General features: G+C 72.6%; 52 protein-coding genes, 1 pseudogene and 1 riboswitch (2 of these 54 running past the window's edge). Of the genes and pseudogenes, 21 read left to right on the top strand and 32 right to left on the bottom strand.

What is annotated here, in order from left to right; translation table 11 throughout:
• Positions 1-145, top strand: partial view of a PepSY domain-containing protein gene (locus ACIQFZ_RS08860; RefSeq protein WP_383060255.1) — the 3' end only. 395 nt of this gene lie to the left of the window's left edge; 145 of the gene's 540 nt are visible here — the last part of the coding sequence; its start codon lies off the left edge, out of view; it ends in the stop codon at positions 143-145.
• A 65-nt stretch (positions 146-210) separates the two neighbouring features.
• On the opposite strand, the gene ACIQFZ_RS08865 is transcribed toward ACIQFZ_RS08860, so the two are convergent.
• Both ACIQFZ_RS08865 and ACIQFZ_RS08870 read right to left on the bottom strand, forming a co-directional pair.
• Positions 211-693, bottom strand: a complete 483-nt coding sequence (locus tag ACIQFZ_RS08865; RefSeq protein WP_402690901.1) for a hypothetical protein — start codon at positions 691-693, stop codon at positions 211-213.
• A 114-nt stretch (positions 694-807) separates the two neighbouring features.
• Positions 808-1,521 (bottom strand): hypothetical protein, encoded by a 714-nt coding sequence (locus tag ACIQFZ_RS08870; RefSeq protein ID WP_402690902.1) that lies wholly within the window; start codon positions 1,519-1,521, stop codon positions 808-810.
• 761 nt (positions 1,522-2,282) lie between these two features.
• Between ACIQFZ_RS08870 and ACIQFZ_RS08875 the strand changes: the two genes are divergently transcribed.
• A complete protein-coding gene (locus ACIQFZ_RS08875) occupies positions 2,283-2,900 on the top strand; it encodes a TOPRIM nucleotidyl transferase/hydrolase domain-containing protein (RefSeq protein ID WP_383063946.1) in 618 nt (205 codons plus the stop codon).
• A gap of 99 nt (positions 2,901-2,999) precedes the next feature.
• On the opposite strand, the gene ACIQFZ_RS08880 is transcribed toward ACIQFZ_RS08875, so the two are convergent.
• The 9 genes and pseudogenes from ACIQFZ_RS08880 to ACIQFZ_RS08920 form a co-directional block, all read right to left on the bottom strand.
• Positions 3,000-3,224, bottom strand: coding sequence for a hypothetical protein (locus ACIQFZ_RS08880; RefSeq protein WP_402690903.1), 225 nt, complete (start codon positions 3,222-3,224; stop codon positions 3,000-3,002).
• A 20-nt stretch (positions 3,225-3,244) separates the two neighbouring features.
• Positions 3,245-3,847, bottom strand: a pseudogene (locus tag ACIQFZ_RS08885) (transcriptional regulator); the annotation flags it as partial.
• Between the two features lie 116 nt (positions 3,848-3,963).
• Entirely contained in the window at positions 3,964-4,422 is a 459-nt protein-coding gene (locus ACIQFZ_RS08890) for a MarR family transcriptional regulator (RefSeq protein ID WP_365777797.1), read from the bottom strand.
• A complete protein-coding gene (locus tag ACIQFZ_RS08895; protein WP_365777795.1) occupies positions 4,419-4,913 on the bottom strand; it encodes a MarR family transcriptional regulator in 495 nt (164 codons plus the stop codon). The genes ACIQFZ_RS08890 and ACIQFZ_RS08895 overlap by 4 nt, the downstream gene beginning before the upstream one ends.
• Before the next feature lie 85 nt (positions 4,914-4,998).
• Complete coding sequence (locus tag ACIQFZ_RS08900) at positions 4,999-5,670, bottom strand: ABC transporter ATP-binding protein (protein ID WP_376652764.1); 672 nt, start codon at positions 5,668-5,670, stop codon at positions 4,999-5,001.
• Positions 5,663-6,682: an ABC transporter ATP-binding protein gene (locus tag ACIQFZ_RS08905; protein WP_402690904.1), complete on the bottom strand. Its 1,020-nt coding sequence runs from the start codon at positions 6,680-6,682 to the stop codon at positions 5,663-5,665. The genes ACIQFZ_RS08900 and ACIQFZ_RS08905 overlap by 8 nt, the downstream gene beginning before the upstream one ends.
• Complete coding sequence (locus tag ACIQFZ_RS08910) at positions 6,679-7,566, bottom strand: ABC transporter permease (RefSeq protein ID WP_402690905.1); 888 nt, start codon at positions 7,564-7,566, stop codon at positions 6,679-6,681. Before ACIQFZ_RS08910 ends, ACIQFZ_RS08905 begins: the two co-directional genes overlap by 4 nt.
• Positions 7,556-8,524 (bottom strand): ABC transporter permease, encoded by a 969-nt coding sequence (locus tag ACIQFZ_RS08915; protein ID WP_402690957.1) that lies wholly within the window; start codon positions 8,522-8,524, stop codon positions 7,556-7,558. The genes ACIQFZ_RS08910 and ACIQFZ_RS08915 overlap by 11 nt, the downstream gene beginning before the upstream one ends.
• Before the next feature lie 20 nt (positions 8,525-8,544).
• On the bottom strand, positions 8,545-10,128 hold the full coding sequence (locus ACIQFZ_RS08920) for an ABC transporter substrate-binding protein (protein WP_402690906.1): 1,584 nt from the start codon (positions 10,126-10,128) through the stop codon (positions 8,545-8,547).
• A gap of 222 nt (positions 10,129-10,350) precedes the next feature.
• Between ACIQFZ_RS08920 and ACIQFZ_RS08925 the strand changes: the two genes are divergently transcribed.
• Positions 10,351-10,698 carry a hypothetical protein gene (locus tag ACIQFZ_RS08925; RefSeq protein WP_365423309.1) on the top strand — a complete coding sequence of 116 codons (348 nt, stop codon included), beginning with the start codon at positions 10,351-10,353 and terminating at the stop codon, positions 10,696-10,698.
• A 250-nt stretch (positions 10,699-10,948) separates the two neighbouring features.
• Positions 10,949-11,158: riboswitch (cobalamin riboswitch) on the bottom strand.
• A 76-nt stretch (positions 11,159-11,234) separates the two neighbouring features.
• Here ACIQFZ_RS08925 and ACIQFZ_RS08930 read toward each other — a convergent pair.
• Positions 11,235-12,620 (bottom strand): FAD-dependent oxidoreductase, encoded by a 1,386-nt coding sequence (locus ACIQFZ_RS08930; protein WP_402690907.1) that lies wholly within the window; start codon positions 12,618-12,620, stop codon positions 11,235-11,237.
• A 73-nt stretch (positions 12,621-12,693) separates the two neighbouring features.
• Between ACIQFZ_RS08930 and ACIQFZ_RS08935 the strand changes: the two genes are divergently transcribed.
• Both ACIQFZ_RS08935 and ACIQFZ_RS08940 read left to right on the top strand, forming a co-directional pair.
• A complete protein-coding gene (locus tag ACIQFZ_RS08935) occupies positions 12,694-13,344 on the top strand; it encodes a TetR/AcrR family transcriptional regulator C-terminal domain-containing protein (RefSeq protein WP_365423315.1) in 651 nt (216 codons plus the stop codon).
• A gap of 235 nt (positions 13,345-13,579) precedes the next feature.
• Complete coding sequence (locus ACIQFZ_RS08940; protein ID WP_365777821.1) at positions 13,580-15,613, top strand: SpoIIE family protein phosphatase; 2,034 nt, start codon at positions 13,580-13,582, stop codon at positions 15,611-15,613.
• A gap of 210 nt (positions 15,614-15,823) precedes the next feature.
• On the opposite strand, the gene ACIQFZ_RS08945 is transcribed toward ACIQFZ_RS08940, so the two are convergent.
• Entirely contained in the window at positions 15,824-16,804 is a 981-nt protein-coding gene (locus ACIQFZ_RS08945) for an alpha/beta hydrolase (protein ID WP_365423318.1), read from the bottom strand.
• A gap of 420 nt (positions 16,805-17,224) precedes the next feature.
• Here ACIQFZ_RS08945 and ACIQFZ_RS08950 point away from each other — a divergent pair, with 420 nt between their 5' ends.
• From ACIQFZ_RS08950 to ACIQFZ_RS08970, 5 genes are all read left to right on the top strand, one after another.
• Positions 17,225-17,944: an FAD binding domain-containing protein gene (locus ACIQFZ_RS08950; RefSeq protein WP_402690908.1), complete on the top strand. Its 720-nt coding sequence runs from the start codon at positions 17,225-17,227 to the stop codon at positions 17,942-17,944.
• 320 nt (positions 17,945-18,264) lie between these two features.
• Positions 18,265-18,537 carry a heavy-metal-associated domain-containing protein gene (locus ACIQFZ_RS08955; RefSeq protein ID WP_383059178.1) on the top strand — a complete coding sequence of 91 codons (273 nt, stop codon included), beginning with the start codon at positions 18,265-18,267 and terminating at the stop codon, positions 18,535-18,537.
• Between the two features lie 88 nt (positions 18,538-18,625).
• On the top strand, positions 18,626-20,899 hold the full coding sequence (locus ACIQFZ_RS08960; protein ID WP_383059177.1) for a heavy metal translocating P-type ATPase: 2,274 nt from the start codon (positions 18,626-18,628) through the stop codon (positions 20,897-20,899).
• 302 nt (positions 20,900-21,201) lie between these two features.
• Complete coding sequence (locus tag ACIQFZ_RS08965; RefSeq protein ID WP_402690909.1) at positions 21,202-21,621, top strand: DUF6153 family protein; 420 nt, start codon at positions 21,202-21,204, stop codon at positions 21,619-21,621.
• 100 nt (positions 21,622-21,721) lie between these two features.
• The gene (locus tag ACIQFZ_RS08970) at positions 21,722-22,345 is read left to right on the top strand and encodes a DUF305 domain-containing protein (RefSeq protein ID WP_402690910.1); all 624 of its coding nucleotides are present in this window, start codon (positions 21,722-21,724) and stop codon (positions 22,343-22,345) included.
• A gap of 75 nt (positions 22,346-22,420) precedes the next feature.
• Here the strand turns inward: ACIQFZ_RS08970 and solA are convergent, their stop codons facing one another.
• Positions 22,421-23,542 (bottom strand): N-methyl-L-tryptophan oxidase, encoded by a 1,122-nt coding sequence (gene solA, locus ACIQFZ_RS08975; protein WP_402690911.1) that lies wholly within the window; start codon positions 23,540-23,542, stop codon positions 22,421-22,423.
• A 197-nt stretch (positions 23,543-23,739) separates the two neighbouring features.
• Here solA and ACIQFZ_RS08980 point away from each other — a divergent pair, with 197 nt between their 5' ends.
• Positions 23,740-24,405, top strand: a complete 666-nt coding sequence (locus tag ACIQFZ_RS08980) for an ArsR/SmtB family transcription factor (RefSeq protein WP_402690912.1) — start codon at positions 23,740-23,742, stop codon at positions 24,403-24,405.
• Positions 24,402-25,742, top strand: a complete 1,341-nt coding sequence (locus ACIQFZ_RS08985; protein ID WP_383059168.1) for an MFS transporter — start codon at positions 24,402-24,404, stop codon at positions 25,740-25,742. The genes ACIQFZ_RS08980 and ACIQFZ_RS08985 overlap by 4 nt, the downstream gene beginning before the upstream one ends.
• Before the next feature lie 70 nt (positions 25,743-25,812).
• Here the strand turns inward: ACIQFZ_RS08985 and ACIQFZ_RS08990 are convergent, their stop codons facing one another.
• From ACIQFZ_RS08990 to ACIQFZ_RS09000, 3 genes are all read right to left on the bottom strand, one after another.
• Positions 25,813-27,075 (bottom strand): MalY/PatB family protein, encoded by a 1,263-nt coding sequence (locus tag ACIQFZ_RS08990; RefSeq protein WP_383059166.1) that lies wholly within the window; start codon positions 27,073-27,075, stop codon positions 25,813-25,815.
• A gap of 307 nt (positions 27,076-27,382) precedes the next feature.
• A complete protein-coding gene (locus ACIQFZ_RS08995) occupies positions 27,383-28,573 on the bottom strand; it encodes an acyl-CoA dehydrogenase family protein (RefSeq protein WP_402690913.1) in 1,191 nt (396 codons plus the stop codon).
• 21 nt (positions 28,574-28,594) lie between these two features.
• Positions 28,595-29,752, bottom strand: a complete 1,158-nt coding sequence (locus tag ACIQFZ_RS09000; protein ID WP_376652755.1) for a CaiB/BaiF CoA transferase family protein — start codon at positions 29,750-29,752, stop codon at positions 28,595-28,597.
• Positions 29,753-29,927: 175 nt separating this feature from the next.
• Between ACIQFZ_RS09000 and ACIQFZ_RS09005 the strand changes: the two genes are divergently transcribed.
• Entirely contained in the window at positions 29,928-31,391 is a 1,464-nt protein-coding gene (locus ACIQFZ_RS09005) for a PucR family transcriptional regulator (protein ID WP_383059163.1), read from the top strand.
• A 166-nt stretch (positions 31,392-31,557) separates the two neighbouring features.
• On the top strand, positions 31,558-32,373 hold the full coding sequence (locus tag ACIQFZ_RS09010; RefSeq protein WP_402690914.1) for an SAM-dependent methyltransferase: 816 nt from the start codon (positions 31,558-31,560) through the stop codon (positions 32,371-32,373).
• 122 nt (positions 32,374-32,495) lie between these two features.
• On the opposite strand, the gene polX is transcribed toward ACIQFZ_RS09010, so the two are convergent.
• Entirely contained in the window at positions 32,496-34,223 is a 1,728-nt protein-coding gene (gene polX / locus ACIQFZ_RS09015) for a DNA polymerase/3'-5' exonuclease PolX (RefSeq protein WP_365432766.1), read from the bottom strand.
• Positions 34,224-34,332: 109 nt separating this feature from the next.
• Here polX and ACIQFZ_RS09020 point away from each other — a divergent pair, with 109 nt between their 5' ends.
• Positions 34,333-34,977 (top strand): protein-L-isoaspartate(D-aspartate) O-methyltransferase, encoded by a 645-nt coding sequence (locus ACIQFZ_RS09020; RefSeq protein WP_383131694.1) that lies wholly within the window; start codon positions 34,333-34,335, stop codon positions 34,975-34,977.
• Positions 34,978-35,005: 28 nt separating this feature from the next.
• Here the strand turns inward: ACIQFZ_RS09020 and ACIQFZ_RS09025 are convergent, their stop codons facing one another.
• Positions 35,006-35,746: a PP2C family serine/threonine-protein phosphatase gene (locus ACIQFZ_RS09025; protein ID WP_365434668.1), complete on the bottom strand. Its 741-nt coding sequence runs from the start codon at positions 35,744-35,746 to the stop codon at positions 35,006-35,008.
• Between the two features lie 294 nt (positions 35,747-36,040).
• Between ACIQFZ_RS09025 and ACIQFZ_RS09030 the strand changes: the two genes are divergently transcribed.
• Complete coding sequence (locus ACIQFZ_RS09030; protein WP_365434671.1) at positions 36,041-36,253, top strand: hypothetical protein; 213 nt, start codon at positions 36,041-36,043, stop codon at positions 36,251-36,253.
• A 54-nt stretch (positions 36,254-36,307) separates the two neighbouring features.
• Positions 36,308-37,435, top strand: a complete 1,128-nt coding sequence (locus ACIQFZ_RS09035; RefSeq protein ID WP_365434674.1) for a hypothetical protein — start codon at positions 36,308-36,310, stop codon at positions 37,433-37,435.
• 3 nt (positions 37,436-37,438) lie between these two features.
• Here ACIQFZ_RS09035 and ACIQFZ_RS09040 read toward each other — a convergent pair whose 3' ends face one another.
• Positions 37,439-38,020, bottom strand: coding sequence for a hypothetical protein (locus tag ACIQFZ_RS09040; protein ID WP_365434677.1), 582 nt, complete (start codon positions 38,018-38,020; stop codon positions 37,439-37,441).
• Between the two features lie 98 nt (positions 38,021-38,118).
• Here ACIQFZ_RS09040 and ACIQFZ_RS09045 point away from each other — a divergent pair, with 98 nt between their 5' ends.
• Positions 38,119-38,451 carry an Hsp20 family protein gene (locus ACIQFZ_RS09045; protein WP_365434680.1) on the top strand — a complete coding sequence of 111 codons (333 nt, stop codon included), beginning with the start codon at positions 38,119-38,121 and terminating at the stop codon, positions 38,449-38,451.
• Positions 38,452-38,566: 115 nt separating this feature from the next.
• Positions 38,567-39,460 (top strand): universal stress protein, encoded by an 894-nt coding sequence (locus ACIQFZ_RS09050; RefSeq protein ID WP_402690915.1) that lies wholly within the window; start codon positions 38,567-38,569, stop codon positions 39,458-39,460.
• Between the two features lie 132 nt (positions 39,461-39,592).
• On the opposite strand, the gene ACIQFZ_RS09055 is transcribed toward ACIQFZ_RS09050, so the two are convergent.
• From ACIQFZ_RS09055 to ACIQFZ_RS09080, 6 genes are all read right to left on the bottom strand, one after another.
• The gene (locus ACIQFZ_RS09055; RefSeq protein WP_383059156.1) at positions 39,593-40,258 is read right to left on the bottom strand and encodes a CBS domain-containing protein; all 666 of its coding nucleotides are present in this window, start codon (positions 40,256-40,258) and stop codon (positions 39,593-39,595) included.
• 43 nt (positions 40,259-40,301) lie between these two features.
• A complete protein-coding gene (locus tag ACIQFZ_RS09060; protein WP_365775403.1) occupies positions 40,302-40,757 on the bottom strand; it encodes a cyclic nucleotide-binding domain-containing protein in 456 nt (151 codons plus the stop codon).
• Positions 40,754-41,038 (bottom strand): hypothetical protein, encoded by a 285-nt coding sequence (locus ACIQFZ_RS09065; protein WP_402690916.1) that lies wholly within the window; start codon positions 41,036-41,038, stop codon positions 40,754-40,756. Before ACIQFZ_RS09065 ends, ACIQFZ_RS09060 begins: the two co-directional genes overlap by 4 nt.
• Before the next feature lie 169 nt (positions 41,039-41,207).
• Positions 41,208-41,465: a DUF1876 domain-containing protein gene (locus tag ACIQFZ_RS09070; RefSeq protein ID WP_365430362.1), complete on the bottom strand. Its 258-nt coding sequence runs from the start codon at positions 41,463-41,465 to the stop codon at positions 41,208-41,210.
• A gap of 129 nt (positions 41,466-41,594) precedes the next feature.
• Complete coding sequence (locus tag ACIQFZ_RS09075) at positions 41,595-43,904, bottom strand: heavy metal translocating P-type ATPase (RefSeq protein ID WP_402690958.1); 2,310 nt, start codon at positions 43,902-43,904, stop codon at positions 41,595-41,597.
• Between the two features lie 415 nt (positions 43,905-44,319).
• Complete coding sequence (locus ACIQFZ_RS09080; protein ID WP_402690917.1) at positions 44,320-46,116, bottom strand: bifunctional metallophosphatase/5'-nucleotidase; 1,797 nt, start codon at positions 46,114-46,116, stop codon at positions 44,320-44,322.
• Positions 46,117-46,558: 442 nt separating this feature from the next.
• Between ACIQFZ_RS09080 and ACIQFZ_RS09085 the strand changes: the two genes are divergently transcribed.
• The gene (locus tag ACIQFZ_RS09085; RefSeq protein ID WP_402690918.1) at positions 46,559-47,584 is read left to right on the top strand and encodes a cytochrome c oxidase assembly protein; all 1,026 of its coding nucleotides are present in this window, start codon (positions 46,559-46,561) and stop codon (positions 47,582-47,584) included.
• Positions 47,585-48,599: 1,015 nt separating this feature from the next.
• Here ACIQFZ_RS09085 and ACIQFZ_RS09090 read toward each other — a convergent pair.
• Positions 48,600-49,517, bottom strand: a complete 918-nt coding sequence (locus tag ACIQFZ_RS09090) for an aminoglycoside phosphotransferase family protein (protein ID WP_402690919.1) — start codon at positions 49,515-49,517, stop codon at positions 48,600-48,602.
• A 229-nt stretch (positions 49,518-49,746) separates the two neighbouring features.
• On the opposite strand from ACIQFZ_RS09090, the gene ACIQFZ_RS09095 reads away from it, so the two are divergent.
• The gene (locus ACIQFZ_RS09095) at positions 49,747-50,112 is read left to right on the top strand and encodes a cupin domain-containing protein (RefSeq protein ID WP_365433328.1); all 366 of its coding nucleotides are present in this window, start codon (positions 49,747-49,749) and stop codon (positions 50,110-50,112) included.
• Positions 50,113-50,145: 33 nt separating this feature from the next.
• On the opposite strand, the gene ACIQFZ_RS09100 is transcribed toward ACIQFZ_RS09095, so the two are convergent.
• The 5 genes from ACIQFZ_RS09100 to ACIQFZ_RS09120 all read right to left on the bottom strand — a co-directional run.
• Positions 50,146-50,826 carry a lactate utilization protein C gene (locus tag ACIQFZ_RS09100; protein ID WP_376652752.1) on the bottom strand — a complete coding sequence of 227 codons (681 nt, stop codon included), beginning with the start codon at positions 50,824-50,826 and terminating at the stop codon, positions 50,146-50,148.
• Entirely contained in the window at positions 50,823-52,325 is a 1,503-nt protein-coding gene (locus tag ACIQFZ_RS09105; protein WP_365433322.1) for a LutB/LldF family L-lactate oxidation iron-sulfur protein, read from the bottom strand. Before ACIQFZ_RS09105 ends, ACIQFZ_RS09100 begins: the two co-directional genes overlap by 4 nt.
• Positions 52,322-53,077 carry a (Fe-S)-binding protein gene (locus ACIQFZ_RS09110; protein WP_402690920.1) on the bottom strand — a complete coding sequence of 252 codons (756 nt, stop codon included), beginning with the start codon at positions 53,075-53,077 and terminating at the stop codon, positions 52,322-52,324. Before ACIQFZ_RS09110 ends, ACIQFZ_RS09105 begins: the two co-directional genes overlap by 4 nt.
• A gap of 155 nt (positions 53,078-53,232) precedes the next feature.
• Positions 53,233-54,687 carry a rhamnulokinase family protein gene (locus ACIQFZ_RS09115; RefSeq protein WP_402690921.1) on the bottom strand — a complete coding sequence of 485 codons (1,455 nt, stop codon included), beginning with the start codon at positions 54,685-54,687 and terminating at the stop codon, positions 53,233-53,235.
• A protein-coding gene (locus ACIQFZ_RS09120; protein WP_402690922.1) for a bifunctional aldolase/short-chain dehydrogenase crosses the window boundary here: on the bottom strand, positions 54,684-55,024 show its end. 1,699 nt of this gene lie beyond the right edge of the window; the window shows 341 of its 2,040 coding nt (coding positions 1,700-2,040); its start codon lies beyond the right edge, outside the window; the stop codon is at positions 54,684-54,686. Before ACIQFZ_RS09120 ends, ACIQFZ_RS09115 begins: the two co-directional genes overlap by 4 nt.

Below are 55,024 nucleotides of genomic sequence, written 5' to 3' on the forward strand. Positions count from 1 at the left end.
GGCCTGGCACGTCGATGTCACCGACGGCCAGGGCGCCGCACACGAGGTCGTCGTCGACGCACGGACCGGCAAGGTCACCGCCACGCACACCGGCTCGGCCCACTCGCGCGGCAACGGCGCGGACGACGACCGCGAGCACGACTGAGCAGCCGACGCTGCCGGAGAACTTGTGACCGAGGGACCTGGCCAGGGACATCCTGACGCCCCGGGTCACAGTGACCAGCTGAGCTCTCTGTCGAATCCGGGACGGTTCGTTGAGCCGATGCTGTCGCCGGCCGTGGTCCATCTGTGGCTGAAGGCGACGGGAATGTCCAGGGCGAGGAAGTTCTTCCCCTCTCCTGTGTGGGCGCGCAGGTGGAGATGGTGCCTGGCCACCGGCACCGTCTGGGGGATCTGGAGGTTCCAGGTCTGTCTCCACGGCCCGGCGGGCGGTTGGGCGTCACCCGACAGGCTCGTGCCCATGCTTGCCAGCAGATCGGGCAATGTGTAGCTTTTGTCCAGTATTTTCATAGGGTCGATCTTCATGATCACCCTGCAGGTGACCCGAGTCAGGGCGACCGTCTCTTTGAGGTGGCTGTGCATTTCCCAGCGGACTTGGTGTCCAAGGCGCGGCAATGCGGGTGTGCATGTGATGTCAAGGATGTCCATGACGTAGTTGTCGTCGCTCGCGTCCTCCACCAGGCGGTTGTTCATATCACTCATCCCGTGGTGTCTTGGACGGAGAGTCGCGTCAGATGCTCTGAGACCAGAACCCCGGCCCGATTACGGCGGGCCGGGGTTCTATGCCATGCGCATCACGGGCCGGCTCTAGAAGTCGAAGCCGCCGAAGTCCCCGAAGCCGCCGAAGTCGTCGAAGTCACCCTTGTGGCGACCGATCACCCGGAAGCTGGCGACCACTCCGTCCTCGACGCACACGCCCCCGTGGACCCTCCCGGGCTTGACGCCGTTGGCTTCGCTGCGCGGGCCGACCGTGGCGATGGGAGCGCCGTTGTCGCAGGTCGCCCCGCGGAAGACCTCGACGCCCCTGCGGCTGTCGTTGCGGATGTTGAGGCTCCTGGAGCCCAGGCCGCTCACCACGGTGATGCAGCCGTCCGGGCGGGCGGAGTAGGACCGCTCGTTGATGAAGATCCTGCCCACCTCGCGGTGGCCGCCGCGGCCGCCACCGCCGCCGCGCTCGCCGCCGCCCTCGTTGCCGCCGCGGCCGCCACCGCCACCGCCGCCGCGCTCGCCGCCGCCCTCGTTGCCGCCGCGGCCACCGCCGCCGCCGCCGTGCTCGTTGCCGCCGCCGCCGCCGCCGCCGCCGCGGCCGCCGCCGCCACCGCCCCCGTTGCCCTGTCCCTGTCCCTGTCCGGACATGCCGTCCATCGGGGCGTGGGCGGGGGCGGGTGCCTGCTTGACGACGGCCGGGGCCGTCTGGGCCTCCGGCGCGGGGGCGGCCGTGGCGTAGGTGATGCCGGTCGCGACGAGCGCTGTAGCGGCGGCGACAGCCGCGGCGACGGCATTGGAACGGGTCTTGATCATGTCGCTTTTGCTCCTGTCTCAAAGTGGCCGGCTTTGGCAGTCGGCATGTGAACGAACGTAATGAAAGCCTCACGGGCTGTCATTTCGGGCCATTGGGTGGGGGCGGTGCTGTAGAGCCGAACGGGGGACCCAGGGCACCCGCACGCCCGTCACCCCGGCTGCTGACGGCACGTCAATCCTCGTTGAAAGCTGGGCGTGTCGTTGATCGACTAGGCCTTCAAGGTGATCTCTGACGTCTGCTCACCCGTGCGGCAGCGAGTCGCCTGGAAATCCCGGCGCGAAAGGGCCCCGACATACCGGGACAGCCGGGTCCCGGACGGATCACGGCGTGGACCGGGCCACCGCGCTCTGGTCAGGGGGAGGCCCCGAAGTCGAGCCCATGACGATCCCTCACCCGGTCGGCGGACACGGCGACGGCGTCCGGGCCGGGCGGACGGAGACGGGGACCGGCGGTGACTCGCACGAGGCCGGGACGGTGAGGTGGGTGTGTGCCAGGCGCACGGTGGCCCTCGCCGGGCGGCCGGGTTGCCGACGGTCGGTGAGGCGGCAGTGCGGACGCGGCTGCGGACCAGGTTGGTCAACTGACGTGGAGGCGACGGGGTGTTGACGGTCTCGGCTGCGGACCATCCGGCGTGCTGCCGCGGCACTGGCTGACATGTGCCTCGCGGGTCGGCGCCCGGGCCTGTGGGCCGGGCTGAGGGCCGGGTGCCGTACGCGGAAATTCCCTCGCGTTGTGGCCGGAACGGGCTGAGACTCGTCTCATGACTGACATGGGGGCGTTCCGGGACGCGGTCACCGCGTGGGCGGCGGGTGGTTCCGGCGACCTGGCGCACGAACTGGCCGCGCGGCTGCCCGTCCGGGCGGCCGTCCTGCTCGAAGGACCGAGCGACGTCGCGGCGGTCGACGCGCTGGCGGAGAGCCGCGGCCGGGACCTGGCGGCCGAAGGAGTCTGCGTCCTGCCGATCGGCGGTGCGATGAGCATCGGGCGCTACGCCGGACTCCTCGGTTCACCCGGTCTGGACCTCCGCCTCACAGGACTGTGCGACGAGGCGGAGCGTCCCTACTACGCACGCGGCTTCGAACGGGTCGGTGCGGCACAGCAAGGCTTCTTCGTCTGCGCGGCGGATCTGGAGGACGAGCTCATCCGCGTGCTGGGCGTGACACGGGTGGAGGAGCTCGTCGGGGCGGAAGGCGACCTGCGTGCCCTGCGGACCTTCCTGCGCCAGCCCGCTCAGCGGGGCCGCGCCCCGCAGCAGCAGTTCAGGCGCTTCCTCGGAACGAAGAAAGGACGCAAGATCCACTACGGCCGCGTCCTCGTCGAGGCCCTTGACCCCGGCCGGGTCCCGGCCCCACTCGACGGCCTGCTCTCCACCCTCTGACCACTGGGCGACGCCGATCCCCGGCCGAGACGCCGTGGGCGTCCGCCAGGAGGTCGGCGCGGGAGCCGTCCGTGTCGGTCAGGTCAGGGCCGACGCGGTTCAACGGAGGTCAAGGGAGGCGTGATCGCCCTGACCCGTCAGTTCGCGGCCGAGGGGGCGCCGTACGGCATCCGCGCCGAAACGGACGGCGCCGGCGTTGGCGCGCACGATGTCGATGCCGCCGAACGCGTCCACGGCCTCCTCGACGCAGGACCGCACGGAGTTCTCGTCGGTGACACCCACGGGGCCGGGGGAGAGCGGTGCCGCCTTCGCGGATATCGCCATGCCGGACCCGGCGGCGCCGTTCAGCCGCTGGTCAGGTTCTGGAGGCCGACCACGCGGAGCAGTTCCAGCCGCTCGTAGGACTTGCTGCCCGGGCGGGCGGTGCAGACGATCAGCCGCTGATCGTGCTCCGGGTTCAGCAGTACCTCGCAGTCCAGCTCCAGCAGGCCGACGACCGGGTGCAGGAAGCGTTTGGTGTCGGTGCGGCGTACGGCGACGTGGTGGGCGTCTTACAGCGCGGCGAACTCCTCGCTGCGGGCGCGCAGCCGGCGTACGAGCCCTGCCAGCCGCGCGTCGTCCGGGCGGCGGGCGAACGTGGCGCGCAGATCCGCGACTGCCGTGCGGGCGGCGTGCTCACGGTCCTCGGGCGGGAAGAGCTCCCGCGCGGACGGGTCCATGAAGTAGCGCCAGGTGACGTTGTGCTCCGCTTCGGGGCGGGCGGACGCGTCACCGTGGAGCGCCTTGGCCGTCGCGTTCTGCGCGAGGATGTCGCCGCGGTCGCTCACCACCTGGGCGGGAGTGTCGGTCAGCCGGTCGAGGACGAGAAGCAGTCCGGGGCGGACATGCTCCGTGGTCGGCCGGTTGCGTGGGGGCTCCTCGCCGGCCAGGTGGAAGAGGTGGTTCCGTCACACCGCCGGTGACGGCTCGCCCCTCCCCGCGGCCGGTACCGGCCGGGCGGTTCAGGGCCGACGTACGCGTCCAGAGCCGTCGCACGCGTCAACGAGGTGGATCGGTCGGGTGGTCAGGCGGTCAGCGCCGCGAGTTCCGCGTTGGCGTGCTCGGTGACCAGGGCGAGGACGCGGCCGGCGGCGGCCAGGTCCTCGGCGGGTATCCCGCCCCAGATGCGGGCGGTGAGGGGGGCGGTCTCCGCGCCGACGGCGGCGAGCAGCTCGCGCCCCGCGTCCGTGGGGCGAAGGTGCGCGCCGTCGGTGACGAGCAGTTGCCTGTCGAGCAGTTCGTCGACAGTGGCACGGACGTCGGCCGGATCGGCCTTGAGGGAGCCCTGTACCCGGGTGGCGAGATCGTCCGGCGTCTGCGGGGCATCGGCGGTGACGGCGGCGCGCAGGGCGATCTGCTGCTGGAACGTGATGCCGTGCCGGGTCAGGACGTGCTCCAGGACACCGCGGGCGGCGTAGTGGGCCAGGCCGAGGGCGCGGGCGTCGGCGACGGGTGCGGTGGTGGTGGATGAGGTGGTCGTCATGGTGTCGTCCCCTGAATGCTCTCGTCGTTCGGTGGAAGTGGAGCGAGAGGTGCGTCGAGGAGGGTCGTCAGCTCGTCGGTGAACGCGCGCGTCCGCGGGGCGTCCAGGCCGCCGAGCGGCTCCAGCAACTGCTGAAGCAGTTCCTGGACCACTGCGATGGCCTGCCGCGTGACGGCTTGGCCCTGCTCGGTGAGGGCGAGCTGTACGGCGCGCGGGTCACGGGGATCGCGGGTGCGCTCGATCAGGCCGGCCGACTCCAGTGCGCGCGCCAGCTTGGAGACGTACAGCGCCTCCAGGCCGGTGTGGTCGGCGAGTCGGCGCTGACTGGGCCGCTCGCCGGCGCGCTGCATGCCGTACAGCGACGCGACCAGTGAGTACTGCGCGTGGGTGAGGCCCAGTGGAGCCACCGCGCGATCGACCGCGACGCGCCACTTGGTGGCGAGCCGCCATACCAGGAAACCGGGTGTGGGCCCCGGTGAACCCTTGCTCATGAACAAATAGAGTACATGGCTACTATATCCATGGCTACTATTTTCGGGCGGATCTGGCGGCGCCTCCCGAACAGATCGACGACGCCTAGTGCGCCCCGCCGGCGTCCGTCAGCGTGCCCCAGTGGACGGTGCGGTCGCACCAGCGGTGAAGCAGGGTGCGGTCGTGGCCGACGGCGAGGAGGCCCGCGCCCGTGGCGGCGCGGTAGTCCTCGACGACCGCGACCAGGGCCGCCGTCGTGGAGGCGTCGAGCATCGCGGTCATCTCGTCGCAGATCAGCCAGCGGGGGCGCAGGACGAGCGCCCGGGCCAGGCAGGCGCGTTGGAGCTGACCGTCGCTGACCTCGTGCGGGCGTCTGCCGAGCAGGTCGGGGGTCAGGCCGACCCGTCCGGCGAGTTCGGTGACGCGCTCCCGCACCTCGGCGCGTCGGCCGGTGGCCCTCAGGGGCTCGGCGATCAGGTCGGTGAGTGTCAGGCGGGGGTCCGCGGAGAGGCGGGGCTGCTGGAAGACCACGCCGAAGGCGGTGCGCTGCGGGCGCGGGGCCCGGTGACGCCACCCTCGTACGGACTCGCCGTCCAGTAGCACGGCGCCGGAGTCGGGGCGGTGCAGCAGGGCCGCGACGCGGGCGAGCGTGGACTTGCCGCAGCCACTGGGGCCGAGCAGGCCGACCGCTTCACCGGGCGCGACGGCCAGTGAGACGTCTCGTACCGCCGGATTCCGCCGGTCATAGCCCGCGGTGATGGCGCGCAGTTCAAGCATGCACGTCCTCCGATGCTCCCTGGGCGGCTTCCTCGCCGCTTGCCGAGGCGGGGTGGGGGTGGTGGCAGGCGACCTTGCCGGCAGTCGGCGGCAGTACGGCGCAGGCGTCGTCGGCCCGGTCGCAACGGGCGGCGAAGGCGCAGCCCTCGGGGAGGGCTCCGAGTTCGGGTGGCAGGCCGGGGATGGCGGTGAAGGCCCGGTCGGGGAGGGCCTGGAGCAGGCCGCGGCTGTAGGGATGGCGGGGGCCGCGCGAGCCGAAGAACACCTCCGCGTCGGCCAGTTCGACGATCCGGCCCGCGTACATGACGGCGATCCGGTCGGCGATCCGTTCGGCCGCGGCCAGGTCGTGCGTGATCATCAGCAGGCCGCGCCCTGCCGTGTCCGACTCGCCCGGGTGGTCGATGTGGCGTCGCAGTTCGTCGACCGTGTGGTTCACCAGGTCACGGTCGAGCCCGGTGGTCGGTTCGTCGGCGAGCAGCAGCGGCGCGTCGCCGACGAGGGCCAGGGCGGTGGCGGCACGCTGGGCCAGGCCGCCGGACAGCTCGTGCGGGTGGCGGTCCAGGTGATCCGGGGGGAACGCGGCGCGTTCGGCGGCCGCCCGCGCGGCGGAGCGTACGGCCGCGCGGCCGCGGACCCCGGTCAGCGCGGCGACCGTCTCCTCCAACTGGGAGCGGATGGTGCGTACGGGCGTGAGATGGGCGGCCGGGCTCTGCGGTATGAGCCCGACCAGCCGGCCCCGTACCGTCCGGGCGAGGGTCCGTTCGTCGGCCGAGAGCAGGTCGAGGCCGCCGAACATCGCCTCCCCGGCCGCCTCGGCGTTGCCGGGAAGCAGACCCAGCAGGGCGGAGGCGAGGACGGACTTGCCGCAGCCGCTCTCGCCGATCAGCGCCAGGCACTCGCCGGCCGCGACGTCGAAGTGCGCATCGGTGACGGCGGCGACACGGCGCCCGCCGGGCATGAGGAAGCGCACCGACAGTCCGCGCACCGACAGCACGGGCGATCGCTCGGTCACAGCATCAGCTCCGATCGGCGGCGTGGGTTGATCCGTTCCCGCCAGGTTCCGGCGAGTCCGGCGATGGCGAGGGTCGGGACGATGATGAACAGGCCGGGGAAGAGGGTCGGCCACCACTGTCCGGCCAGCAGCGAGCCCCGCGCGCTCTGGATGAGGGTGCCCAGGCTCGCCATGTGCGTGGGCAGTCCGAGCCCGAGGAAGGACAGCGCCGATTCGTGCCACATGGCGTGCGGCACCATCAGCGCCGCGGCGAGTGCGGCCTGGGGCAGCACGGCGGGCAGGAGGTGCCGTACGGTCACCCGCCACCTGGACGCACCGCCGGAGACGGCGGCGTCGACGTACGGGCGCGAGCGCAGGGAGAGGACTTCGGCGCGGACGATCCGGGCGGTCGACAGCCAGTGGGTGAGCGCCACCGAGACGATCACCGGCCAGACACCCGGCCGGAACATGGCGACGATGAAGATGCCGAGCAGCAGGTGGGGCACGGAGGAGACCGTGTCCACGACCCGCATGATCCCGCGGTCGACCCAGCCGCCGAGCGCACCGGCGGTGGCTCCGACGGCGGTACCGACGACGGTGGCCGTCACAGCCGCCGCCACTCCGACGAGCAGGGAGACGCGCAGTCCGTAGACGCAGCGCAGCAGCAGGTCCCGGCCGAGGTCGTCGGTGCCGAAGGGGTGGGTCCAACTCGGCGGCAGCAGCTTGGCGGCCAGATCGACGGCCTGCTGGTCGAGTTGGACCAGCGGTGGCACGACGAGGACGGCGAGGACGGTCGTGGCGACCAGCGCGGCGGAACTGCGCACCCGCAGTGTGCGGGTGGAGCGGCGCTTCGTCCCGTACGAACGCCAGACGGTTTCCCGGGAGGCGGGGACGTCACATGTCACTGAACTTCACCCTCGGGTCGAAGAGTCCGTAGAGCAGGTCCGCGAGCAGGTTGCCGGCGAGGACGGCGGCCGTGGCCAGCGTGGTCAGCGCGGCGAGCAGCGGGAAGTCGACTGCGGTGGCCGCCTCCACGGTGGCCGCGGCGATGCCCGGCCAGCTGAACACGCTCTCCACCAGCAGGGCGCCGGTGATGAGTTCGGGCACGCGGGAGCCGACCAGGGTGAGCACCGGCAGCAGGCCGGAGCGAAGGGCGTGGCCGAGCAGGACCGTGCGTTCGTTCAACCCGCGGGCCCGGGCGCCGCGTGCGGGGTCCTCCGACAGCGCGTCGCCGACGCCTTGGCGTACGTAGAGGGTGAACCACGGCAGTTGGGAGACGGCGAGCACTCCGGCCGGCAGCACGACATGGCTGACCACCTGTCCCGCGGTGACCTGTTCGCTCTCGGTGTCGGTGAGGCCGCCGGCCGGGAGCACGCCCAATTGGAGGGCGAACAGCCAGATCGCCAGCAGGGCGAGCCAGAAGACAGGCGCCGCCTCCAAGGAGTAGGCGAGTGACGTGACGACCCGGTCGAGCAGGGATCCCGGGCGGCGGGCGGCGAGGACGCCGAGCACGGTACCCGCCAGCACGGCCGCCGCGAAGGCGACCGCGCACAGCAGCGCGGACCACACAAGACGCTCACCGATGACCTGGGTGACCGGCTGCCGCAGCACGCTCGACTCGCCGAGGTCGCCGGAGAGCGCGGAGGTCAGCCAGTGCCACCAGCGCGAGGTGAACGGCTGGTCCACGCCCAGGTTGGCGCGCAGCCGGTCGAGGGTCTGACCGTCGGCACGGAGGGCTGCCGTGCCCGCGTACGCCTTGACCGGGTCGAAGGGGGAGGCGGCGGCGATGGCGAACACGCCGAAGGTGACGACGAGGAGGACGGGGGCGGCGAACAGCAGCCGCCGCCCCACCAGACGCGCCATCGCCGCCCAGAGCGGGGAGGTCACTTCTTCGGCTGCCAGTCCTGGAGGTTCCACCACGGGCCGCTGGCGAAGCCGTGCTCGTGCGGCTCGACCTGCGTGGTCAGGCCGTCCCAGCGGTCGGCCAGCACATAGAGGTGGTCGATGTGGGTGAGGAAGGTGTAGCCGGGGTCCTTCACGAGTTCGCGCTGCACCGTGTCGTACGCGGCCTCGCGGGTGCCGGTGTCCTGGCTGCGGCGGCCGGTGTCGAGGGCCTTGTCCACGGCCGGGTTGGCGAAGTGGCCCATGTTGTTGAAGCCGTCGCCGGCCAGGGACGAGTGCAGCAGGGTGAACAGACCGAAGTCGGGGTCGCCGCTGCTGTCGAGTCCGGCGAGGACGGCGTCGTTCTTCATCCGCGGTTCGATCACCTCCCAGGTGGCGCTCTCCACCTTCACCTCGATGCCCGCCTTCTTGGCGTCGGAGGCGTAGGCGAGAGCGTGGTCCTGGCGGACCTTGTCGCCGGAGGGGTAGAGGAGCGTGAAGGAGGCCCGCAGACCGTTCTTCGCGCGAATGCCGCCGTCGCCGGCCTTCCAACCCGCCTGTTCCAGCGTCCGCTTGGCCTTCGCCAGGTCCTGCGGCCGCTCGATGCCCTCGGCGAACCAGGGGTCGTCGCTCGGTAGCGGTCCGTAGGCCGGGCGCCCTGCCCCGTCGAGGATCTTGTCGACCATGGCCTCGCGGTCCACGGCGGCGTCCAGCGCCTGGCGGATCGCCCGGTCGCCGGTGACCTTGTTCTGTTGGGGGAGGGTGACGGCCCGGAAGTCGTAGGACTTCGCCTCGTGCGTCGCCCTCGCCTTGTCGCCCTTGAACGTGGCGGCCAGGTTGGGCGGCAGGACCGCGCCGTCGAGGTCGCCCGAGCGCAGCCGGGTGGCGCGCACGTCGTCGTCCTTGACGATCGCCATCGTCACCTTCTTCACTTGCGGCTCGCCGCCCCAGTAGCCGGGGTTGGCCTTGAAGGTGAGCTTCTCGCCCTTGCTCCAGCCGGTGAGGACGTACGGTCCGGTGCCGACCGGCTCGGTGTTGAAGGAGCCGGTGTTGGGGTTCTGCCGCCCGGCGACGTGCTGGGGGACGATGGGCAGGACCGTGCGCCCCGCGAACGGCGCGTAGGGGTACTTGAGCGTGAAGACGACCTTGTCGTCACCGTCGGCCCGTACCTCCTTGATGGCGTCCAGCTCGCTGCGGGCGGTGTTGTTGGTCTTCGCGTCGAGAATCGTCCGATAGGTGAAGACCACGTCGGCGGAGGTCAGCGGCTCGCCGTCGCTGAACTTCACGCCGTCGCGCAGGGCGTAGGTGTAGGTGAGCCCGCCGTCGCCGACCTGGGGGAGTGAACTCGCCAGTGCCGGCCTCAGCTTCGTGTCGGCGCCCCGGGTGAGCAGGCCGTCGAAGATCTTGGAGTTGCCGTCCTTGCCGTAGCCGAGAAGAGGACTGAGGGTGTCCGGCTCGGAGGCCACGCCGATCACGACGGAGTCGGCGGCGCTCCCGCTGCCCGCACCGCCACCGGGGGCCGAGCAAGCGGCGACTCCCACGAGTGTCGCCACCGCTGCGGCTGCCCGTATCCGTCGGACGGTCATGAACCCTCACATCCTTACTGCTGGCCAAATGCTTTTGCATAGTAGTCGCAATAAAGCCTTCGGTCACCCGGGGGTCGGATGTGTGAGTTCGTCCCAACTGTCCGGCTGACCAGGAGTTTCGCGAGCGCGGAGGCGCGTGGACGCGCGGTGCGGCGGTTGCGGTGCGGCGGTTGCGGTGCTCATGGGGGCGTCCGGCGGGGGTTCGGCCTGCGGGGAGGGGCCGTGAGGCTGCATCTCGCCATACCTTCTGTTTTGTTGGCGTTACTCATCGCCGTCTCGGGCGTAGCGGCGGTTGCCCGTGGCTGGGTGCTCCACTGGAACCGGCGTTCGGTCTACCGCGTTCGCCTCTACGGCTGGGGGCAGTTGGTGGTCGCCTTCGCGCTGTGCTGGCAGGTGGTCTTCGGGCTGGTGATCAACGGCCCCTACGTCCGGTACTGGGGGGCCGCATCCGGCGTCGCGTTCATGCTGGCAGGGCTCATCGTGATGGCGGTGGGCCAGCGGTGCTCTCGGTTGACAGTGGTTGAGCGTGTTCTGGTGTGCGTGAGTGAGTGTTGTTGTGACGGCGCGTGATGTGGGAAGGCAGTGGGCGGCAGGGCGACGGGAGTTTAGGAACGGTAGCCGTACACGGTGGCCCGTGCCGCCGCGGCTGCGGACTTGGTGGTCGCGGAGATCTCCTTCGCGAGACGATTCCCTGAGATCCCGGGGACGGGACGCGGGCGCGAAGGGGTGACGGACCAGACGGCACCGGCCTACCGCGGCCGTCCGTTCGGTGTGTACGCCGACCCGCCCTCGAGGTCACCGGGACGTCCGCGCACGAGTGGTTCGCACACGCGCAGTTGGCAGGTCTTCGGACTCGCGGGCACGCCTCTGTCGTACGAGACACCTAGTGGCCGTCGCTTCCCAGGCCCAGTGCGTATGACGGCGATCGTTCCCGCTCACCGCTGCGGCGCAGTCCCGGATGCCCACCGGGTTCCCTCTTGCGACGCATCCCGTCTGGCGGACGGGGTGAACCAGCTGCACGGCCAGCCCAAGGGGCCCTCCCGGATCGCGGCCGATCATGTCCATCATTCGGATGGCGAGCCGGGACAGGCGTCCGGTCCTGCTCGCTACGGGATCCGGTGCGCGCCCTCGGCCCCCACGCGCCCCGTGTACTCCGCGAGCCCCTGCGCGGTCTCTCCCGCCCAGCCCACGTAACCGTCCGGGCGGATCAGGAACACCCCCGCGCCGTACCCCTTGTGTGCCGTGTTCCCGCCCGTCGTCAGCAGGGTCCAGTGCGGTCCCCGGAACGCGTCGAACAGCCGGATCCCGCCCACCGTCCCGTCCGGCGCGCGGTCGCCGGCCCGCACCGGGCCTGGGGACCGGCGGGTCTCCTCGGTGAGGGAGGAGGTTCGGTAGCCGAGGCCGAGTTGGCGGGTCGCCCCGCCGCGGCGGGTCTCGCCGCGGTGGACGCTCGTCGACAGCGCGAGCATGTCGGCGGCGATGGGGCGCCGTTCCTCCTCGTAGGTGTCGAGGAGCGAGTCGGGTACACCGTCGCGCAGCACCGCGCCCAGCTTCCAGCCCAGGTTGCAGGCGTCGTGCACGCTGGTGTTGAGGCCCTGGCCGCCGGCCGGCGAGTGGATGTGCGCGGCGTCCCCGGCGAGGAAGACCCGGCCCGCGCGGAAGCGGTCCGCCAGGGCCGCCCGCGGGCGGAAGTCCGAGGCCCACCGCACCTCGGTCACGTCCTCCGGGGCGAGATGCGAACGGGCGGCGACGACCTTGCGTACCCCGTCGAGGGACAGGTCCACCGCGGTGCCTTCCGGGAACCCGGCCACGACCTGGAAGTCCTCCGTACCCGCGAGCGGGCAGATCGCCATGAAGCCGTCGCCCTTCCCGCCGGTCGGGAAGATGTGCCAGTTGTCGCGGTCCAGACCGGTGATGCGGACGTCCGCCACCAGCATCGGGCTCGGATCGACCGTCTCGCCGGTCATGCCGATGCCGAGCGCCCGGCGCACCGTCGAGCGGCCCCCGTCGGCGGCGACCACGTACCTCGCCGTCAGAGCGGCGCCGGAGGCGAAGCGCACGGTCACGCCTTCCTCGTCCTGAGCGAGGCCTTCGACCTCCCGGCCGAAGTCGACCCGCCCGCCCAGTTCCTCCAGTCGTGCCAGCAGGATCCGCTGGGTGCGCCACTGCGGCACCATCCACCCTTCCGCGTACGGCGAGTCCTCGGTCGCCTCCACCGGGTCGAACATCCGGTGTTCGCCCGTCCGCCGCCCGTTCTGCCAGATCATCCCGACCGGGTAGGTGCCGCCGGCCGCGCGGATCGCGTCCAGGACGCCGAGATCGTCGAAGACCTCCAGGGTGCGCGGCTGGATCCCCTTGCCCCGCGAACCGGGAAACAGTCCGTCCGCCCGCTCGACGACGAGCGCGTCCACCCCGCGCCGGGCCAGAACGATACCGAGGGTCAGTCCGCTGGGCCCCGCGCCCACGATCAGTACGTCCACCTGTGCGGTCATGCGCCGATACTCCTTAACGTCGTTAAGTTCGGTCTGCCACGACGATGGACTTAACGCCGTTAAGCTGTCAAGCGTGAACTCGGAACCACGCGTGCCTCTCGACCGCAAGCGGGTCGCGAACGCCGCCCTGACCCTCCTGAACGAGGTGGGCCTGGCGGGCCTGACACTGAGCGCCATCGGCCGCGAGCTGGGCGTCAAGGCACCCGCCCTGTACTGGCACTTCAAGGACAAGCAGGCCCTGCTCGACGAGATGGCCACGGAGATGTACCGCCGGATGGTTGCCGGGACCCCCCTCGACCCCGCGGACACCTGGCAGGAACGGCTGCGCAAGTCCAACCACGGACTGCGCGAGGCGCTGCGCGGCTACCGCGACGGCGCGAAGGTCTTCAGCGGCTCACGCTTCACCGGCATGGAGCACGCCGGGCAGATGGAGGACAACCTGCGCCTGTTCACGGCCGCCGGCTTCACGCTCGCCCAGGCGGTGCGCGCGACCACGACCACGTATCTCTACACGCTCGGTTTCGTCACCGAGGAGCAGGGTGTCGAGCCGCTGCCCGACGAGCGGCGCGAGGGCTTCGACATCGGCGAACGCGCCCGGATGATGGCCGACTTCCCGCTGTCCGCCGCCGCGGGCACCGAGATCTTCGCGGACTACGAGCAGCACTTCGCGGAGGGACTGGAACTCGTGATCGCCGGTATCGCCACGCGGTACGGAATCGGCTGAGGACGGCCCGTCGGGCGGTGAGTCGCCGGCGGCGCGGCCACGTGCCGGCCGTGGCCCGCGAGATGCCCGGTCCCGACTTCCGCGGTCCGCGCCGTGGCCGTGGTCGTGGGCGCCGCGGCGGACCTGCCGACCCGGTCGGGGCGCGAGACCATGGTGGGGTGAGGCAGGGGTCTCGGCCGGGAACGCGGGGGCGAGGCGAGAGGAGACGTCGACGGTGGAGTCTGCCGAAGCCTTCATGGATGGCGGGGACGAGCCTGTCACGCCGTCCGGTGGCCTGCTGGACCTGCTGAGCGTCTCGGCGGTGGTGCTGGACGCGCGGGGGCGCGTGGTCTTCTGGAGCCCGCAGGCTCAGCAGATCTTCGGCTACACCGCCCGGGAGGCCCTGGGCCGGCATGCGGCCCGGCTGATGGTCGACGAACGGCACCGGAACCTCGTCGCCGCGCTGTTCGCCCAGGTTATGACGGAGGGCACGGGGTGGGCGGGTACCTTCCCCGTCCGCCACAAGGACGGCAGTTCTCGCCTGGTGGAGTTCCGCAACATGCGACTGGAAGGCGAGCACGGGGACTACTACGCGTTGGGTATCGCCGCCGACCGGGACGTCCTGCGGAACCTGGAACGCGACCTCGCGCTCTCCGCCCGGCTCGTTTCGCAGTCCCCGGTCGGGCTGGGCATCCTGGACCCCGACCTGCGGTACCTGGTGGTCAATCCCGCGCTGGAGCGCATGAACGGCCGGCCCGCCGACCTGCAGATCGGCCGAACCGTCCGCGAGGTGCTGGACTTCATGGACGCCATCTGGGTCGAGACCGCGATGCGCCGCGTACTGGACAGCGGCGACCCGCTGCTGGACCAGCTCATCCTCGCCCCCACCCCCTCCGACCCGGGCCGCGAGCACGCGTGGTCGGTCTCGTACTACCGGCTCGAGGACAGCGTGGGGCAGGTCCTCGGAGTCGCGGTCCAGCTCGTGGACGTCACTCAGCAGCACCGGGCGTCCGCCGAGGCCGCCGCCGCCCGGCAGCGCCTCGCCCTGATCGCCGATGCCTCGGCGCGCATCGGGACGACCCTCGATCCGGGTACCACCGCCGATGAGCTCGCCCGCGTCTGCGTGCCGGAAGTGGCGGACCTCGCCGCGGTCGTTCTCGTGGACGCCTTACTCAAGGGCGGCGACCGCGACCGCATACCGGACGGCCCGATGGCCATGCGCACCATGGCCACCGTCGCCCACCCGGCCCCGGACGTCTCCCTCCCCGTCGGGAACGTCGCCCGGTACGCGCCCCATCAGATGATCAGCCGGTGCGTCTCCACCGGCCGCCCGGTCTTCGCCTCCCCCGTCACCGGCCGGGACCTCGTCCAGCTCGCCCCGGCCCACGCTGCCGCCGCCCTCGCCGCGATCGGCGCACACTCCTGCCTGGCCGTCCCGCTCGTCGCCCACGGCCGCGTACTCGGTGCGCTGGGCCTCGCCCGCGGCCGCAACCCGCTGCCCTTCGGCGACGACGACGCCACCCTGGCCCTCGAACTGGCCTCCCGCGCGGCCGTCAGCATCGAACACGCCCGCTGGTACCAGAACCAGCGCCGGGCCGCCGAGAACTTGCAGCGCAGCCTTCTGCCCCGGAGACCGTCGCGGCGGCCGGGCCTGGACATCGCCTGCCGCTACCAGCCCGCCTCGACCATCTGCGGGATCGGTGGCGACTGGTACGACGCGATCGCGCTGTCCGACGACAGGACCGCCCTGGTCATCGGCGACGTGATGGGCAGCGGCAGCGGCGCCGCCGCCACCATGGGCCAGCTGCGTACGGCGACCCGCACCCTGGCCGCGCTCGACCTGGACCCCGCCGCGGTCCTGTGGCACCTCGACCGCATCGCCGGCGAGCTTGATCAGCGGTTCGCCACCTGCACGTACGCCGTGTACGACCCACGCCGCGCCTGCTGCCACGTCGCCATGGCCGGCCATCTGCCGCCGGTGCTGATGCCGGCCGGCGGTGCCCCGCGGCTCCTCGATCTCCCGACCGGAGCACCGCTCGGCGTGGGAAGCGTCCCCTTCGAGACCACCCGGCTTCGGATCGAGCCCGGGGACGGGCTGCTGCTCTACACCGACGGGCTCGTCGAGACCCGCAGCCACTCACTCGACGCGCAACTGGCCACGCTGCTGCGGCTCCTCGCAAGACCACCGGGTCCCCTGGAAGAGACCTGCGACCACCTGCTGGACGCCTTGCGCAGCCCCGACGAACCCGACGACGTCGCCCTGCTCCTCACCCGCGCCGACCGGAGCTAGGCCCTGTCGTCAAATTCCCGCCTGCCCCGCGACGCCTGGCACGCACTCTCGCCACACCGGGCGAAAAGCCCAAGTACGTCCAGTACGAGGACTTCCGCCCGGCATGCCGAGAGCACGCACCAGACGCGGCGGAGCCGCCCTTCGGGCGACGACGGGAATTTGACGACAGGACCTAGGGCTCCCAGACGAACGGCACCCGGACGAAAGGCCCTAAGCCGTTCCGGGCGTGTCAGTCGTTCCGAGGGCTTCGCGCAGGAACGTGACGGCCTGGTCGATGGCCGCTCGGGCGGCCTTGGACTGGCTGAGCGAGTTGAGCATCATGAAGTCGTGCACCGTGCCGTCGTAGCGCACTGTGGTGACCGGCACGCCGGCGGCGCGCAGCTTGGCGGCGTACGCCTCGCCCTCGTCGCGCAGCACGTCGGCCTCGTCGACGACCAGCAGCGCGGGCGGCAGGTCGGCGAGCTGCTCGGGGGTGGCCCGGTTCGGGGACGCGGTGATCTCCGCGCGCTGCTGCGGGTCGGTGGTGTAGGCGTCCCAGAACCACTCCATCAGCTTGCGGCTGAGGTAGTAGCCGGTGGCGAACTGGTCGTAGGAGTCGGTGTCCATCGCCGCGTCCGTGACCGGGTAGTACATCGACTGGTGCACGAACCTGACGTCGCCGCGCTCCTTGGCCATCAGGGCGAGCGCCGCGGTCATGTTCCCGCCGACCGACTCGCCGGCCACCGCCATGCGCCGGGCGTCCAGCCCCATGGACTCTCCCTCACGCGTGATCCACTGCGCCGTGGCGTAGCCCTGTTCGATGGCCACGGGGTAGCGCGCCTCCGGGGAGGGCGTGTACTCCACGAAGGCCACGGCGGTACGGGCGCCGACCGCCAGCTCCCGCACCAGCCGGTCGTGGGTGCCGGCGTTGCCCAGCACCCAGCCGCCGCCGTGCATGTACACCACGACGGGCAGCGTCCCGGTGACGCCCTGTGGCTTGACGATGCGCACCCGTACGTCGCCCACCGTGGCCGGGACGGTGATCCACTCCTCGTCGACCGGCAGTTTGTCGACCGGCGCGGCCTGAAGGTCGTCGAGGACCCTGCGTGCTTGGGCGGGTTCCATCTCGTACAGGAAGGGGTGCTTCGAGGTCGCGTCGGCGAGTTCCTGCGCCGGGCGCTCCAGGATGATTGAGGCGGACTTCGCAGCCATGGCAATGCTCCTTGGCGATGCTGGGAAGCGCATGCGGAGACGCGCATGCCGAGCGGCGTAGGGCGCCCGGCCGGCAAGCGCCGGTGCCACTGAACGCCCGGGCCCTGGGAAATGAGTCCTTGTCCAAGGTTCAAGGCCCTCGTTCAAGCCCTACGAGCCGATGTGCCCATCGTAGGCACACATCGTGCGCCCATCGAGTTCGCGGCGAACGGCCGGCGCCGGGGGAGCGGGGCGATCAGGTCGGTCGGGCCGGTGAGTGTGGGGCGGATGCGCTGCGCGGCTCGGCTGCCGACGCGCGTGTGCTCGTGTGAGCCCTGTGCGCGCCCCCGCCCGGACGGCAAGACTGCCTGCCGACGGGCAGGGAGCCTCGGCACTGCCCACCGCCTTCGTCCGGCGTCCCAGGAAGGCAGGTCGGTCGCTGTGCTGTTGCGTCTGCCCACGTCCGTGTCCGAAGCACGGGAGTGGCTGGCCGAGGGGGCCGTCCCGATCGGCGGGGCGACCCTTGTCTGGGCCACCTGGCAGCGCGACGGATTCCCCGAACTGGCCATGTCCCTGCGCGAATTGCCGGAGGCCAACGTCGTGGGGCGGCGGACCCTGGGCGGCGCCGTGGTCCTGAACCGGATCGACGAGCGGGTTCCCGACGTGCTGCGGCTGGCGGCCGCCACGGTGGGCACCGGGGCCGTGCGGAGGACGGCGACGGTCGGCGGCAACCTTGTCGGCAGCACGTTGCGCTGCCTGCTGCCTGCCGCGCTCGTCCTGGACGCCCGGGCGATGGTGCTGGAGCCCGAGGGCGTCCGTGAGGCGGATCTGTCCGAGGTGGTGGCCAAGCGGCCCGTCCTGCTCAGCCTCCGTTGGCGCGAGCCGGTCGCCTGTGCCTACCGCAAGCTGGACGGCGAGGCGGGCGGACCGCCGCCCCTCGTGGTCGCCTCGGCGGTGCATGCCGACTACGACGGCGACCGGCTGCGGGTCGCCGTCCGCGACGGCTATGACGTGCTCAGCGGAAGTGCCCTGAGCGTGACCGACGTGGAAGAGGTTCTGAGCGGGTTGCGCGGGACGGCCCTCGGTGAGCTGCCCGCCGCCTCGTGGGAAGTCGTCCGCTCCCAGATCGCCGGCCTTCTGGGCGGGCGCGGCGCGCGCTGAGTGACTGAGTAGGCGGCCCGCCGCCTGGCCCGCCCCGGCCCTCCGGCGGGGCGGGCCGTACGTCCACGTCCCCCCTTCCGGGGGCGGACGGGCCTGGTACTTCACCGTCTCCTTCTCCCTCCGTGCTTTCGCCGTGCTCTCACCGCGCCCTGTCGTCGGGCTCGCCTGTTGATGTCCATAGGCGGCCCGACGCACGTCAGATACCCCCATGGGGTATGGATTCAAGAGCGCTGAGTCCTTGCGTCGAATACGGGTGGGGGGTATACATGTACCCGTGCTGGGTACCCCCCTGGGGTATCCGATGAGACGAGGAGGAAACGATGTCCGGCTGCTGCACGCCCGAGGGAAGCTGCCACACCGACGCCCGGATCAAGACCGTCTACAAGGTGGACGGTGTCGGCAGCGCCCACTGCCAGGGCGTCGTCGCCAAGGCCGTGGGCGCGCTCGACGACGTCATCGCCGTGGAGGTCGAGATCGGCACGGGACTCGTCACGGTGACGACCCCCGCCGCCCCCGACGCGGCGTTCGAGTCGCTGCTCGCCGAGACCGTGGACGAGGCCGGCTACGACTACGCCGGCCGCGCCGACACCTGACCGCACGTCACCGGGCGGGGGCGTCCCGGCCCCGGCCCCGCCCCCCGCCATCCACACCCGCCGTGATCGTGAGCTGCGAGGAACAGACATGACCACCACCACGTCCGGTGCCGCCGAGGTAGAACTGGCCATCGGCGGCATGACCTGCGCCTCGTGCGCCGCCCGCATCGAGAAGAAGCTCAACCGCATGGACGGTGTCGAGGCGACCGTCAACTACGCCACCGAGAAGGCGAAAGTCACCTTCCGCGAGGACGTCGCCGTGACCGACCTGATCGCCACGGTCGAGGCCACCGGTTACACCGCACGCGAACCCGAGCCCCTCCGTGCCGAGCCCGAGCGGGCCGACCGCTCGGCAGGCCCGGCGGGGGAGGGCCCCGACGAACTCCAGCCGCTCCGGCAGCGGTTGACCACCGCGGTCGTGCTCGCGGTGCCGGTGATCGCGATGGCGATGATCCCGCCGCTCCAGTTCGAGTACTGGCAGTGGCTGTCCCTGACCCTGGCGGCTCCCGTGGTGACGTACGCCGCCTGGCCGTTCCACAAGGCCGCCTGGACCAACGCCCGCCATGGCGCGGCCACCATGGACACCCTGATCTCCGTCGGCACCTCGGCCGCGTTCCTGTGGTCGGTTTGGGCGCTGTTCTTCGGTACCGCCGGCATGCCCGGCATGACCCACCCCTTCGAGCCGACCATCGCCCGCAGCGACGGCGCCGGGAACATCTACCTGGAGGCCGCGGCCGGCGTGACCGCGTTCATCCTCGCCGGCCGCTACTTCGAAGCCCGCTCGAAGCGCAAGGCCGGCGCGGCGCTCAGGACCCTGCTGGAGCTGGGCGCGAAGGAAGTCACCGTTCTCCGCGGCGAGCGCGAAGAACGCATACCTGTAGCGGAGTTGAAGGTCGGCGACCGCTTCCTCGTCCGCCCCGGCGAGAAGATCGCCACCGACGGCACCGTCGTCGAGGGCGCCTCCGCCGTGGACGCCTCGATGCTCACCGGCGAGTCCGTCCCGGTCGAGGTCACCGTTGGGGACGCCGTCACCGGCGCCACCCTGAACGCGGGCGGACGGCTGGTCGTCGAGGCCACGCGGGTCGGCTCCGACACCCAACTCGCCCGGATGGCCAAGCTGGTGGAGGACGCCCAGAACGGCAAGGCCGCAGCGCAGCGGCTCGCCGACAGGATCTCCGGAGTCTTCGTTCCCGTCGTCATCGCGCTGGCCCTGGCCACGCTCGGCTTCTGGCTCGTCGACGGCGCGGGACTGACCGCCGCCTTCACCGCCGCGGTTGCCGTCCTGATCATCGCCTGCCCGTGCGCCCTGGGGCTCGCCACACCGACCGCCCTCATGGTCGGCACCGGGCGCGGCGCGCAACTGGGCATCCTCATCAAGGGCCCCGAGGTCCTGGAGAGCACACGCAAGGTCGACACCGTCGTCCTGGACAAGACCGGCACCATCACCACCGGCCGCATGACCCTGCTGGCCGTGCACCCGGCCGACGGCACCGACGAGACGGACGTCCTGCGGCTCGCCGGAGCCCTGGAACATGCCTCCGAGCACCCGATCGCCCAGGCGGTCGCCACCGGAGCCGCGGACCGCGTGGGCACCCTGCCGGTCCCTGAGGACTTCGCCAACATCGCCGGACTCGGTGTCCAGGGAGTCGTCGAGGGGCACGCCGTCCTCGTCGGGCGCGAGCAGTTGCTGGCCGAGTGGGCGATGTCCCTGCCCGACGACCTGCGGCGCGCCAAGGAGGCCGCCGAGGTGGCCGGTCGTACGGCCGTCGCGGTCGCCTGGGACGGCGAGGTGCGAGCCGTGCTCGAAGTCGCCGACGCGGTCAAGGAGACCAGCCCCGAGGCCATCCGCCGGCTGCGTGCCCTCGGCCTGACCCCCATGCTGCTCACCGGCGACAACCGGGCCGTCGCCGAGGCCGTCGCGGCGGAGACGGGCATCGCACCCGAGCACGTCATCGCCGAGGTCCTGCCGCAGGACAAGGTCGACGTCGTCAAGCGCCTTCAGAGCGAGGGGCGTTCGGTCGCCATGGTCGGCGACGGCGTCAACGACGCGGCGGCCCTCGCCCAGGCCGATCTGGGCCTGGCGATGGGCACCGGAACGGACGCCGCGATCGAGGCCGGCGACCTGACCCTGGTCCGCGGGGACCTCCGGGTCGCGGCCGACGCCATACGGCTCGCCCGCAGGACGCTGGGCACCATCCGCTCCAACCTCTTCTGGGCCTTCGCCTACAACGTCGCCGCGCTTCCGCTGGCCGCGGCCGGACTGCTCAACCCGATGATCGCGGGCGCGGCGATGGCCTTCTCCTCGGTCTTCGTGGTCGGCAACAGCCTGCGCCTGCGCCGTTTCCGGGCCGTCGGCCACTGACCTCCCGCCGGGAGCCGTGAGCGGTGCGCGGTGCGCGGGCACCGCGGCAGGGCGTCCGCCGTCCCTCACGGGGCGGCGGGCGTCCTCGGCTCACCCCTCATCGATCGAAGGGATCCGATGGTGACGCATCCGCCGGCCCCGTCCGCTCCGTCGGCCGCATGGGCCGTGCTTCGCAAGGGAATTACCCATCCGGTGACGCGTATGGCCGCTGTGGCCCTGCTTCAGGCCCTGGCCGCGCACATCGGCCGGACGGAGGCCTCGGGAGCGCGGCCGCCTCAGTGCGGCTGTCGGGTGTCCGTAGGATGAGTGACGTGACAGCCCGTGCACAACACGGCCGTGAGCGACCGACCGTGGGGCGGTGGCGGGCGCTGCTGGTGCTCGCGCTGCTGGCCGGGCTGTTGGGGATGCACGCCTTCGCGCCGGGCGGTGCGGCAGCCGTCGGTGCTCGTCACGCCTTTGCCGCCTCGGCGCACATGGGCATGATGACGGGCGGCGACGAGTCCGTCTGTCACGACGACGGCGGCGGTGGCGGGCATGTCCGTCACGCGGACTCGACGTGTGCGTCCGGCGCCCTTGAGGCGGGCCCGGTTCTTCCCGCCCTGATGCCCGACCCCGTGGGCCCGGTCCCGCTCGCCTTCGGCGGGCACGGGTCCGGTGCCGCCGCCCTGGAGGGCGGCCGCGCGCCGCCCACGCCGGCCGAACTGCAACTCCTGCGGATCTAGGACAAGGCCGGGCCGCGCCTGCCCACGGAGGGCGGCCGCGGCACTCCGCCATGTCCCGCGCCCCACCGGCGCAGCACTCGCGCATCGCAGGAGTACCACCATGACCAGCAGCACCCGTTCCCTCGTCCGCCGTGCCGCGCTCGCCGCGACGGCCGTGACCGCCGCCCTCGTTCTCGCCGCCTGCGGAAGCGGCGAGGACTCCGCAGGCGGCGCGCGGACGTCGTCCCCGGCGAGCGCCGAGCGCACGGCCGGCGCACACAACGACGCGGACGTGTCCTTCGCGCAGGGCATGATCCCGCACCACCAGCAGGCCGTGCTGATGGCGAGGACGGCCGCCACCCGGGCGTCCTCCGCCGAGGTCAAGGACCTGGCCTCCCGCATCGAGAAGGCCCAGGACCCGGAGATCGAGACGATGTCCGGCTGGCTGGAGTCCTGGGGCGCGAAGGTGCCCTCCGCCATGCCGGGCATGGACCACTCCGGTCACGGCGACATGCCCGGGATGATGGACGGTCAGGACATGAACAAGTTGGCGAAGGCGTCCGGTGCGGACTTCGACAGGATGTTCCTGACCATGATGGTCGAGCACCACGAGGGCGCCGTCGAGATGGCCACGACCGAGAAGGCCAACGGCCGTTACGCGCCGGCCAGGAAGACGGCCGACGACATCATCACCGCGCAGAACGCCGAGATCGAGGAGATGAACAAGCTCCTCGGCAAGAGCTGATCCCGGACGCAAGTCCCAAGTCGCAAGTCGTCAGGAGCCGGAGGCGGGTGGCCCGCCTCCGGCTCCTCGTGACGGTCAGGCGCGGTCGGCCGGTGCGGGGGAGGGGAGCCGGAAGCGCGGGTGGGGCGCGGTGCCGCCCTCCGCGAGGTCGGCGAGCATACGGCCCAGCAGCGGCGTGAACTTGAAGCCGTGCCCGGAGCAGGCCGTGCCGACGACCAGCGGGCCGACCCGGTCCAGCACGAAGTCCTCGTCGGCCGTGCTGGTGTAGAGGCAGGTCGTCTCCGTGGAGACGACCGGTTCCAGACCGGGCAGCCGCTCCGCCGCGAACGCCAGGACCCGGTCGCGGGCGGCGGCGTCCACGATCGCGTCCCGGGTCTCCGGGTCCACGACCCGCCCGCCGAGGTGTTCGGCGACCTTGACACCCTCGTCGGCCGTGGGCATGCCGTAGACGATGCCTCCGTCCTCGTGTTGAAAGCTGAAGGCGGGCCAGGCGGCGTCCGGATCGCGCCGCGGCAGGTGGAAGACCTGCTCTTGAGTCACCGTCAGCTCCGGCAGTGTGACGAGACCGTCGAGCAGCCGGCTCGTCCACGGGCCGACGGTGACGACCGCGACCGGAGCGGTGAACATGCCCGCGGGCGTGCGGGCACGGACTCCGTCCGCGTGGGTCTCCAGCGCGGTCACCGGTGTGTTGTGCAGGATCCGGCAGCCGGAACGGGCGGCGAGGCCCTGGAGCGCCGGGAGTGTCGCGTCGGGGTCGACGCGGGCGGCGTCCGGGTGGAACAGCACGTCACCCGGGAGGGCGAGTTGCGGCCAGCGCGACCGCGCCTGGTGCTCGGTGAGCACCTCGAAGTCGGCTCCCGCACCGGTCAGCGCGACGGCGGCCTGCTCCAGGCGCTCCGCGCGGCCGCCGTCCACGGCCCCCACGGTGGAGATCAGGTCGCTGTCGCTCTCGGACTCGAGCCGGTGCCACATGCGCAGCGCCTCGGTCGCCATGCGCACGTACAGGGGATCCGTGTAGGTCAGCCGCAGCAGCCGCGATCTGCCGTGCGAACTGCCGGCCTGATGGCCGGGTGCGAACCGCTCCAGCAGGCAGACGCGGTGGCCGCGCTTCGTCAGCTGCCAGGCGGCAGCGGAGCCGGCGGCGCCCCCGCCGACGACGAGGACGCCATAGTGGTCGGCTGTGCCGGAAGCGTGCATGGGATGAGCCCCTTTCGTGTGTGCCACCGCGGCCGTCCGTGTTCCCCTGCACTTGGATGCAGTGCACACACCGTATACATCGCATCCACAGCGGGCAATGGGTTGGTGGCCCGCCGCTCGCATCACGGCTGTAACCGCAAAGACTTCTTCGCGAAGGGGTCTTTGCGAAGAACTGTTTGTGGTCTACCGTGCATGACATGACCGGAACAGGAGCAAGCCCGGAGGGGTCGCACATCGAAGCGGACGAGGTGGTTCTGGATGCGAAGGGGCTGCGCGCCCTGGCACATCCCGTGCGTGTGCAGGTGGTCGGGCTGCTGCGGAAGTACGGCCCGTCGACCGCCACCCGCCTGGCGGTGCGGCTGGGGGTCAACTCCGGTACGGCCAGCTACCATCTGCGCCAGCTCGCCGCGGCCGGCTTCGTCGAAGAGGACTCCGAACGCGGCAACGCGCGCGAGCGCTGGTGGCGTTCGGTGCACCGCACGACATGGTTCAACGACCGGGAACTGGCCGAGCGTGAGCCCGAGGCCGCACTGGCCTACCAGCAGTCCGTCGCCGCCATCTACACCCTGCGCACTCAGCAGACCCTGAACGAGCTTCAGACGATGCCCCGCGCATGGCGGAACACCTTCGACATGAGCGACTGGGCCCTGCGGCTCACGCCCGAGGAAGCCGCCGCCCTGTACCGGGAGTTGACGGAAGTCATCGCGCGCTACCGGCGAGACGCGCCGGAGACGGCGGCAAGTGCCCCCGAGGGAGCCGAACGGGTAGCCGTGATCACACAGATCCTGCCCGAACTGGATGCGCCTGCCGCGTCGTCGCTCCCATCCGGCCCTCAGGAAGCGGAAGGAAGCCCGACGTCATGACCCACGACGCCTCGGAGGCCGACGGCATACCCGGCAAGCGGTCCTTGCGGCCGCTCGCCGGGGTGCTGGCGGCCACGGCCGTGTCGCTCACCGGCACCCGGGTCTCCGCCGTGGCACTGCCCTGGTTCGTGCTCGTCACGACGGGCAGCGCCACCCAGACCGGACTCGCCGCCTTCTGCGAGATGACCCCCTACGTGCTGGTCAAGGCCTTCACCGGACCGCTGGTGGACCGGATCGGCCCGCGGACCGTGTCCTGGACCACCGATCTGGCGAGCGCGGCCGCGGCCGCCGCGGTTCCCCTGTTCCACACCCTGGACGTGCTGTCCTTCCCGCTCCTGCTGGCCCTGGTCGCGCTGATCGGCGCGGCCCGGGGCCCCGGCGACCTGGCCAAGGAGGTGATGGTCCCGGAGGCGGCCGAGCGCGGCCGGGTGCCGCTGGAGAGGGCCACCGGTCTGTCCGGTGTGACCGAACGGCTCGCCTCCACCCTGGGCCTGGCGGCCGGCGGCGCGCTCGTGGGGCTGCTCGGCCCCCTGACCGGACTGGTCGTCAACGCGGGCTGCTTCGCCCTCGGATCGGTGATCATCGGGCTGTCGCTGCCGCCCGGCATGGGACGTGCCGCCGAGGAGCCGCCGTCGCAGGCGGCCGGGGCGGCCGAACCGGGCTACTGGCGGCGGTTCGCGGAGGGCTTCACCTTCCTGCGCGGCGAGTTGCTGCTGCTGAGCGTCATCGTCATGGTCGCTGTCACCAATCTGCTGGACGCCGGCTTCATGTCGGTGCTCGTACCCGTCTGGGCGAAGGAGTCCGGCAACGGGCCGGGCGTGATCGGCCTGGTGGGCAGTGCCATGGGAGGCGCGGCCGTCCTCGGGAGCCTGATCGCCTCGGTGGCCGCGCGGCGGTTGCGGCGCCGGCTGGTGTTCTTCGCGGGGTTCCTGCTGGCGGGCGCGCCGAGATTCCTGATTCTCGCCTCCGACGCGCCGTTGGCGGCGGTGCTGGCCGTGTTCGCCCTCAGTGGGTTCGGCGCGGGCTTCGTCAACCCGGTGCTGGGAGCAGTCTTCTTCGAACGGGTCCCGCGCCGGATGCTGGGCCGGGTCAAGGCGCTCAGCAATTCCCTGGGCTACGCCGGTATCCCCCTCGGCGGACTGATCGCGGGGGCGGCGGTGGCCTGGGCCGGACTCGTACCGGTGCTGCTCGCCGGCGGGGCCGCGTACTTCCTCACCACGAGCCTCACCGGACTGCGGCCGGAATGGCGCGAGATGGACCGGCCGGACGCGCGCCGCGCCCCGGAGCGGCGACCCGGGGAGGAGGCCGAGCCGGCCGGTACGAGTGCCGGGTCGTGATGTCCGGACGCGTCGAGGGCCGCATGGCCGGCCGACTCGACGCGTTTGCCGGGACCCGCCCCGGACCGGGTCAGGGGCGGGGTGCCTGCCCGAGATCGGTGAGCGCGCGGCCCATGCGCGTGAGCGCCTGACGCAGGATCGCCGGTGAGGTCGCGAAGTTGAGGCGTACGCATCCCGCGCCGCCACTGCCGAATACGTGTCCGGAGCTGAGGGCGACGCGAGCTTCGTCCAGGAACAGCTTCGCCGGTCCGGCGAGGTCGCTCACGATGCCGGGCCCGTCCGTGGGACCGTCGTCGTGCAGTCCCAGCCCGGTGCAGTCCAGCCAGGCGAGGTAGGTGCCCTGCGGCGGGACGTACCCCACGTCCGGGAGGTGTTCCTTCACCAGTTCGCCCAGCAGGCTCCGGTTGGCGTCGAGCCCGAGCAGCAACTCGTCGAGCCAGTCGGCCGCGTCGCGGAACGCCGCCGTGTGGGCCAGGATGCCCAGGTGGCTGGGGCCGTGGCCGACCTCTTCGGGCATCCGGCGCAGGTCGTCCGCGGCCTCGGTGCCGGCGATGGCCACGGCGGCCTTGAGACCGGCCAGGTTCCATGCCTTGGACGCGGAGGTCAGCGCGAAGCCGTTCTCCGAGCCGGGAACGCTGAGGAAGGGCGTGAAGACGGCGCCGGGCAGCACCAGCGGGGCGTGGATCTCGTCGGAGACCACCCGGACACCGTGTCGGCGGGCGAGCGTGGCGATCGCCTCGAGTTCCGCGCGGGTGTGGACGACACCGGTCGGGTTGTGCGGGTTGCTCATCAGGAACGCCGCGCGGCGGCCGTTGCGCCGTGCGCGTATGAAGGCGTCCTCGAGGCCGGCGAGGTCGATTCGCAGGTCGGGGCCGAGACGGGCCTCGACGACCTCCCGGCCGTCGTGCGTGACGAACGCGTAGAACGGGGGGTAGACGGGCGAGCAGACGACGACCGCGTCGCCGGGGCCGGTGATCAGGCGGAGGACCTCGACGATGCCCAGCATCACGTCGGGCACGAGCGCCGTGTTCTCCACGCGCAGACCGTCCCACCCCCAGCGCGTGGCGGCGAAGGCGGCGAGGGCCTCGGCGTAGCCGGTGCCGTGGGGGTATCCGGTGTCTCCCAACGCGACGGCCCGGTGCAGGGCGTCGGCGACGGCGGGTGCCAGGGGGACGTCCATCTCCGCGACCCACAGCGGCAGGACGTCCTCCGGGTGCGCGCGCCACTTCATGCTGGAGCGCTGCCGCAACTGCTCCAGGGACAGCTGGACGAGCGGATCGGTCCGGCCGCCGTCGTCGGGCTCGGCAGCTGCCTGGTGGGTGGACTCGCTCATGCGGTGCTCCCCTCGCCCGGGCGGACCGGGCCTCGGCGGTGCGGTCTGGTCGTCTCGCTGGACGGTACCCCGGCCCCCACGTGCGGGTCAGCAGGTCACCGAGCCGGCCGGCCTCCGCCGTCACGCGGAGCCGCGCGGGTGGCTGCCGGACCGGCCGCCGGTCGGGCGGGCCTCTGCGGGTCGTATGGCCGGGGCGTCGGTGTCAGGGGCTTTGCCAGTTCGCCCAGACGGTCGCGAAAAGCAGACAAATTTTGGTCATGGCGGGAGCAGGGAAAAGCCCGCCCCCGCCCCCGTCCCCCGCCCTCGCTCACCGGAACGCCGCGTGTCCCGTGACCGCCTGCCCGACGACGAGCGTGTGCATCTCGACGGTGCCCTCGTAGGTCAGCACCGACTCCAGATTGTTCATGTGCCGGATGACGGGATACTCCAGTGAGATGCCGTTCGCCCCGAGGACCGTGCGGGCGGTGCGGCAGATGTCCAGTGCCTCGCGGACGTTGTTGAGCTTGCCCAGGCTCACCTGCTCGGGCCGGAGCGTGCCCTCGTCCTTGCGCCGGCCCAGGTGCAGCGCCAGGAGCACGCCCTTGGTGTACTCGAGGTGCATGTCGGCCAGCTTCTGCTGGGTCAGCTGGAACGCCCCGATCGGCTTGCCGAACTGGGTCCGCTCCACCGCGTAGGACTGGGCGGCGTACAGCGACGACCGGGCCGCGCCCATCGCTCCCCAGACGATGCCGTAGCGGGCCTCGTTGAGGCAGCTGAGCGGGCCCTTCAGACCGCGGACCTCGGGGAGCACGGCGTCCGCGGGAAGGCGTACCCCGTCCAGGACCAGCTCGCTGGTGACCGAGGCGCGCAGGGACAGCTTGTGCTTGATCTCCGGTGCGGAGAAGCCCGGGGTGTCGGTGGGCACCACGAAGCCGCGCACCCCCTCGTCGGTCCGGGCCCAGACCACGGCCACGTCGGCCACGCTGCCGTTGGTGATCCACATCTTGCGGCCGTCGAGGATCCAGTCGTCACCGTCGCGCCGCGCCCGGGTGCGCATACTGCCGGGGTCGGAGCCGGCGTCGGGCTCGGTGAGGCCGAAGCAGCCGATCGCCTCACCGGCGGCCATGGACGGCAGCCACTGCCGTTTCTGCTCCTCGGTGCCCCACTTCCAGATGGCGAACATCGCCAGCGAGCCCTGCACGGAGACCAGCGAGCGGATGCCGGAGTCGGAGGCCTCCAGTTCGAGGCAGGCCACGCCGTACTCGGTGGCCGACATGCCCGCGCAGCCGTAGCCCTCCAGGTGCATGCCGAGCACGCCCAGCGCGCCGAGCTCCTTGGCCAGGCCGCGGATGTCGGGAATGGTGCCCTGCTCGAACCAGTCCGCCACGAAGGGGTCGACGTGCTGGCCGCAGAGCTGGCGCACCGAGGCGGCCACCGCCTTCTCCTCCGGGGTGAGCAGGTCGTGCAGTCCGGCGGGGTCGCGGGGGTCGAGCGGGGGCAGTGCGGCCGGTGCGTTCATGGGGTCTTCTCCTGTGGCGGATCAGTGGGCGGGGTCGGTGAGCCAGCGGCGTACGTCGTCGCTGTGCTCGCCGAGACGGGGCGGCGGCCGGTAGCCGGTGACCGGGGTGGCCGAGTACGTGACGGGGTGCCGGATCTGAGGCGGCGACGAGGGGCCGACCCGGACGGTCGGTTCGAGGCCGAGCGACTCGGCCAGGGCGATGCCGTCGGCGATGGTGCCGACCCTTCCAGCCGGAACACCGACCGCAGTGCACCGCTTGATCCAGGTCTCGACCGTGTCACGCGCCAGGTGTTCCTCGAGCGCCCGGACGAGTTCGCGGCGGTTGCGCACACGGGCCGGGTTGGTCGCGAAGCGTTCGTCGTCGGCCAGGTCCGGCGCGTGCAGCACCTCGGCCAGCCGGCGGAACTGCCCGTCGTTGCCGCACGCCATGGCCAGCAGGCCGTCCGCGCAGCGCAGCGTCTCGTACGGGGCGATGGACGGGTGCGCGTTGCCCATCCGTTCAGGGGCGCGGCCGGTGGCCAGGTACGCCGAGGCCTGGTTCGCCAGCGAACCCAGCAGGCTGGACAGGAGGTTGACCTCGACCCGTTGGCCCTGCCCGCTCTGCTCGCGGGCCCGCAGCGCCGCCAGGATGCCGATGGCCGCGTCCTTGGCGGTCAGTATGTCGACCAGGGCCACGCCGACCTTCTGCGGGTCGCCGCCGGGGTCGCCGGTGATGCTCATCAGGCCGCCCAGCGCCTGGACGAGGAAGTCGTAGCCCGCCAGCGCCGCGCCGCCGTGGCGGCCGAAGCCGGTCACCGAGCAGTACACGACGCCCGGGTTCGTGCGGCGGACGGATGCGTAGTCGAGTCCTCGTGCGGCGAGTGCGCCGTCCTTGAAGTTCTCCACCAGGACGTCGGCCCGCGCGGCCAGTGTCCGGGCCAGCCGGAGGTCCTCCGGGTCGGACAGGTCGAGGGTCACGGACCGCTTCGAGCGGTTGGCGCACTCGAAGTAGCTGCTGGAGTCGTCGGTCCACGGCGGTCCCCAGGCGCGGGTGTCGTCGCCGGAGCCCGGGCGCTCCACCTTGATGACGGTGGCCCCCAGGTCCGCCAGCATCACCGAGGCCAGCGGGCCGGCCAGGACGCGGCTGAAGTCCGCGACGACCAGGCCGTCGAGCGGCGCCGCGGGCGGATCGACGGGCATGACCATTCTCCGTTCGTTCGGGACGGGACGACCGCTCGGGACGGGACGACCGTACGGGACGGGACGACCGTACGGAGAAGGCGCGGATCTCTCATTGGATAAAATGCACCTCACAGGGCCCGCATTGGACAGATCGCACAGGAGTACTCGTGACGGATCTCGCGCAGGAGCACCCGTGACGGTTCCGACGGTGGCCTCGCTGTGCCGGGTCCTCGGTACGGATCTCGCGCCGGCCGAGGGGTTCGCCGCCTCGGAGCGGGAGGTGTCGGCCGTGCACATCAGCGAACTGCTCGATCCGACCGGCTATCTGAACGGCGGAGAGCTGCTGCTGACGACGGGCCTTTCCCTGCCCCGGAACAAGCTCGGCTGCGAACGGTACGTCGGCCGCCTGGTCGAGGCGGAGCTGACCGCGCTGGCCCTCGGCCTCGGCCCGGTGCACGCGGAGGTTCCGCCGCCGCTCCTCGCGGCCTGCCGGAAGCTGGGGCTGTGCCTGCTCACCGTCCCGCCGCCCACGCCGTTCCTGCGCATCACGAAGGCCTACTGGGCCGCCGTCTCCCGCACGGCCGAGCAGCACCTCAAGGACGTCCTGGCGACGCAACGCGCGCTCGTCGACGCGGCCGCCTCCGCCGATCCGGTCGCCACGGTCCTGCGCACCCTCGGCCGGTCGCTCGACGCCTGGGCGGCGGCCTACACACCGGCGGGCGAGGTGGACCAGGTCTTCCCCGCCGGAGCCGCCGAGCAGGCCGAGCGCGTGCGCGGGGAGATCGTCCGGCTGGAGGGCGCCGGAGCGCACTCCGCCGCCTCGTTCGCGACCGGGTCGGGAGCGGTGATCGTGTTCCCGCTGGCCGGGCACGAGCGGGCCGCGGGGTTCCTCGCGGTCGGCACCTCGACGCCGCTGGATCCCACGAGGCGCAGAGCCGTGCTGACGGCGTCGGCGTTGCTGAGCCTGGACGCGGTGCGCGGTTCGCGCGCCGAATCCGTGGCCGACGAAGGGCAGCGCTGTGTCGGACTGCTGGTCGACTTCGGGCACCTGGACGCCGCGCGGAGGCTCGCGGGCGCGGTGCGGGCACCGAGCCCGCCGGACCACGTCCGCGTCCTCGCGGTGAGGGGCCGGGCGAGCGACATCCTCACCGGAGTGGTCCGCCGCTGGTGCCCGGAGGCGATCGCCGTCCGGACGGACGACCGGGCGGCCTGGTTCCTGGTCCCCGCGGACCATCCCCCGACCACGTGCCTGGAGGACGCGGTACGGCGTGCGGACGACGACGCCGCGGCCCTCCTGACGGAGGTGGTCCCGGTCGGGCGGGCACCGGCCGTCCGCGCGGTCGCCGCCGCGACGCTGGCGGACCTCGCTCCGGGAACCCGGCTGCTCGCCCACCCGTCGCCGGGACCGTACGGCGGCGATCCGGTCGCGCGTATGGCCGCCGCCTGCGACCGGCTGACCGATGTCCTGCGCCAGACCCTCGTCGGCTACCTGCGCCATCACGGCCAGTGGGAGGCGGCCTCCCGCGCGCTCGGCGTCCACCGCAACACGCTCCGGCATCGTGTCTCGCGCTGCCAGGCGCTGCTCGGCGTGGATCTCACCGACCCGGACGTCACCGCCGAACTGTGGCTGCTTCTGCGCCGCCGGGGGATGGTGTAGGGGACGGCCGGGGCGCGCCGGGCGCGGTCGCGGGTGCCCGCCTGGTGCCGAGGTCGCGACCTTTCGGGAAAACCACCGACGGAAACGTGAACTGGCGTGCACAGCAGGGCTTTCGGAACGTAGTTTGTCGTTGGACAACCCGCGCGACGGAGAACGGACGGTACCCATGACCCACCCCGCGACGAGCCCCGACCCGGCGGCGCACCAGAAGATAGACACGACGGTGCCGCACTCGGCTCGGATCTGGAACTACTGGCTGGGTGGCAAGGACAACTACGCCGTCGACGAGCAGGCCGGCGACGCCTACACCGCCGTCTTCCCCGGCATCGTCACCATCGCCCGCAGCAGCCGCGGCTTCCTGCGCCGCAACATCACCTACCTGGTCGCCGAGGCGGGCATCCGGCAGTTCCTGGACATCGGCACCGGCCTGCCGACGGCCGACAACACGCACGAGGTCGCCCAGCGCATCGCCCCCGAGGCCCGGATCGTCTACGTCGACAACGACCCGATGGTCCTGGCCCACGCGCGCGCCCTGCTCTACTCCACTCCGGAGGGGGCGACCGCCTACGTCGACGCCAACGTGCTGGACCCGGACCGCATCCTCGCGGCAGCCGCCGACACGCTGGACTTCAGCCGTCCCATCGGCCTCATCCTCAGCAACATCCTTGGCCACGTTGCCGATTACGGCCAGGCACGCTCCATCGTCTCCCGGCTGCTGGACGCACTGCCCTCCGGCAGCTACCTCTCCATCAACGACGGGTCCCTGGGCACCGACCCGGACTTCGAAGAGGCCCAGGAGGGCTACAACAAGAGCGGCGCCATCCCGTACAACCTGCGCACCGTCGACCAGATCACGGCGTTCTTCGACGGACTGGAGCTCGTGGAGCCCGGGGTCGTCTCGGTTCCGCACTGGCGTCCGGACCCCGAAGCCCCCGCCGCGGCGCCCGTCGCCGAGCACGGGGGCCTCGCGCGCAAGCCGTGACACCCGGACGAGCCGTCCCGCGGCCGTGACCGGAGCACCGTACCGGCGGTTCGGTCACGGCCGCTGCCGTTGGGCCGCCCCGGGGGCGACCAGGGCCCGGAGCGCCGACACGGGTGTGCCCGTCAGGCGGCCCGGTCCTTGCGCAGGAAGCGGCGCAGTCGCCGCAGAGGCCAGGTGTTGATCACATCGTCCGGGGTCAGCCATCCGCGCTGGGCCGTGCCGATTCCGTAGCGCAGGTAGGCGAGGTGGAGGAGAGAGTGGGCGTCGGAGTCGACGGCGAACTTCGCGCCGTGGCTCCTGGCCCGCAGGATGTCCTCGTCGCCCAGGTCGAGGCGGTCCGGCTGGGCGTTGATCTCCAGGGCCGTGCCGGTGCGGGCGCAGGCGGCGAAGACCTCGTCGAGGTCGGCGTCGATGCCCGGCCGCCTGCCGATCAGACGGGTGGTGGGGTGGCCGATGACATGGACGTGGGGGTTCTCGCAGGCGCGCACGAGCCGCCGGGTCATCGCCTCGCGGCCGAGCCCGAAGTGGGAGTGCACCGAGGCCACACAGATGTCGAAGCCCGCGAGGAACTCGGCGGGCCAGTCCACGTCCCCGTCCGGGCCGATGTTGAGTTCGGTGCCGTGCAGCAGCCGCATCCCGTGGTGCCGGCCGTCCAGTGACCGCACCCGCTCGCGCTGAGCGAGGACCTTCTCCTCGGTCATGCGCTGCATGGCGAGGTCGGGCGCGTGGTCGGTGACCGCGTAGTACGCGTAGCCCCGGTCGGCGGCCGCGGCCACCATCTCCTCCAGCGGGGCGAGACCGTCGGTGAGGTCGGTGTGGGTGTGCAGATCACCCCTGACGTCGTCCTCCGTCACCACCTCGGGCAGCTCGCCGCGCAGGCCGGCCTCGATCTCGCCCCGGTCCTCGCGCAGCGTGGGCGGGATCCACGGCAGGCCGAGCCTCGCGTACACCTCGTCCTCCGAGCGGGACGCGACCCGCTCTCCGTTCTCGGCGTCGAACAGGCCGTACTCGGAGAGCTTCAACCCCAGGTGGACGGCGATCGTCCGGGTGCGGATGTTGTGCGCCTTGGAGCCGGTGAAGTACTGCATCCCGGCACCCCAGGAGTCCGGTCGCACCACGCGCAGGTCGACCTGGACGCCCGTGACGGTACGGATCGAGGTCTTCTTCGCGCCGTGCGCGATGACCTCGGCGGTGGAGGGCAGTTCGGTCAGCGCGTCCATGAAGGGCGCCGACCGGTCGGCGGCGACGAGGACGTCGATGTCCCCGATGGTCTCCCTCATGCGGCGCAGCGACCCCGCGTACGCGCACTGCACACACCCGGTGATCCGGGAGAGTTCGGCGACGATGTCCTCGGCGGACTCCATGGCGGTGCCCAGCAGGATCCGGTCCCCGGCCTGCCGCATCAGGGCGATGCCGTGCAGGATGTTCTCCTCGGTCCTCTTCCCGAAGCCCTTCAGGTCGCGCAGCTTCTCCGCCTTGATCGCGTCGGCCAGCTCGGCCACCGAGGAGATGTGCAGGTCCTCGTAGAGGGCCATCGCCTTCTTGGGCCCGAGGGTGGGGATGGTGATCAACTGCCGTACCCCCGCCGGAATCCTGGCCCGCGTCTCCTCCACCACCGTGACATTGCCGGTGCGGAGGTACTCGACGACCTTCTCGGCGATCGACCTGCCCACGCCCGGGATCTCCTTCAGACCCGCGACATCGAGGTGGGAGACGTCGGCGGGGTGGCCGCCGATGGCGCGGGCGGCCTTCTCGTAGGCGCGCGCCTTGAACGCGTCGCCTCCGGTGATGGCGATGAGGTCCGCGTACTCCTGGAGGAGCGCCTCGACCTCCTCGTTGGCCCGAACCACGTCTCACAGTCTAGGAACCGACCCGTCCGGCGGGCCAGGTGCGACGATGACTGCGGGGGGCGAGCTTGACGGCATGCTCACCCTCCTGCCCCGCAGGGAAAGAAGCGCCATGTCCGAAGCCGCCCAGCCGGCCGAGGCTCTCGTGCGGGCCGTTCGCGCGGCCGGCGTCGGTGACGAGCGGCTGCTTCAAGCCGTGCGCGCGACGCCCCGGGCGGCGTTCGTGCCCGCCGCCCATTGCGCGGACGCCTACCGCGACGTGCCGCTTCCGATCGGCCACGGACAGGTGACCACCCAGCCCTCGCTCTCCGCCATGATGATCGACGGCCTCGGCCTGAGCGGGGACGAGCACGTCCTGGAGATCGGTACCGGACTCGGTTTCCAGACCGCGCTGCTCGCCGCACTGGCCGCCGACGTCGTGACCGTCGAGATGCGGCCGGACATCGCGGAGCGGGCACGGCGCAACCTCGCCGCTCAGGGCCTGCGGAACATCGAACTGCGCGTCGGGGACGGCAGCGGCGGGGTGCCGGACCGCGCCCCCTACGACGCGGTCGTCGTGTCCGCCGCCTTCCCGGAGGTACCGGCGCCGCTGGCCGCGCAGCTGCGTCCGGGCGGCCGCCTGGTGCAGCCCATCGGGCCCGGCGGCCGGGAGCAGGTCGTGTCCTTCCTGCGCACCGAGCGGGGACTGGAGCCGTGGCGGACACTCACGCCCGCGTGCTTCGTACGCCTGCGAGGGCGGTACGGCTTCTCCTCCTGAGCCCTCGGACCGCGAGGCCGACGGGAGGTCACCCTTCCACGACCCGCACCACGGCGAGCGTGATGTTGTCGGGTCCGCCGGCTTCGATGGCGGCCTTCCACAGTTCGAAGGCCGCCCGGCCGTCGTCGAACTCCCGCAGCAGCTCGTCCAGGACGTCGTTCGGCACCGGGTCGGTCAGGCCGTCGGTGCAGATCAGGTACCGGTCGCCCGTGGCGAGGGGACAGGCCGTCACATGGGGGGTGACAGCGTGGTACTTCCGGCCTCCGCCCAGGGCCTGGGTCAGGAGCGACGTCGTGCGCTGCCCCGGCGGGGTCGGCGGATTGTCGTCCACGCTGACCTGGAGCAGCCCGTCCCGGGGTGCGGCGAAGATCCGGCTGTCGCCCACGTTGAACGCCAGCAGCGAACCGGGCAGGACGACGGCGCCCGCGACGGTGGTGCCCATCGTGGCCGGTCCGTCACCTTCCGCGGCCGCGTACACCCGGCGGTTGCAGGCGTGCAGGACCTCGCGGACGTCGTCCTCGTCGCTCAGGCCGGGCCCGGCCAGAGCGAGCTGCCGGACCACCAGGGCACTGGCCACATGACCGCCGGGCTGGCCGCCGATCCCGTCGGCGACCGCGACGACGAGGGGCGTCCCGAGGGGGAACACCAGCGTCTGCGGATTCTCGGTCACCGTGGAGCACAGCGTCCACGGCCCGGCGACCAGGCTGTCCTCGTTGTGCTCGCGGACCAGTCCGGGATGGCTCAGCGCACTCACAGCGACGTACGTCATCACAGGTCACCGCCTTCCCCTGCGCGTCGGGGCGGATCGTGCGCCGAGACCATTGTCGTGTGGTCCGCCGGGCCGTGCAGCCCGGGCAGCCTGGCCCTCGGTGTGGGGCGGCGGGCCGGTCGGATCGGTGCGAGACTGACCAGGTGGGTGACTGGCGAGCCGGCCGGGAGCTTGCCAGGAGGTTGCCGTGAGCGACTTCGAACGTCGGGCCGTCGGCGAAGAGGCCCGGCCTGCCGCTCCGCGGCACAAGCCCGACTCCGACCCCGGCCTGCCGCACCCGTGAGGACCCGGGACATGACGCAGAATCACACAGCCGCAGCAACCGGTGCCGTGCCCGAGCTGGAGGCCCGGCTGAGTCGGCTGGAAGCACAGACGGCGACGCTGGCGGAGGCCGTACGGGCGCTCGCCCGCGGTCTGGAGAACATCCCGTCACAGGACACCCCGCCCGGGGAGGCGGCCCAGGGAGCGCGCCTCGCCCACGAGCTCCTGCTCGCCCAGGGACTGTAGACCCGCGTCGTCCGCACGGGCGGGCGCGGGGCGACGGGGCAGTCGGGAGCGACCATGAGACTTTCCTTTCTCGAACCTCTGTACAAGCAGTCCGGTCCGTTCGCGTCGGTGTACCTGGACACCTCCCGAGACAGCGCCGTCGCGGACCCCGACACGGCCATAGCACTGCGGTGGCGGCATCTGCGGGACGCCCTGATGTCCGAGGGGGCGGACCGGAGCACCATCACTGCGGTGGCCGACCTGGTGGGCAGCGACACGGAGGTACCCGGCCCGCACGGGCAGGCGGTGTTCACCGCGCACGGCCACGCGGCCCTGCTGGACGAACTGCCGCTCCCGCCCACGCGGGACACGGCGCACTTCGGAACGCTGCCGGACACCATGCCGCTGATCGTCCAGCACGCGCCCGGGATCCCGTACCTGGCGGTGCACGTCCGCTACGGCGGACGCCACTCCACGGACGCGACCGGCACCGTGCGCGTCGACGCCGAGGCCGGCACCTGGCCCCTGACCAAAGTCGCGCCCGGGCACCGCCTGCACGAGGAGATCCCGGTGGGCGACTGGCCGCGGGCGGCCCAGGTGATCGGCCGGGAGCTGGAGGGCCACGCACGGCGCACCGACTGCGAGGCGGTGGTCGTCGCGGGAGACGTCTGGGCCCGCGGCATCCTCGTCAACCGGCTTCCCCCGCCCCTGCGCGGACACGTCACCACGGTGGAGGGCACGGGCGAGTGGGTACCGGGGCGGGCCTTGCTGGAGCAGCGGCTCGAAAGTCTCTTCAGCGGACGCATGGCCGCGCACGACCGCGGCCTGCTGGACGTCTTCCTGGCCCAGCGGGCGCACGGCGGAGCGACGGCCGAGGGGCTTTCCGCCGCGGTGTCGGCCCTGCAACGGGGCCGGGTCAAGGCCCTGCTCCTCAACAACCACCCCGAATCGCCGCTGCGCCTGTGGGTCGGCCCGGAATCAGGCCAACTCGCCCTCACCGAAGAGGAGTTGCGCTCCTACGGTGTACAGGACGTGCGCGAGGAGCGCGCCGACGCCGCGCTGACCCGGGCGCTGGTCGGCACGAGGGCGGAACTGGTCCTGGTACCGGAGCGGGAGTTGCGGCTGCACGAGGGCGTCGGCGTCCTGCTGCGCTATCCGCTGCCCCGGAACGACCCGGGCGCACCGGGGGCACGACGGCCGTGATCGTCAGCGTGCCGCGCGGCCCCACTGCGGTCCGACCTTGCGCCACTCGGCTTCCCAGGCGCGGGCGCGGCACCGGTCGAGCGCGGCGCGGACCGCACAGCATCCGCCGCCGGCGGCACCCGCGAGGGCGAGCGACACCAACGCCCCCGTGGCGGCCGCCTGCGACGCGGCCTCGGACGGGGTCAAGGGCGGAGGTGTGACCCGGTGGTGCCGATCGGTCCACACCGCGATCCGGTCGCCCGCCGCGAGGGTGGGCGCGACGAGGGTCCGGTCCTCGTGCCGGGTACCGTCCTCAGCCGTCCAGCGGACGGTCCCCACGACCCGGTCGTCCGGCGTCGTCACGCTGTCGCCGCCGGGCCGCGCCGAGTGGACCAGGACGGCGGTGGCCGGGTGCCGCTCCACCTGCTGCTGGGCGAGGCCGTCCGCCGTCGCCTGTCCGACGACCACGCCCGCCAGGGGAGCCCCCACCGCGATGACGGCCCACGTGGCCAGCAGGACCCAGCCCTCGATCACGTCCTCGCGACGGCGCATCGGATTGCTCCGCCACCGCCACAGCGGACGCCGGACGGGTTTGTTCGCCCTCATCGCTGCTCCCTTCGGTCCTTCGACCACCCCCCCGGGTCCTCCGACCACCCCCGACGCGCCGAGCGGACGGTCGCCCGCGCGGCTTCCTCCACCCCAGCGTGACAGCCTCGCGGGCCGCCGTCCTGGGGCCGCCCGACGCGGCCACACCGGCCGTTCGTCCCCGCCGGGGCGGGACCTCGGGCCCACCGTCCGCCACCCACCGGGCCGGTCGGCCCAGCGCCGCCGCGGCTCGAACGCGCGAGACTGGAGGAGAAGCACCGCACGGAGCTCCGCTGCGCACGTTCGTCCGCTCGGTCCGGCTTCCGGCCGGGGCCCCGGGCGTCGAGGCGGGCGCGGAGTACGTGGAGTACGAGGACGGCGTCCTGACCATCACGGTCCCGGTCCCGGAGGAGAAGACGGGCACCAGGACCATCCCGGTGCGGCACGTCTGAGCAGGGGCGATCTGCCGCACCCGCGGTGCGCGGCCGGTGTGGCGCCGACCGCGCACCCGCGGGGGAGAACGGGGAAGAAGGGGGACAAACGCGGGGGACAGGGAAGGTGACCGTCATGCTGAGACCCGTCGTGGCCGGCCTGGACGGCTCGCGCGAGAGCCTCGCCGCGGCCCACTGGGCGGCCAGGGAAGCCCTCCGGCGAGGGCTGCCGCTCCGGCTGGTGCACGCCTGGGAAGGCCTGCCCGAGACCGCAGGGAGTGCGGACCTGCCCGAGGTGCGGGTGCCGCAGTCCCGCGCGCGGCGGATGCTGCGGGACACGGTCGCCCAGCTCACCGAGTCGTACCCCGGGCTGGACCTGTCCGGCGAGCAGGTGCACCGACAGCCGGGTCCCGCCCTGCTCGACGAGGCGCAGGACGCCGAACTGCTGGTCATCGGCAGCCAGGGGCTCGGCGCGGTCGGGGGCTTCGTCCTGGGCTCGGTGGCCATGGCGACCGCCGTGCACGCCGACCGGCCCGTCGTCCTCGTACGAGCGGGCGAGACCGCGGAGAGCGAACATCTGCCGGACGTCTCCGGACGTCCCTCGACGCGGACCGCGCACCGTGACGTGGCGGTCGCCGTCGACACCGACGGCCCCTGTGACGACCTGCTGGACTTCGCCTTCCGCGCCGCCGAACTGCGCAGGGCACCCCTGCGCGTGGTGCACGCCTGGCACGTGCCGCTCACCCACGGGCTGCCGGACGCGCGGACCCGGGGATCGTTCCGGCAGGAGGCGGAACGGGAACTCGCCGCGCTGCTGGAGCCCTGGCGGCAGAAGTTCCCCGCCGTGTACGTGGCCGAGACCCTGCACGAGGGGCGCCCGGCCCACGTTCTGCCGCGTGCCGTGAGCGGGTCGGGCCTGCTGGTGGTGGGCCGCCGCAGGAAGTACCCCGTGATCGCGCACGCGGGTCCCGTCGCGCACGCTCTCGTCCACCACGTGACCCGCCCGGTCGTGCTCGTACCCCACGACTGACAGGACCGGGACGACCGGTACGACCTGCACGACCGATGTGATCCCGCGGGCCGTGGGGCCGTGTCCGCGACCCCACGGCCCGCGGGCTGCACCGGCCACCGCCGAGGAGGCGACGGCACCGGCGCGATGCACTCAGCGCGGTTCGGTCAGCGCCGAGCCGCTCGTGAGGTCGCACTCGACGTCGACGACTCCCTCGACGGCCCGTACCAGGCGGGCGGCCACGGGCACCAGCGAGCTGTCCCGGATCCGGCCGGTGAGCGTGACCACGCCGTCGCGGACGCCGATGTGGATCGGTTCGAGCGGGGCGGGGAAGAGGTAGGAGACGATCTCCCGGCGGACCTCCTCGGCGAGGTCGTCGTCCGACCGCAGGAACACCTTCAGCAGGTCGCCCCGGCTGACCATGCCCTCCAGCATCCCCTCGCCGTTGACGACGGGCAGCCGCTTGACCCGGCGCTGGGCCATGATGCGCGCGGCCTCGGCGAGCGTGGCGTCGGAGTGGACGGTGACCGCCGGAGTCGTCATCAGCTCCCCGGCCGTCACCGCGCCCGCCTTGGCCAGGTCGGACAGCCGGCGCAGCTGGGTGAACCGGTCGGGGTCGCTGTCGCGGAACTCCTCCTTGGGCAGCAGGTCGGCCTCGGACACGACACCGATCACGCGTCCCTCGCCCTCCAGCACCGGAAGGGCACTGACCTTCCACTGCGCCATGAGGTTGATCATCTCCTTGAACGGGGCGTCACGGCCCACGGCCACGACGGTGTGCGTCATGACGTCGCTCACGATGTGCGGGCTGCCGTGCACGGCGGTCTCCTCCTCGGGACGTCGGATGCGGGTGCGGGTGGGGTCACCGGCCCCCGCTGCCGTAGGGGGCGTACAGGTCGAGCAGCCGGATGCGGGCCGCGTGCAGCCGGTGGGCGACCACACCGCCGACCCAGGCGGCGACGGCGCGACCGAACTCGGGATCCTCCCCGCACAGCTTGCGCACGGCCTCGGCGTCGAACTCGTAGGCCCGCACCGGGCTCGTGGCCTCGGCGCCCAGCTGCCACACATACGGCGGGAAGTGCCAGGACCAGCCGACCAGTTCGCCGTGGCCCAGCGATTCGATGACGGCGGCGCTCCGGCCCGGGACGTGCAGGTCGAGGGCGACGGTGCCGGTCCGGATGATCCAGAATCGGTCGGCGTGCCGCCCCTCCTGGAACAGACGGGCGCCCATGTCGAAGGAGGTCTCGCGGGCGCACCGCATGAGCCGCGCACGGTGCTCGGCCGGAAGGGCCGCGGCCCGGGTGGTGGTGGAGGTCATCGCTCCGGCTCCTCTCGTTCCTGCCGCCTCGCTCGGTCGGCGAGTTCGTCGTGCGGCGCCGCGGCGTCCTCGGTCCGGCCGGCACCGACCGCGTACCGCGTGGCGCACCGTCCGCGGTCCACGCGGCCCAGGCGGTCCACGCGGCCACGGGCCGAGTCCCGGACCGGGCCGCCGTCGCGCCAGATGGGTCCGGCGACCGTGCGGCCGGGCCCGCCGAGGGGCCTGAACAGGGCGTCGAGTCCGCTCCTGACCAGGCCCGCGGTGGTGGGGCTGTCCGTCATCGTCCCCCTCCGGTATGCCGGTCGTCCCGCTCCGGGATGCCGCTGCGCTGCTGTATCCAGCCTGTTCCCGTACGGCCCGCGCCGCCACGGGCCGCTCGGGCCCGCCAGGGGGCCCTTCGGCCCCAAATGGCGCCCGGCGGGCCGTCGCCGCACGCGGCGAGGACGTCCGTCAGGCGGGCGCGGGACCGGCCAGCTCGACGATGTCGTCGGAGGCCACGTCGTGCAGCCGGATCGCGAGGTCCTCCAGGGCCCTGCTGACGGCGAGTTCGTCCCCGATCTCGGGAATCGGACGGTCGATGGGGTTGCGCCGGGCCACGCCCCGACCGGTGACCGTCGACGCTTCGCGGGTGCTGAGGACGGCACGTGCGTGGGTGTCGTCGCCGTCCTCGGTGATGTAGATCTGCACGGTCCACTGCTTGGCTTCCATCGTGACCACTTCCGTGCGAGTTCCGTACGTGGCTGTCCCGCCACTTCTCACCTTGCGCGCCCGCCCGCGGCCGCGCCAGAGCCGAAAGGCCCCCGGCCGTCGGACGGCAGCCGGGGCCGGGGTCGGGATTCACGGGGCGAGCGAGAAGTAGTTCTCCTCCTCCTGCGCGAAGTGCAGGCGCAGCACGGTGTGCAGGCCGTAGAGGCAGGCGAGCAGGTCCTCGGACTGCTCGGGTGCGAGGGTGCCCTCGGTGCCGGCCAGCGAGAGGTGCGTGGCGATGCGCCGGGAGAGCCGCTCGATCTCGGCGTGGGCCCGGCTCATGGTGGCGGTCGCCTCGGGGCCGCCGAGTGCGGGCATCAGCGCCGGGTAGAGCTGGTGCTCTTCGGCGTACTCGTGGGGCAGCAGCCGTTCGGTGAGCAGCCGGTGCACTTCACGCACCGACGCCAGAGCGTCCGGGGCGGGGCGTACGGCGAGCCGGGCCGCGGCCGAGCGCACCGCCTCCAGGACGTCCTGAAGGTCGTCGTGCTCGGCGGCGAAGCGCTGGATGAGGGCCTGAGTGGAGGGTTCGAGCGCCGGCTGGGCCGCCCGGTCCGTGCGCAGGGCGCGCAGCGCGTTGAGGATCACCACGACGTCGATCCCCTCCTGGAGCAGGGCGCCCACCGCGGGCGGCAGCAGCCCGAAGGCGGCCGCGGCCATCGCGGCCAGGGACATCAGCATGCCCCCGAGGGCACTCTGCACCGCGATGCGCCGTGCGCGCACCGCGACCGCGGCCGCGTCGGCCAGCCGGTCCAGGCGGTCGGTGGTCAGGACGATGTCGGCTGCCTCGGAGGAGGCGGTGGATCCGCGCGCCCCCATGGCCACACCGATGTCCGCGGCGGCGAGCGCCGGTGCGTCGTTGACGCCGTCCCCCACCATCACGGTGACCGCGCGCTCCTGCTCCGCGCGGACCGCGGCCACCTTGCCGGCCGGGGAGAGTTCTGCGCGCACGCCGTCGAGTCCGAGGACGGCGGCGACCTCCCGGGCGGGCTCGGGCCGGTCCCCGGTGAGCATGACGATCCGTTCGATGCCCGCCGTGCGCAGCCGGCGCAGCGTCCGGGGGGCGTCGTGCCGCACCGGATCGCGCAGGAGCACGGCACCGACGGGCCGGGCCTCGACCGTGAGCCAGGCCACCGCGGCGCCGTCCAGCATCGCCCGGTTCTCCACCGCCCGGGCCCACGCGGGAGCCTCCGTACCGGCGGGCAGCCGGCCGATGGTCGCCCCGCGCCCGCCGACGACGCCGGAGATCCCCCGGCCGGCCTCCTCGGACACCTCCAGCGCCACGCCCAGGTCCAGCCCGCGTTCGCGCGCCGCGTCGACGATGGCCCGCGCCAGGACGTGCGGCGAGTACTGGTCGAGGGTGGCCGCCAGGTGCAGCACGTCGGCGGGCTTCCAGCCGGGCGCCGCGGTCACGTCGACCACGCGCGGCCGGCCGCCGGTGAGCGTGCCGGTCTTGTCGAGCAGCAGCGTACGGGCCCGTCCGAGGTTCTCCAGGGCGCCGCCGTCACGGACCACCACGCCGAGCCGGGAGGCCCGGGACAGACCGGAGACGATCGCGACCGGAGCGGCCAGCAGCAGGGGGCACGGCGTGGCGACCACGAGGACCGCCACCGCCCGCACCGCGGACCCGCTGAGCAGCCAGGCCAGTCCGGCGGTCGCCACGGAGAGCGGCAGGAACCAGGCCGCGTAGCGGTCGGCCAGGCGGACCAGCGGGGCCGACTCGGCGCCCGCCTGCCGGGCCAGCCGCACGATCTCGGCGTACGTGCTGTCCTGCTCGGTCGCCGCGGCCCGCAGCTCGAAGGCGTCGCCTGCGTTGACCACGCCGCTGCGCACCTCCTGGCCCCGCGCCCGCTCGACGGGCGTGGCCTCCCCGGTGAGCACCGACTCGTCGAGCACGGCCAGGGCGTCCACCACCCTGCCGTCCACGGGGACGACCTCACCCGGACCCACCACCAGCAGGTCGCCGACGCCGACCTCGGCCAGCGGCACCGTGCGGACGACGGTGCCGGTACGGCGGCGGGCCGTGCGGGGCGCGTGCTCCAGCAGAGCGACCAGGTCGTGGGAGGCACGTCGCTCGGCCGCGGCCTCCAGGGTGCGGCCGGTGGCGAGCATCAGGGCGATGAGCGCGCCGGCGAGGAACTCGCCGACCGCCAGGGTGCCGCCGAGCGCCAGAACCGCGATCAGGTCCACGCCCGTACGGCCCTGGCGGAGCGCGGCCACCACCCAGCCCAGCGCGGGCACGACGGCGGCGACGGTGCCGAGCCCCCAGCACACGTCGGCCAGGCCGGTGTTCCCGGCCAGCCAGGAGACGCCTCCGGCGATCAGGGCCGCGGCGGTGACGGCCAGGAGCACGGGCTGGAACTCGGCGGTGGTCGGGGTCAGTGCCCTGGCCAGACGGCGCAGCGGCCTGCCGGGCGTGCCGCGGCTCCCGGCCGGAGCGCTCACGGGAGCCGCCGCGCGCGGTTCGGCAGCGGGGCGGAGCGGCGGGGGAGCACCGTGGCCGCCCACGCGGTGAGGCGGGCGGGCCCGGCGACGGCTCCCGTCATGGCGTACCTCCTGTTGCGGGCGCAGGCCGGACGCCACGTCCCGGCCGCGCGAGGTCCCGTACGTCGGTCCCTCCCAGTCTCCGCCCGGCCCGCAGCCGGAGCCAGGGCCGAACGGCACTGTCCGGGGCCCCTCCGGACCCTGCCGCGCCGGGCGCCGGGCCATCGGGCGGGCGCCCCCGCCGACGCCGGCCGGTCCGCCGCACCGCCCGCGGACACACGCGAGGGCGGGCCTTGTACAAGGCCCGCCCTCGTCCGATCGGTCGGATCGTCGCTTACTTGACGACGGTGACCCGGTCGGCGGCGGTCGGCGCGTACGGCGCGGCGGCCGAGGTGTTCGCCGTGAGGTAGTCGACCAGGGCGGCCAGGTCGTCGCTGCCGACGAGCTGGTCGGTGCCGTTGGCCAGCTCGGTGAAGCCGTCACCGCCGCCGGCCAGGAAGGAGTTCATGGCGACGCGGTAGGTGGCGGTGGGGTCGATCGGCTTGCCGTTCAGCCTGATGGAGTCCGTGACGACGCGGTCGGCGCCCGTCTTGGTCAGGTCCAGGGTGTAGGTGAGGCCGTCGGAGATCTGCAGGTACTTGGGGGCGGCGGCGTTGCTGCCGCTGACCTGCTGCTTCAGCACGGTGATCAGCTGGGCGCCGGTCAGGTCCTTGAGGTTGACCGTGTTGCTGAAGGGCTGCACCGCGAAGCCCTCACCGTAGGTCACCACGCCGTCGCCCTCCTTGCCGGAGGCGGCGTGGACCAGGTCGGCACGGATGCCGCCCGGGTTCATCAGCGCGAGGACGGAACGGCTGTCCAGGGACTTGGCGTGCGCCAGCTGCGCGTCCGCGATCAGGTCGCCCAGCGGCGACTCGACGGCGCCGTTGCGCGTGATGTCCTTGGTGATGTATCCGACCGGCTTGTTGGCGACCGGCGCGGCCAGGGTCTGCCAGTAGTCGAGCAGCTGCGTCATGTCGGCGGCCTTGGACTGGGTCCGGTCGACGACGCGGTTGGAGCCCTTGACGGTGGCGCGGACGATGTCGTCGGTGCGCGGGTCGTACTTCATGTTCAGCTCGGTGAAGAGCCGGCCGTAGGACGCGGCGCTCGTCACCAGGCGGGGGTGGCCCGCCGGGTCCGGGATGGAGCAGACGTACGCGTTGTGCGTGTGGCCGGTGACGAGGGCGTCGACCTCCGGCGCGACCTTCTTGGCGATGTCCACGATCGGGCCGCTCAGCCCGAGGTTTCCGCCCGCGTCACAGTCGTAGTTGTACGCCGAGGAGGCCATCGGGTATCCGCCCTCGTGGACGAGCGCGACGATCGCGTGGATGCCCTGCTGCTGGAGTTCCTTGGTGTACTTGTTGATCGTCTCGGCCTCGTCGAGGAACTTCAGCCCCTTGACGCCCTCGGCCGTGACGACGTCCGGGGTGCCCTTGAGGGTGACGCCGATGAAACCGACCTTCGCGCCCTTGACGTTCTGGACGACGTACGGCTTGAGAAGCGGCTTGCCGGTCTTCTCGTTGATCACGTTGGCCGACAGGATCGGGTAGTCGGCGCCCTTGAACTTGCGCCCCTCGGCGTAGCAGCCGTCGACCGGGTGGCAGCCGCCGTTCTGGAGGCGGAGCAGCTCGTCCTTGCCCTCGTCGAACTCGTGGTTGCCCACGCCCGTGACGTCCAGGCCGAGCTTGTTCATCGCCTCGATGGTCGGCTCGTCGTGGAAGAGGCCGGACAGCAGCGGGCTGGCGCCGACGATGTCGCCGGCGGCGACGGTCAGCGACCGGTCGTGGCCCGTGCGCGCGGTGCGCAGGCTGCTCGCCAGGTACTCCACACCGCCGGCGTCGATGTCCTTCGTGGTGCCGTCGGCCTGCCGCTCGGTGACCCGGCCGGAGGAGCCGGCCGGCGGCTCCAGGTTGCCGTGGAAGTCGTTGATGGCGAGGAGCTGGAGGTCCTTCAAGGGGGTCGAGCCGGCGTCGGGGCCGGCCTGCGCGGGGTTCGCCGCGACGAGAGCACCGGCGGTGGCCAGCGTGGCGGCCGCGGCGAGAGCCGCTATGAGGGCTCTTCGCGGAGCCGGGCGACGGGAGTGGGTCGGCGACATGGTGCTCCTGATGTGACGGGTAAGAGTGGGGGCAGCAGGCCGCAGCCTAGAGTCAACGCGCGTAGTTGTCAGGAACTTCGTGGTTACGGACAGGTTTCCATCTGACGGACGTCTGCAGTTCAGGACGTTTTTGAGTGATTCGCGTGGACGCCGAGGCAGGTCGTCGCGGTAAGCCCACGGTGAGGAATCCGTGAGAAGTCGTCACGCGGTCGGGGCGCGGTGACGCCTTCGGGCGAGGCCCGCTCGGCTCAGGTCGCGTCCTCGGGAGGCGCGGCTTCCGGGCAGTTCGGCAGGTTGGGCGGCCCCGTCCCGGGCGTGGTGCCGTGTTGACGCGACGCGCCGGACGCCCTCACCCCGCCGCCCGGGCGCGGCCGCGGGCGGCTACCGTCCACAGGGGACATGAACCGACTCGTCCTCTATGGGCGGATGGAGAGCGAAACACATGATTCCTGGCGCGGTCACCGAACTGACGGCCGGGCAACTCGCCGAGCCGACCCTCGGTCGTCTGCTGTCCTCGTGGCAGGCCGACGTCCCGGCACTGGTCGTGGTGGCCGTCCTGGGCGGACTGTACGGCTGGGGCGTGCTGCGGCTGCGGCGGCGGGGCACGAGCTGGTCGCCCGCCCGTACCGCCGCCTTCGCGCTGCTCGGACTGGGCACGCTGGTGGTGGCCACGATGTCGGCGCTGGCCGTGTACGACCACGTCCTGTTCTGGCCCGCCGCCGTGCAGAACATCCTGCTCGACCTGGTCGCGCCCCTCGGCCTGGCCCTCGGCGACCCGCTGAGGCTCGCGGTGGAGGCGCTGCCGGAGAGGAGAGCGGAGCGGGTCCGGCGTGCGATGACCGGGCGGCTGGTGCGTGTGCTCACCTTTCCCCTGGTCAGTACGGCCCTCGTGCTCGCCACCGAGCTCGTCGTGTACTTCACGCCGTACTTCGCCACCGCGCTGCGCGTCGGCTGGCTGCACGAGCTGATGTACCTGCATCTGCTCACCGTGGGCTGCCTGTTCGTCGTCCCGGTGCTCACCCACGAGCGGGCGCTGCCGTCCTGGTGCACTCATCCGGTGCGGGCCGCGCTGGTGTTCCTGGACGGCATCGTCGACGCGTTGCCCGGTGTCGTGGTGATGACCCACGGGACACTGATCGCGGGGGCCTGGTACCAGCACCACGCGCCCGCCTGGGTCACGGACGTCCACCACGACCAGCAGATCGGCGGCGGCGCGATGGTCAGCATCGCCGAACTGGTCGCGCTTCCGTTCATCCTGGCGATCCTGGTGCAGTGGGCGCGCGCCGAACGCGTCCAGAACGCCGCCCTCGACCGCCGCCTCGACCAGGAACTCGCCCGCGTCGCCGTACCGTCCCGGCCGGCCGGCGAACAGGTCCCGGCGTCCGCGCCCGCACTCGTCCGCCCCTGGTGGGAGACCGAGCAGAACGAGGTGGCCGACAGGATCAGGCAGCAGCGCGGCATGGGCTGACCCCGGCCCGGTTCTCCCGTAAAGGCCAGGGGTCTGGCTCGTGCGCCGCCGTACCCCGGCGAGCTCGGCGTCCTCGCCGGGCCGCCGGCTTACGGGCGTGTCTGCCCTGCCCTGGAGGACGGCACCGACGCCGAGTACGCCCCCGTACCGCCGCCGGCCGGACCTGCGCATCGCCGACTTCCGCACGGCCGCTCCGGAGAACTCCTTCGCCCGGGCGGCGCCGCACAAGCCGACCCGGCCCGCCCCACCCCCGGCCCGTGATCCGGCCACTCCCGCAGGGGCCACCACGGCCGTCCACCGGCCCGCCCGGCGAGGCCGGCACAACCGTCACCGCTGCCGCCTGCGGCCTGCCGGCCTGTCCGGGGCTGCTCGCACAGCCGTCACCGCTGCCCCCTGTCGGCCTGCCCGGCGCCGCTCGCGCTGCCCCCTGCCGGTCTGTCCGGCGTCGCTCACGCAGCGGTCACCGTGGCCGTCCGTTGGCCTGTCTCGGGCTGCTCGTGGAGCTGTTACTGCGGCTTCCTGCTGGTCTGTCCGGCGCGGCTCGTGGAGCTGTCACTGCGTTCGTCCGCTGGCCCGTCTGGCGTTGCTCGCGCAGCCGTCACCGCTGCCGCCTGCTGGCCTGCTCGCGCTGACGCCTGCCGGTCTGTCCGGCGTCGCTCGCGCAGCCGTCACCGCTGCCGCCTGCTGGCCTGCTCGCGCTGACGCCTGCCGGTCTGTCCGGCGTCGCTCGCGCAGCCGTCACCGCGGCCGTCCCCCTGGCCTGTCCGTCGCGGTTCGTGGGGTTCACTGTGGCCGTCTGCGGGCCTTTCCGGCTCGGCTCGTGAGGCTGTCACTGCGGCCGTCTGTTGGTCTGTCCGGCTCGGCTCGTGGGGCTCATCGCGACGGCCTGCTCATCTGTCCAGCTCCGTTCGTGCAGCTGTCCCTGTCCGGCGTCGCTCGCGCAGCCGCCTGCTGGCCTGCTCGGCGCTGCTCGTGCTGCCGCCTACTGGTCTGCCCGGCTCGGCTCGTGCAGCCGTCACCGCGACCGTCCGCCCGCCTGCGTCGTGCCGTGGTCGTGGAGGATCTCGGTGATGACGTGGCGGGCGACGCGGGCCATGAACGGGTTGGTGTCGCGGTAGTGGGACAGTTCCATGAGCGCGACCGACAGGGCCCAGCCGCGGCCCCGTGCCCAGGTCGCGTCGTCCACGTTCAGGGCGGTGCGGAAGAGCGGCCGTGCGGTGTCCGGCACCACGTACCACGCCGCAAGGAGATCGACGGCGGGATCGCCAAGACCGAGGCAGCCGAAGTCGATCACCGCGCACAGCCGGTCCCGGGCCAGCAGCATGTTCCCGGGTTGCAGATCGGCGTGGATCCACACCGGCGGCCCGTCCGGATCCGGTGCCCGCAGCGCCTCGTCCCAGGCGGCCTCGGCCGCGTCCGAGTCGACGGCGCTGCGCACCGCGGCGATGGCCGCGCGGGTCTCGGCGTCCCGCGCGGCCAGGGGTTCACCGCGGTAGGAGGGCGGCCCGTCCGCGGGATCGATCCGGTGCAGCGCGGTGACGAACCGCGCCAGGTCCGTCGCCAGCCGGAGCGGCTCGGCGACGGCGCCGACCGCCGGGACCTCCCCGTCGATCCACCGGTAGACGGACCAGGGCCAAGGGCAGCCCTCGTCCGGCGCCCCCATGCCCAGCGGTACGGGCACCGCGAGCGGCAGCGACGGCGCGAGCCGGGGAAGCCAGGTGTGCTCCTTCTCGACGTCCTCGGCGGCTCCGGCGGTGCGGGGCAGCCGTACGACCATGTCGCCGCCGAGCCGGTACATGACGTTGGAGGTGCCGGCGGAGCCGATCCGCCGGACGGGAAGCCTCGCCCACCGCGGGAACTGAGCGGCGATCAGCCGCAACACAAGCGAGTCGTCGAAGTCCGGCTGGTCCGGGAGCGGGCTGTCGGCATACATGGGCAGCCATCGAACGAGGTCCCCCGTGGTCCGGTCAACTGGTTTTGCCCGGCGGCCCGGAACCCGTCCGGGCGCCGTGCCCGCCCGCGGGAGCCGATTGGCGAGGTCCCCTGGGCGGGGAGACGATGAGAGCGCGGGGCTCGGCCCCCGCCGGTACCGTGCGCGTCGGCGCGGAGACGGAGACCGGCCCCGGCCGCAGGGATCAACGGCCGGAAGGGAGATCACCGTCATGCTGGAAGTGAAGACGGTCGAGAAGCCGGACGAGCGGCGCGACTTCCCACGGGGCCATCTCGAAGCCGTCCATCTCATGGGACTCGACTTCGCCGTGACCACCTTCGAACCGGGCTGGCGCTGGTCCGAGTCGGTAGGCCCCATCGCCGGGACGCGCAGTTGCCTGGTCCACCACAACAGCTATGTCGTACAGGGCCGTATGCACCTGGCCATGGACGACGGCGGCGAGGCCGAGGTGGGACCGGGTGACGTCTTCGTCTGCTCGCCCGGACACGACGCCTGGGTCGTGGGCGACGAGCAGGTCGTGCTGTACGACTTCGCGGGCCCCATGGCACAGCGGTACGCGAAGCCGGGCGGGGTGTAGGCGGCGGGGCGGACAGGACACCGCCCGACGAGGTCACTCCCCGCTCACCAGCACCACCTCCAGGGTGCGCGGCCCGTGCACGCCCTCCACCCGGTCCAGTTCGATGTCACTGGTGGCGGAGGGGCCGGAGATCCAGGTCAGCGGCCGGGTCGGGTCGAGGCGTTCCAGTGCCTGCGGCACGGAGGACACGACCTGGCCCGGAACGCGCACCACGCAGATGTGGTGGTCGGGGACGAGTGTGATCCGGCGCCGGCCCTGGTCGGGGGAGCCGTCCAGGACGAGGGTGCCGGTCTCGGCGACGGCGACCGCGCAGCCGGTGACGACGCTGTCGACCCGGTCGAGTTCGTGCGGGGTGCTGTCCGGCCGGTCCGCGACCAGGGTGATCTCGATGGCGGTCAGCCAGCCCTGCTCCAGGCCGGGCGGCACCAGGACGGTGTTCGAGCCCCGTTCGCCGAGCAGGTGGGCGATCAGCCGGGGCAGCCCCTCCGCGTCGCAGCGGTGCACGATCGCCCGGTAGTCGGTCAGGTGCTCGGCGAGCAGGTCCACCGTCTCCTCGGTGCTCCGGTCGCCGTGCTGCCGCAGATAGTCGCGGGAGACCGCCTGCTCGTACCGGGGGTGCCTGCCGGGCCGTTCCGGTGCTGGTGGGGGAGTGTCGTCCGATGGCACGTCCGCCAGGGCGCGCCGTACCCGGCCCAGGATCCGGTCCCTGCTCACTTCGCGTCCTTTCCGCCGGGTTCGCCGTGCGTGCGCTGCCACCAGTCGCGGAACGGCTCCGCCGGCACCGGCGGCAGATCGCGGGTGCCGCTCCAGGCCCGGCCGGGGCCGGGCAGCGTGCGGGGGTGGAAGCGGCGGGTCCGGGAGGCGAGCCGCTGTCCGCCGCGCAGCGCGCCGGGACGGGTCAGGGCCCAGCGGGCCGCGCGCATGGCCGCGCGCTCGGCGGCGTGCCCCTTGGCCGGCTTGAGGAGCACCTTGTTGCCCGCGCGCGTCGCCGGGCCTCCCTCGACGACGCGTTCGCGCAGGTGGACCAGCACCTCGGGGATGTCGATGGCCACCGGGCACACCTCGTAGCAGGCGCCGCACAGTGAGGAAGCGTACGGCAGGGAGGCGTCGATCTCGCTTGCCGTGCCGCGCAGTTGGGGGCTGAGGATGGCGCCGATCGGGCCGGGGTAGACCGAGCCGTAGGCGTGCCCGCCGGCCCGCTCGTAGACCGGGCAGACGTTCAGGCAGGCCGAGCAGCGGATGCAGCGCAGGGCCTGGCGGCCGACCTCGTCGGCGAGGGTGTCGGTGCGGCCGTTGTCCAGCAGCACCAGGTGGAAGGTCTCGGGCCCGTCGCCGTCGGTGGTGCCGGTCCACATGGACGTGTACGGGTTCATCCGCTCGGCCGTCGAGGAGCGGGGGAGTGTCTGGAGGAAGACTTCCAGGTCGCGCCAGGTGGGCACGATCTTCTCGATGCCGACGACCGAGATCAGCGTCTCGGGCAGGGTCAGGCACATCCGCCCGTTCCCCTCGGACTCCACCACCACCAGCGTGCCGGTCTCGGCGACGACGAAGTTGGCGCCGGAGATGCCGACCTTGGCGCGCAGGAACTTCTCCCGCAGGTGCAGCCGCGCGGCCTCGGCGAGTTCGGCGGGCGTGTCGGTGAGGCCCTCGGGGGCCGGGCGGCCCCACCGGCTCATCTCGGAGCGGAAGATGTCCCGGATCTCGCCGCGGTTGCGGTGGATCGCGGGCACGAGGATGTGCGAGGGCCGGTCGTGGCCCAACTGCACGATCAGCTCGGCGAGATCGGTCTCGTAGGCCCGGATGCCCTCGGCCTCGAGGGCCTCGTTGAGGCCGATCTCCTGCGTGGCCATCGACTTGACCTTGACGACCTCGCTCTCGCCCGTGGCCTTGACCAGTCCGGCCACGATCCGGTTGGCCTCGTCGGCGTCGGCGGCCCAGTGGACGGTGCCGCCCGCGGCGGTGACCGCCTCCTCCACCCGCACCAGATACCAGTCCAGATGACGCAGGGTGTGGTCCTTGATCTGCCGTCCCGCCTCACGCAGCGCCGCCCAGTCCGGCATCTCCGCCACGGCCGCGGCCCGCTTGGCGCGGATGGTGTGGGTGGCGTGGCGCAGATTGCCGCGCAGGGTGGTGTCGCGCACGGCGTCGTGCGCGGCCCGGGGGAAGGCGGGGAACGCCGAGGAGCCGGGCATTCCCACGAACGTCGCGCTCATGCCGCGGCCTCCTCCTCCGTGCCGGCCAGGATCTCCGCGATGTGCACCGGCCGCATGCGCGTCCCGAGGCGGGCCATCGTGCCGCCGATGTGCATCAGGCACGAGTTGTCGCCCGTGCACAGCACCTCCGCGCCCGTCGACTCGGCGTTGCGCACCTTGTCGGCGCCCATCGCCGCCGAGACGTCGGGGTTCTTCACTGCGAAGGTGCCGCCGAAGCCGCAGCACTCCTCGGCCCCGGGCAGCTCCACCAGCTCCAGCCCCTTCACCGCACGCAGCAGCCGCAACGGCCGGTCCCCCAGGCCCAGGCTCCGCAGCCCGTGGCAGGTCGGGTGATAGGTCACCGTGTGCGGGTAGTACGCGCCCACGTCCGTCACCCCCAGCACGTCCACCAGGAACTCCGTCAGTTCGTACGTCCTGGGCACCACCGGGGCCAGGGTGGTCGCGAGCCCGCCCCCGCGCCCCTCGGCCCGTGCCCGCGCGCCCATGCGCGGATACAGCTCCCGCACCATCGCACCGCAGGAACCGGACGGGGTCACGATCGCCTCGTAGTCCCGGAAGACATCGGAGAATCGCCGGGCCAGCGGCTCGGCCTCGTGCCGGTACCCGGTGTTGTAGTGCGCCTGTCCGCAGCATGTCTGGGCCATCGGGAAGTCCACGTCCACGCCCAGCCTGGTCAGGAGTTTCACCACCGCGCGCCCGGTGTCCGGATAGAGCGTGTCGTTGACGCAGGTCAGGAACAGAGCGACACGCATCGCGGCTCCTTGAGGTCGGTCATCGGACGAGTGATGGGGGCACCTCCCACACGCGTTCAGCGTAGTGGGGGAGTAGTCAGGCGACGGGCCCGACGGGAGACTCCGGTTTCCGGCGTGGCGAGGACCGCGGGCTCCCGGCCTGGCGAAGCAGCGGCTCACGGGGTGACGGCGGCGAGCCGGGCCTCGGCCGCGCGCCAGGCCGCCCCGTCGCCGCGCGGCTCGTACCGCACGAGCGGCTGCGTCCGGGCGAGCAGGGCCCGCATGTCGGCCCGGTCGCCGACGAGCCCGTGCGCCCGGGCCTGCACCAGGACGTTGCCGAGGGCCGCCGCCTCGGCCGGCCCGGCGACCACGGGCAGCCCGCAGGCGTCGGCGGTCAGCCGGCACAGCAGGGCGTTGCGGGCGCCACCGCCCACGATGTGCACGACGTCGACGTGGCGGTCGGCCAGCCGCTGCGCCTCGGCGACCGCCCGGCGGTGGGCGAGGGCGAGGGAGTCGAGGATGCAGCGGGTGGTCTCGGCGGGCGAGCCGGGCACCGGCTGACCGGAGGTCCGGCAGGCCGCCGCGATCCGCTCCGGCATCCGGCCCGGCGCGAGGAAGGCGGGGGCGCCCGCGTCCACGACCGACCGGAGCGCGGGCACCTCGGCAGCCTCCCGCAGCAGCTCGCCCAGGTCCGGGTCGCCCCAGGCCCGTACGCACTCCTGGAGCAGCCACAGTCCCATGATGTTGCGCAGGTAGCGGACCGTGCCGTCGAGCCCCAGCTCGTTGGTGAAGTTGGCGGCGCGGCTGTCCTCGGTGAGCACCGGCGCGTCCAGCTCCAGGCCGGCCAGCGACCAGGTGCCCGTGCAGATGTACGCGAACCGTTCCCCGCCGGCGGGCACGGCGGCCACCGCGGACGCCGTGTCGTGCGAGGCGACGGCCGTCACCGGCACCGGCGCGCGCAGCCCGGTCTCCCGCAGCACCTCTGGCCGCAGCACACCCGCCGGATCCCCGGGCCGGCGCAGCGGCGCGAACAGGTCCAGGTCGATGTCCAGCCGGGCCGCGACCTCGTACGACCAGTCGTGCGTGCGCGGGTCGACGAGCTGGGTGGTCGAGGCGTTGGTGAGCTCGGTGCCCTGCTCGCCCGTGAGCCAGTACGTCAGCAGGTCGGGGAGCAGCAGCAGACGCCGCGCGGTGGCGAGTTGGGGGGAGGAGCGGGCCGCCGTCAGCTGGCACAGGGTGTTGAAGGGCGCGTCCTGGATGCCGGTCGCCGCGTACAGCTCGGCGGCCGGCATCGTCGCCCAGATCTTCCGCGCCACGCCCTCGGTGCGCGTGTCGCGGTAATGGACGGGATTGCCGAGCAGGGCGCCGTCCGCGTCGAGCAGGCCGTAGTCCACGGCCCAGCCGTCGATGCCGATGGAATCCACCCGGCCCGCCGCCCGCAGCCCGTCCAGCACCCCGGCGTACAGGGTGAGCACGTCCCAGCGCAGCCCCTCGGGAAGCCGCACCGGCCGGTTGGGGAAGCGGTGCGCCTCGGTCAGCTCCAACCGGTCGCGGCCGACCCGGCCGACCATGACCCGGCCGCTGGACGCGCCGAGGTCGACGGCTGCGTACGCCCTCACGTCCGGGCTCATCGCAGGAAGGCGGCCGCGACGCCGGCGTCGACCGGGACGTGCAGCCCTGTGGTGTGGGTCAGTTCCCCGCCGGTCAGCGCGAAGACGGCGTTCGCCACGTGCTCGGGCAGCACCTCCCGCTTGAGCAGCGTCCGTTGGGCGTAGAACTCGCCGAGCTTCTCCTCCGGCACTCCGTACACGGCGGCCCGCTGCGCGCCCCAGCCACCCGCGAAGATTCCGGAGCCGCGTACGACCCCGTCCGGGTTGACCCCGTTGACCCGGATCCCGTGTTCACCCAACTCGGCTGCCAGCAGCCGCACTTGATGAGCCTGGTCGGCCTTGGTGGCCGAGTAGGCGA

The sequence above is a fragment of the Streptomyces sp. NPDC093064 genome (genome assembly GCF_044754605.1).
Taxonomy (GTDB): Bacteria; Actinomycetota; Actinomycetes; order Streptomycetales; family Streptomycetaceae; genus Streptomyces.

Coding starts and splice junctions, on each gene's coding strand:
- ACIQFZ_RS08970 (WP_402690910.1), top strand. CDS start 21,722: ATGACCAGCAGCACCCGTTCCCTCGTCCGCCGTGCCGCGCTCGCCGCG.
- ACIQFZ_RS09050 (WP_402690915.1), top strand. CDS start 38,567: ATGCTGAGACCCGTCGTGGCCGGCCTGGACGGCTCGCGCGAGAGCCTC.
- ACIQFZ_RS08990 (WP_383059166.1), bottom strand. CDS start 27,075: ATGAGCGAGTCCACCCACCAGGCAGCTGCCGAGCCCGACGACGGCGGC.
- ACIQFZ_RS08895 (WP_365777795.1), bottom strand. CDS start 4,913: ATGAGCAAGGGTTCACCGGGGCCCACACCCGGTTTCCTGGTATGGCGG.
- ACIQFZ_RS08875 (WP_383063946.1), top strand. CDS start 2,283: ATGACTGACATGGGGGCGTTCCGGGACGCGGTCACCGCGTGGGCGGCG.
- ACIQFZ_RS08890 (WP_365777797.1), bottom strand. CDS start 4,422: ATGACGACCACCTCATCCACCACCACCGCACCCGTCGCCGACGCCCGC.
- ACIQFZ_RS08940 (WP_365777821.1), top strand. CDS start 13,580: ATGGATGGCGGGGACGAGCCTGTCACGCCGTCCGGTGGCCTGCTGGAC.
- ACIQFZ_RS09110 (WP_402690920.1), bottom strand. CDS start 53,077: ATGCGTGTCGCTCTGTTCCTGACCTGCGTCAACGACACGCTCTATCCG.
- ACIQFZ_RS09105 (WP_365433322.1), bottom strand. CDS start 52,325: ATGAGCGCGACGTTCGTGGGAATGCCCGGCTCCTCGGCGTTCCCCGCC.
- ACIQFZ_RS08900 (WP_376652764.1), bottom strand. CDS start 5,670: ATGCTTGAACTGCGCGCCATCACCGCGGGCTATGACCGGCGGAATCCG.
- ACIQFZ_RS09090 (WP_402690919.1), bottom strand. CDS start 49,517: ATGTATGCCGACAGCCCGCTCCCGGACCAGCCGGACTTCGACGACTCG.
- solA (WP_402690911.1), bottom strand. CDS start 23,542: ATGCACGCTTCCGGCACAGCCGACCACTATGGCGTCCTCGTCGTCGGC.
- ACIQFZ_RS08915 (WP_402690957.1), bottom strand. CDS start 8,524: ATGGCGCGTCTGGTGGGGCGGCGGCTGCTGTTCGCCGCCCCCGTCCTC.
- ACIQFZ_RS08865 (WP_402690901.1), bottom strand. CDS start 693: ATGAACAACCGCCTGGTGGAGGACGCGAGCGACGACAACTACGTCATG.
- ACIQFZ_RS09030 (WP_365434671.1), top strand. CDS start 36,041: ATGACGCAGAATCACACAGCCGCAGCAACCGGTGCCGTGCCCGAGCTG.
- ACIQFZ_RS09080 (WP_402690917.1), bottom strand. CDS start 46,116: ATGTCGCCGACCCACTCCCGTCGCCCGGCTCCGCGAAGAGCCCTCATA.
- ACIQFZ_RS08880 (WP_402690903.1), bottom strand. CDS start 3,224: ATGGCGATATCCGCGAAGGCGGCACCGCTCTCCCCCGGCCCCGTGGGT.
- ACIQFZ_RS09020 (WP_383131694.1), top strand. CDS start 34,333: ATGTCCGAAGCCGCCCAGCCGGCCGAGGCTCTCGTGCGGGCCGTTCGC.
- ACIQFZ_RS09095 (WP_365433328.1), top strand. CDS start 49,747: ATGCTGGAAGTGAAGACGGTCGAGAAGCCGGACGAGCGGCGCGACTTC.
- ACIQFZ_RS09065 (WP_402690916.1), bottom strand. CDS start 41,038: ATGACGGACAGCCCCACCACCGCGGGCCTGGTCAGGAGCGGACTCGAC.
- ACIQFZ_RS08995 (WP_402690913.1), bottom strand. CDS start 28,573: ATGAACGCACCGGCCGCACTGCCCCCGCTCGACCCCCGCGACCCCGCC.
- ACIQFZ_RS09040 (WP_365434677.1), bottom strand. CDS start 38,020: ATGAGGGCGAACAAACCCGTCCGGCGTCCGCTGTGGCGGTGGCGGAGC.
- ACIQFZ_RS09025 (WP_365434668.1), bottom strand. CDS start 35,746: ATGACGTACGTCGCTGTGAGTGCGCTGAGCCATCCCGGACTGGTCCGC.
- ACIQFZ_RS09085 (WP_402690918.1), top strand. CDS start 46,559: ATGATTCCTGGCGCGGTCACCGAACTGACGGCCGGGCAACTCGCCGAG.
- ACIQFZ_RS09000 (WP_376652755.1), bottom strand. CDS start 29,752: ATGCCCGTCGATCCGCCCGCGGCGCCGCTCGACGGCCTGGTCGTCGCG.
- ACIQFZ_RS08870 (WP_402690902.1), bottom strand. CDS start 1,521: ATGATCAAGACCCGTTCCAATGCCGTCGCCGCGGCTGTCGCCGCCGCT.
- ACIQFZ_RS08985 (WP_383059168.1), top strand. CDS start 24,402: ATGACCCACGACGCCTCGGAGGCCGACGGCATACCCGGCAAGCGGTCC.
- ACIQFZ_RS09035 (WP_365434674.1), top strand. CDS start 36,308: ATGAGACTTTCCTTTCTCGAACCTCTGTACAAGCAGTCCGGTCCGTTC.
- ACIQFZ_RS09060 (WP_365775403.1), bottom strand. CDS start 40,757: ATGACCTCCACCACCACCCGGGCCGCGGCCCTTCCGGCCGAGCACCGT.
- ACIQFZ_RS08920 (WP_402690906.1), bottom strand. CDS start 10,128: ATGACCGTCCGACGGATACGGGCAGCCGCAGCGGTGGCGACACTCGTG.
- ACIQFZ_RS08960 (WP_383059177.1), top strand. CDS start 18,626: ATGACCACCACCACGTCCGGTGCCGCCGAGGTAGAACTGGCCATCGGC.
- ACIQFZ_RS08945 (WP_365423318.1), bottom strand. CDS start 16,804: ATGGCTGCGAAGTCCGCCTCAATCATCCTGGAGCGCCCGGCGCAGGAA.
- ACIQFZ_RS08980 (WP_402690912.1), top strand. CDS start 23,740: ATGACCGGAACAGGAGCAAGCCCGGAGGGGTCGCACATCGAAGCGGAC.
- ACIQFZ_RS09115 (WP_402690921.1), bottom strand. CDS start 54,687: ATGAGCCCGGACGTGAGGGCGTACGCAGCCGTCGACCTCGGCGCGTCC.
- ACIQFZ_RS08930 (WP_402690907.1), bottom strand. CDS start 12,620: ATGACCGCACAGGTGGACGTACTGATCGTGGGCGCGGGGCCCAGCGGA.
- ACIQFZ_RS08965 (WP_402690909.1), top strand. CDS start 21,202: ATGAGTGACGTGACAGCCCGTGCACAACACGGCCGTGAGCGACCGACC.
- ACIQFZ_RS08955 (WP_383059178.1), top strand. CDS start 18,265: ATGTCCGGCTGCTGCACGCCCGAGGGAAGCTGCCACACCGACGCCCGG.
- ACIQFZ_RS09010 (WP_402690914.1), top strand. CDS start 31,558: ATGACCCACCCCGCGACGAGCCCCGACCCGGCGGCGCACCAGAAGATA.
- ACIQFZ_RS09070 (WP_365430362.1), bottom strand. CDS start 41,465: ATGGAAGCCAAGCAGTGGACCGTGCAGATCTACATCACCGAGGACGGC.